General features: G+C 74.7%; 54 protein-coding genes and 1 pseudogene (2 of these 55 cut by a window edge). 18 read left to right on the forward strand and 37 right to left on the reverse strand.

The window, feature by feature from the left end; genetic code table 11:
* From ACI79W_RS11015 to mgrA, 7 genes are all read right to left on the reverse strand, one after another.
* Positions 1-31, reverse strand: the 5' portion of a protein-coding gene (locus tag ACI79W_RS11015; protein WP_456562186.1) for a DUF4177 domain-containing protein. 146 nt of this gene lie to the left of the window's left edge; 31 of the gene's 177 nt are visible here — the first part of the coding sequence; its start codon is at positions 29-31; the stop codon falls past the left edge of the window.
* A gap of 154 nt (positions 32-185) precedes the next feature.
* Positions 186-2261: a glycosyltransferase gene (locus ACI79W_RS11020; RefSeq protein ID WP_456562187.1), complete on the reverse strand. Its 2076-nt coding sequence runs from the start codon at positions 2259-2261 to the stop codon at positions 186-188.
* Positions 2262-2334: 73 nt separating this feature from the next.
* Positions 2335-2931 carry a hypothetical protein gene (locus tag ACI79W_RS11025; protein WP_456562124.1) on the reverse strand — a complete coding sequence of 199 codons (597 nt, stop codon included), beginning with the start codon at positions 2929-2931 and terminating at the stop codon, positions 2335-2337.
* A complete protein-coding gene (locus tag ACI79W_RS11030) occupies positions 2919-3518 on the reverse strand; it encodes a hypothetical protein (protein WP_456562125.1) in 600 nt (199 codons plus the stop codon). The genes ACI79W_RS11025 and ACI79W_RS11030 overlap by 13 nt, the downstream gene beginning before the upstream one ends.
* Positions 3515-4762, reverse strand: coding sequence for a hypothetical protein (locus tag ACI79W_RS11035; protein ID WP_456562126.1), 1248 nt, complete (start codon positions 4760-4762; stop codon positions 3515-3517). The genes ACI79W_RS11030 and ACI79W_RS11035 overlap by 4 nt, the downstream gene beginning before the upstream one ends.
* Positions 4759-5049, reverse strand: a complete 291-nt coding sequence (locus tag ACI79W_RS11040; protein ID WP_456562127.1) for a hypothetical protein — start codon at positions 5047-5049, stop codon at positions 4759-4761. Before ACI79W_RS11040 ends, ACI79W_RS11035 begins: the two co-directional genes overlap by 4 nt.
* A gap of 54 nt (positions 5050-5103) precedes the next feature.
* Complete coding sequence (mgrA, locus tag ACI79W_RS11045) at positions 5104-6135, reverse strand: L-glyceraldehyde 3-phosphate reductase (RefSeq protein ID WP_456562128.1); 1032 nt, start codon at positions 6133-6135, stop codon at positions 5104-5106.
* Positions 6136-6256: 121 nt separating this feature from the next.
* Between mgrA and ACI79W_RS11050 the strand changes: the two genes are divergently transcribed.
* On the forward strand, positions 6257-6415 hold the full coding sequence (locus ACI79W_RS11050; protein ID WP_456562129.1) for a hypothetical protein: 159 nt from the start codon (positions 6257-6259) through the stop codon (positions 6413-6415).
* Positions 6416-6439: 24 nt separating this feature from the next.
* On the opposite strand, the gene ACI79W_RS11055 is transcribed toward ACI79W_RS11050, so the two are convergent.
* Both ACI79W_RS11055 and nagB read right to left on the reverse strand, forming a co-directional pair.
* On the reverse strand, positions 6440-6610 hold the full coding sequence (locus ACI79W_RS11055; protein WP_456562130.1) for a hypothetical protein: 171 nt from the start codon (positions 6608-6610) through the stop codon (positions 6440-6442).
* Positions 6611-6714: 104 nt separating this feature from the next.
* Positions 6715-7491, reverse strand: coding sequence for a glucosamine-6-phosphate deaminase (gene nagB / locus ACI79W_RS11060; RefSeq protein WP_456562131.1), 777 nt, complete (start codon positions 7489-7491; stop codon positions 6715-6717).
* 109 nt (positions 7492-7600) lie between these two features.
* On the opposite strand from nagB, the gene ACI79W_RS11065 reads away from it, so the two are divergent.
* Positions 7601-8773: a glycoside hydrolase family 26 protein gene (locus tag ACI79W_RS11065; protein WP_456562132.1), complete on the forward strand. Its 1173-nt coding sequence runs from the start codon at positions 7601-7603 to the stop codon at positions 8771-8773.
* Positions 8774-8818: 45 nt separating this feature from the next.
* On the opposite strand, the pseudogene ACI79W_RS11070 reads toward ACI79W_RS11065, so the two are convergent.
* Positions 8819-9409, reverse strand: a pseudogene (locus ACI79W_RS11070) (SemiSWEET transporter); the annotation flags it as partial.
* A gap of 197 nt (positions 9410-9606) precedes the next feature.
* Between ACI79W_RS11070 and ACI79W_RS11075 the strand changes: the two are divergent.
* Positions 9607-11043, forward strand: a complete 1437-nt coding sequence (locus ACI79W_RS11075) for a serine hydrolase domain-containing protein (protein ID WP_456562133.1) — start codon at positions 9607-9609, stop codon at positions 11041-11043.
* Here the strand turns inward: ACI79W_RS11075 and ACI79W_RS11080 are convergent.
* On the reverse strand, positions 11040-11624 hold the full coding sequence (locus tag ACI79W_RS11080) for a hypothetical protein (RefSeq protein WP_456562134.1): 585 nt from the start codon (positions 11622-11624) through the stop codon (positions 11040-11042). The two genes, ACI79W_RS11075 and ACI79W_RS11080, sit on opposite strands and share 4 nt — an antisense overlap.
* 171 nt (positions 11625-11795) lie before the next feature.
* Between ACI79W_RS11080 and ACI79W_RS11085 the strand changes: the two genes are divergently transcribed.
* Positions 11796-13055 carry a HupE/UreJ family protein gene (locus ACI79W_RS11085; protein ID WP_456562135.1) on the forward strand — a complete coding sequence of 420 codons (1260 nt, stop codon included), beginning with the start codon at positions 11796-11798 and terminating at the stop codon, positions 13053-13055.
* 11 nt (positions 13056-13066) lie between these two features.
* On the opposite strand, the gene ACI79W_RS11090 is transcribed toward ACI79W_RS11085, so the two are convergent.
* The gene (locus ACI79W_RS11090) at positions 13067-13915 is read right to left on the reverse strand and encodes a DUF817 domain-containing protein (RefSeq protein WP_456562136.1); all 849 of its coding nucleotides are present in this window, start codon (positions 13913-13915) and stop codon (positions 13067-13069) included.
* 234 nt (positions 13916-14149) lie between these two features.
* On the opposite strand from ACI79W_RS11090, the gene ACI79W_RS11095 reads away from it, so the two are divergent.
* Together ACI79W_RS11095 and ACI79W_RS11100 are read left to right on the forward strand one after the other, a co-directional pair.
* On the forward strand, positions 14150-15283 hold the full coding sequence (locus ACI79W_RS11095) for a glycerate kinase (RefSeq protein WP_456562137.1): 1134 nt from the start codon (positions 14150-14152) through the stop codon (positions 15281-15283).
* Between the two features lie 421 nt (positions 15284-15704).
* Complete coding sequence (locus ACI79W_RS11100; RefSeq protein WP_456562138.1) at positions 15705-16175, forward strand: PH domain-containing protein; 471 nt, start codon at positions 15705-15707, stop codon at positions 16173-16175.
* 215 nt (positions 16176-16390) lie between these two features.
* On the opposite strand, the gene ACI79W_RS11105 is transcribed toward ACI79W_RS11100, so the two are convergent.
* The 3 genes from ACI79W_RS11105 to ACI79W_RS11115 all read right to left on the reverse strand — a co-directional run bounded on the left by ACI79W_RS11105 (position 16391) and on the right by ACI79W_RS11115 (position 21584).
* Positions 16391-19276: a vitamin B12-dependent ribonucleotide reductase gene (locus ACI79W_RS11105; protein ID WP_456562139.1), complete on the reverse strand. Its 2886-nt coding sequence runs from the start codon at positions 19274-19276 to the stop codon at positions 16391-16393.
* Positions 19277-19420: 144 nt separating this feature from the next.
* On the reverse strand, positions 19421-19942 hold the full coding sequence (nrdR, locus tag ACI79W_RS11110; protein ID WP_456562140.1) for a transcriptional regulator NrdR: 522 nt from the start codon (positions 19940-19942) through the stop codon (positions 19421-19423).
* A 1327-nt stretch (positions 19943-21269) separates the two neighbouring features.
* Complete coding sequence (locus ACI79W_RS11115) at positions 21270-21584, reverse strand: LysM peptidoglycan-binding domain-containing protein (protein ID WP_456562141.1); 315 nt, start codon at positions 21582-21584, stop codon at positions 21270-21272.
* Positions 21585-21970: 386 nt separating this feature from the next.
* Here ACI79W_RS11115 and lexA point away from each other — a divergent pair, with 386 nt between their 5' ends.
* Positions 21971-22735 (forward strand): transcriptional repressor LexA, encoded by a 765-nt coding sequence (gene lexA / locus ACI79W_RS11120; RefSeq protein ID WP_456562142.1) that lies wholly within the window; start codon positions 21971-21973, stop codon positions 22733-22735.
* Positions 22736-22798: 63 nt separating this feature from the next.
* Here lexA and ACI79W_RS11125 read toward each other — a convergent pair whose 3' ends face one another.
* The 5 genes from ACI79W_RS11125 to ACI79W_RS11145 all read right to left on the reverse strand — a co-directional run bounded on the left by ACI79W_RS11125 (position 22799) and on the right by ACI79W_RS11145 (position 29033).
* Complete coding sequence (locus ACI79W_RS11125; protein WP_456562143.1) at positions 22799-23587, reverse strand: enoyl-CoA hydratase/isomerase family protein; 789 nt, start codon at positions 23585-23587, stop codon at positions 22799-22801.
* The gene (locus ACI79W_RS11130; protein ID WP_456562144.1) at positions 23584-25413 is read right to left on the reverse strand and encodes an ABC transporter permease; all 1830 of its coding nucleotides are present in this window, start codon (positions 25411-25413) and stop codon (positions 23584-23586) included. The genes ACI79W_RS11125 and ACI79W_RS11130 overlap by 4 nt, the downstream gene beginning before the upstream one ends.
* Positions 25414-25456: 43 nt before the next feature.
* On the reverse strand, positions 25457-26548 hold the full coding sequence (locus tag ACI79W_RS11135; protein ID WP_456562145.1) for an extracellular solute-binding protein: 1092 nt from the start codon (positions 26546-26548) through the stop codon (positions 25457-25459).
* A 62-nt stretch (positions 26549-26610) separates the two neighbouring features.
* Positions 26611-27759: an ABC transporter ATP-binding protein gene (locus tag ACI79W_RS11140; RefSeq protein WP_456562146.1), complete on the reverse strand. Its 1149-nt coding sequence runs from the start codon at positions 27757-27759 to the stop codon at positions 26611-26613.
* Positions 27756-29033 (reverse strand): CaiB/BaiF CoA transferase family protein, encoded by a 1278-nt coding sequence (locus ACI79W_RS11145; RefSeq protein WP_456562147.1) that lies wholly within the window; start codon positions 29031-29033, stop codon positions 27756-27758. Before ACI79W_RS11145 ends, ACI79W_RS11140 begins: the two co-directional genes overlap by 4 nt.
* 110 nt (positions 29034-29143) lie before the next feature.
* Here ACI79W_RS11145 and ACI79W_RS11150 point away from each other — a divergent pair, with 110 nt between their 5' ends.
* Positions 29144-29899 carry an IclR family transcriptional regulator gene (locus tag ACI79W_RS11150; protein WP_456562148.1) on the forward strand — a complete coding sequence of 252 codons (756 nt, stop codon included), beginning with the start codon at positions 29144-29146 and terminating at the stop codon, positions 29897-29899.
* A 3-nt stretch (positions 29900-29902) separates the two neighbouring features.
* On the opposite strand, the gene ACI79W_RS11155 is transcribed toward ACI79W_RS11150, so the two are convergent.
* From ACI79W_RS11155 to ACI79W_RS11180, 6 genes are all read right to left on the reverse strand, one after another.
* Positions 29903-30958, reverse strand: a complete 1056-nt coding sequence (locus tag ACI79W_RS11155) for a hypothetical protein (RefSeq protein ID WP_456562149.1) — start codon at positions 30956-30958, stop codon at positions 29903-29905.
* Positions 30930-31652: a phosphatase PAP2 family protein gene (locus tag ACI79W_RS11160; protein ID WP_456562150.1), complete on the reverse strand. Its 723-nt coding sequence runs from the start codon at positions 31650-31652 to the stop codon at positions 30930-30932. The genes ACI79W_RS11155 and ACI79W_RS11160 overlap by 29 nt, the downstream gene beginning before the upstream one ends.
* Before the next feature lie 56 nt (positions 31653-31708).
* Entirely contained in the window at positions 31709-33172 is a 1464-nt protein-coding gene (gene hflX, locus ACI79W_RS11165; protein WP_456562151.1) for a GTPase HflX, read from the reverse strand.
* A 121-nt stretch (positions 33173-33293) separates the two neighbouring features.
* Positions 33294-34166, reverse strand: coding sequence for a diaminopimelate epimerase (gene dapF / locus ACI79W_RS11170; protein ID WP_456562152.1), 873 nt, complete (start codon positions 34164-34166; stop codon positions 33294-33296).
* Complete coding sequence (gene miaA, locus ACI79W_RS11175) at positions 34163-35083, reverse strand: tRNA (adenosine(37)-N6)-dimethylallyltransferase MiaA (protein WP_456562153.1); 921 nt, start codon at positions 35081-35083, stop codon at positions 34163-34165. Before miaA ends, dapF begins: the two co-directional genes overlap by 4 nt.
* Complete coding sequence (locus tag ACI79W_RS11180; RefSeq protein ID WP_456562154.1) at positions 35080-35805, reverse strand: hypothetical protein; 726 nt, start codon at positions 35803-35805, stop codon at positions 35080-35082. Before ACI79W_RS11180 ends, miaA begins: the two co-directional genes overlap by 4 nt.
* A gap of 40 nt (positions 35806-35845) precedes the next feature.
* Here ACI79W_RS11180 and ACI79W_RS11185 point away from each other — a divergent pair, with 40 nt between their 5' ends.
* Positions 35846-37312, forward strand: a complete 1467-nt coding sequence (locus tag ACI79W_RS11185; RefSeq protein WP_456562155.1) for a DUF349 domain-containing protein — start codon at positions 35846-35848, stop codon at positions 37310-37312.
* A 51-nt stretch (positions 37313-37363) separates the two neighbouring features.
* Here the strand turns inward: ACI79W_RS11185 and miaB are convergent, their stop codons facing one another.
* The gene (gene miaB / locus ACI79W_RS11190; protein WP_456562156.1) at positions 37364-38845 is read right to left on the reverse strand and encodes a tRNA (N6-isopentenyl adenosine(37)-C2)-methylthiotransferase MiaB; all 1482 of its coding nucleotides are present in this window, start codon (positions 38843-38845) and stop codon (positions 37364-37366) included.
* 144 nt (positions 38846-38989) lie between these two features.
* Between miaB and ACI79W_RS11195 the strand changes: the two genes are divergently transcribed.
* The 5 genes from ACI79W_RS11195 (at position 38990) to ACI79W_RS11215 (ending at position 42960) form a co-directional block, all read left to right on the forward strand.
* Positions 38990-39745 carry an amino acid ABC transporter ATP-binding protein gene (locus ACI79W_RS11195; protein ID WP_456562157.1) on the forward strand — a complete coding sequence of 252 codons (756 nt, stop codon included), beginning with the start codon at positions 38990-38992 and terminating at the stop codon, positions 39743-39745.
* Between the two features lie 23 nt (positions 39746-39768).
* The gene (locus ACI79W_RS11200; RefSeq protein ID WP_456562158.1) at positions 39769-40665 is read left to right on the forward strand and encodes a glutamate ABC transporter substrate-binding protein; all 897 of its coding nucleotides are present in this window, start codon (positions 39769-39771) and stop codon (positions 40663-40665) included.
* Between the two features lie 74 nt (positions 40666-40739).
* Positions 40740-41387, forward strand: a complete 648-nt coding sequence (locus tag ACI79W_RS11205) for an amino acid ABC transporter permease (RefSeq protein ID WP_456562159.1) — start codon at positions 40740-40742, stop codon at positions 41385-41387.
* Positions 41384-42274, forward strand: a complete 891-nt coding sequence (locus ACI79W_RS11210; protein WP_456562160.1) for an amino acid ABC transporter permease — start codon at positions 41384-41386, stop codon at positions 42272-42274. The genes ACI79W_RS11205 and ACI79W_RS11210 overlap by 4 nt, the downstream gene beginning before the upstream one ends.
* A gap of 161 nt (positions 42275-42435) precedes the next feature.
* On the forward strand, positions 42436-42960 hold the full coding sequence (locus ACI79W_RS11215; RefSeq protein WP_456562161.1) for a hypothetical protein: 525 nt from the start codon (positions 42436-42438) through the stop codon (positions 42958-42960).
* A gap of 82 nt (positions 42961-43042) precedes the next feature.
* Here ACI79W_RS11215 and ACI79W_RS11220 read toward each other — a convergent pair whose 3' ends face one another.
* The 4 genes from ACI79W_RS11220 to ACI79W_RS11235 all read right to left on the reverse strand — a co-directional run bounded on the left by ACI79W_RS11220 (position 43043) and on the right by ACI79W_RS11235 (position 46535).
* A complete protein-coding gene (locus ACI79W_RS11220) occupies positions 43043-43552 on the reverse strand; it encodes a regulatory protein RecX (protein WP_456562162.1) in 510 nt (169 codons plus the stop codon).
* A gap of 151 nt (positions 43553-43703) precedes the next feature.
* On the reverse strand, positions 43704-44741 hold the full coding sequence (gene recA, locus ACI79W_RS11225; RefSeq protein WP_236826175.1) for a recombinase RecA: 1038 nt from the start codon (positions 44739-44741) through the stop codon (positions 43704-43706).
* 176 nt (positions 44742-44917) lie between these two features.
* The gene (locus tag ACI79W_RS11230; protein ID WP_236826176.1) at positions 44918-45112 is read right to left on the reverse strand and encodes a DUF3046 domain-containing protein; all 195 of its coding nucleotides are present in this window, start codon (positions 45110-45112) and stop codon (positions 44918-44920) included.
* Between the two features lie 145 nt (positions 45113-45257).
* Positions 45258-46535, reverse strand: coding sequence for an MFS transporter (locus tag ACI79W_RS11235; protein WP_456562163.1), 1278 nt, complete (start codon positions 46533-46535; stop codon positions 45258-45260).
* A gap of 91 nt (positions 46536-46626) precedes the next feature.
* On the opposite strand from ACI79W_RS11235, the gene ACI79W_RS11240 reads away from it, so the two are divergent.
* Complete coding sequence (locus tag ACI79W_RS11240; RefSeq protein WP_456562164.1) at positions 46627-51228, forward strand: ATP-dependent helicase; 4602 nt, start codon at positions 46627-46629, stop codon at positions 51226-51228.
* Positions 51229-51238: 10 nt separating this feature from the next.
* Here the strand turns inward: ACI79W_RS11240 and ACI79W_RS11245 are convergent, their stop codons facing one another.
* On the reverse strand, positions 51239-51832 hold the full coding sequence (locus tag ACI79W_RS11245) for an antibiotic biosynthesis monooxygenase (protein ID WP_456562165.1): 594 nt from the start codon (positions 51830-51832) through the stop codon (positions 51239-51241).
* A gap of 97 nt (positions 51833-51929) precedes the next feature.
* Between ACI79W_RS11245 and ACI79W_RS11250 the strand changes: the two genes are divergently transcribed.
* Positions 51930-52787, forward strand: a complete 858-nt coding sequence (locus ACI79W_RS11250) for a DNA-formamidopyrimidine glycosylase family protein (protein WP_456562166.1) — start codon at positions 51930-51932, stop codon at positions 52785-52787.
* A gap of 54 nt (positions 52788-52841) precedes the next feature.
* Here the strand turns inward: ACI79W_RS11250 and ACI79W_RS11255 are convergent, their stop codons facing one another.
* Positions 52842-53735 (reverse strand): PspA/IM30 family protein, encoded by an 894-nt coding sequence (locus ACI79W_RS11255; RefSeq protein WP_456562167.1) that lies wholly within the window; start codon positions 53733-53735, stop codon positions 52842-52844.
* Positions 53736-53799: 64 nt separating this feature from the next.
* On the opposite strand from ACI79W_RS11255, the gene ACI79W_RS11260 reads away from it, so the two are divergent.
* On the forward strand, positions 53800-54807 hold the full coding sequence (locus ACI79W_RS11260; RefSeq protein WP_456562168.1) for a PfkB family carbohydrate kinase: 1008 nt from the start codon (positions 53800-53802) through the stop codon (positions 54805-54807).
* Entirely contained in the window at positions 54804-55340 is a 537-nt protein-coding gene (locus ACI79W_RS11265; RefSeq protein ID WP_456562169.1) for a GNAT family N-acetyltransferase, read from the forward strand. Before ACI79W_RS11260 ends, ACI79W_RS11265 begins: the two co-directional genes overlap by 4 nt.
* On the opposite strand, the gene ACI79W_RS11270 is transcribed toward ACI79W_RS11265, so the two are convergent.
* The 4 genes from ACI79W_RS11270 to pgsA form a co-directional block, all read right to left on the reverse strand.
* Entirely contained in the window at positions 55298-55789 is a 492-nt protein-coding gene (locus ACI79W_RS11270; protein ID WP_456562170.1) for a TetR/AcrR family transcriptional regulator, read from the reverse strand. The genes ACI79W_RS11265 and ACI79W_RS11270 overlap by 43 nt on opposite strands.
* A 12-nt stretch (positions 55790-55801) precedes the next feature.
* On the reverse strand, positions 55802-56206 hold the full coding sequence (locus ACI79W_RS11275) for a helix-turn-helix domain-containing protein (RefSeq protein WP_456562171.1): 405 nt from the start codon (positions 56204-56206) through the stop codon (positions 55802-55804).
* A gap of 106 nt (positions 56207-56312) precedes the next feature.
* Entirely contained in the window at positions 56313-56840 is a 528-nt protein-coding gene (locus ACI79W_RS11280; RefSeq protein ID WP_456562172.1) for a CinA family protein, read from the reverse strand.
* On the reverse strand, positions 56840-56904 hold the end of the coding sequence (pgsA, locus tag ACI79W_RS11285) for a CDP-diacylglycerol--glycerol-3-phosphate 3-phosphatidyltransferase (protein ID WP_456562173.1). Its footprint extends 601 nt past the window's final position; the window shows 65 of its 666 coding nt (coding positions 602-666); the start codon falls outside the window, past its right edge; it ends in the stop codon at positions 56840-56842. The genes ACI79W_RS11280 and pgsA overlap by 1 nt, the downstream gene beginning before the upstream one ends.

Consider the following 56904-nt stretch of genomic DNA (forward strand, 5'->3'; position numbering starts at 1 on the left):
ACATCTTGCCGCCGATGAGGCCCTCCCGGATCTCCTCGACCTTCTACTCGTAGCGCGCGGCTGCCATGGGGCCCCGTCCTCTCGGCTCGCTCCGGTCGTCGCCCACCAGCCTGCCGCGCCCCGCCACGGGCGTCGAGACGGAGCACTCCCCCCGCCGCGCTGCGCCGGCCCAAGGCCGCCGCAGCTCACCGGCCGGCGCCACCGCCGCCGCCGGCGGCCAGCGCGCGCTCCAGCTCCGGGGTCAGCCGCGGGATGGGCCGGGTGTCGTCGTCCACCGGCCGCCGGGCGGCCGGGGTGACGAAGGGGCTGCGCACCGCGGCGGCCACCGCGTCCGGGTTGACCGAGGCGGCCGGCACGCGCCGACCGGCGACTGCGGGCGTCCCGACGTCGACGGGCGTGGTCCCGGTGGCGGCCCAGCGGGCCGCGCCGGCACCGAACGCGGTCGCGGACAGCGCGGCCAGCTCGCACCACTGCCGGCCGACGAACTGCAGGCGGTGGACGTCGTCGGCACGGGACCGGACCACCGCGCGGAAGACGACGTGCGCGGCGCGGTCGGGCACGCGGATGGCGAGCTCCACCTCCGCCCCGACGGCGGCGCCGACCCCGCGGACGCGCACCTGCGCACCACCGAGCGAGACGTCGACGAGCCGGGCCGGGGCGCCCTCGACGACGGCGGGCAGCGCGGCCGCGAAGCGGTGCCCGTCGCGCCGCTCGGCGGAGAAGCGCGGGTCGCGGATGCGGCGGATGCCGGCGACGACGAAGCCGAGGGTGCTCGCCACCCAGAAGACCGGGACCAGCGTGGTGCCGCCGAAGCCGTGCTCGACCGGCGTCCAGCCGACCACGCTCGCGACCGTGAAGAGCAGGCTGCCGGCGAGCACGGCGGCGAGCACGAGCAGCATCGCCGGCACCCGGGCACGGGTCCGCTCCTCCCCCGTGCGGCCCTTCGCCGTCACCGCGAACCGGCCGGTGCCGCGCAGCACCAGCGACAGCGTGGCGGCGAGGTTGGAGGGCAGCCGGACCGCCTCGAACAGCAGCGAGAACCGCGCCGGGGCGAACCCGCGCGACAGGAGGCCCAGCGCGACCTGCTGCAGGAGGAACGGGATGCCGGCCATCACCGCGAACAGTGCGGGCGGCGCGTCCACCGGGAAGACGCCGGTGACCAGCACGGCCACCGGGACGAGCGCCAGGCCCAGCGTCCGCCACGAGTCGAACCACGCCGACAGCGAGTAGAGGTATCCCAGCCGCTGGCGGAGCGTGAGCCCCGGGGCGGTGAGCGGGTTGTCGTGCCGGAGCACCTGCATCGCGCCCCGACCCCACCGCCGGCGCTGGGCGTAGAAGGCGTCGGGGCTGCCCGCCGCCAGGCCCCGGGCGAGCACCTCGTTGTGGTACGCGCTCCGCCAGCCGGCGCGGTGCAGCTTCATGGTCGTGTGGAAGTCCTCGGTGAGCGACTCGGTGGCCACTCCCCCGACAGCGCGCAGCGCCTCGGCGCGCAGAACGGCGTTCGTCCCGCACCAGAAGGCCGCACCCGCATGGTGCTTGCCGGCCTGGATCACCCGGTAGAACAGCGACTCCTCGTGCAGGTCGACGCCCGGGCACAGGTGCTCGAAGGAGCTCGTGTTGTAGAAGTGCTGCGGCGTCTGCACCAGCGCCAGCCGGTCGTCGGCGAAGTAGGGCAGCGTCCGGGTGAGGAAGTCCGGGTCGGGCACGTGGTCGGCGTCGAACACCGCGACGAGGTCGGTGCGCACCTGGGCCAGCGCGTGGTTGAGGTTGCCCGCCTTGGCGTGGTCGTGCTCGGCCCGGCTCACGTAGCGGGCGCCCAGCGCGGTCACCATCTCCTCGACCTCGAGCCGGTCGCCGTCGTCGAGCACCCAGGTCTCGTGCTCCCCCTCCATGGCCAGGCAGGCGGCGACGGTGGGAAGCAGCACGTCGAGGTGCTCGTCGTAGGTGGCGATGAGCACGGTGACCGACGGCGGCGGCCCGGGGCGCGGCGCCGGCACGGTCGCCGGCGAGACGTCCCAGGTGGTCATCACGAAGAGCACGAGGGCAAGCCCACCGTAGAGCTCCAGCGCGAGGAACGGCACGCCCAGCCAGAGGGCCGGGCCCTCGGGCAGGGTCGCCAGCAGCCGCCACGTCAGGTAACCGGAGGTGGCCAGGACGGCGGCCACGGCCACCGCGCGCACCACGAGCAGCCGCGGAGCGCCCTCCGGCACCGGGACGGCGTCCCGGGTCCCGCTGGGGCGGCCCAACGCCGCCCGCTCCATGCTCACGCAGGAGGCATCGACACCCGGGCCGGTCGTGCACATCCCCCCGAGTGGTGAGGCCGAGGGGTTGCGCTCAGCCGGCGGTGACGCGGAACCGCTCGGCCGCCCGGTCGGCCATGTCCGCGAACTCCTCTCCCTCGTGCAGCAGCGTCCAGGCCATGACCAGCTCCACGCCCGTCGGCACCCCGTCGGCGTCGACCGCGCCCGGCGGCGCGACGAGGTGGCCGACGCTCTCCACGAGGAGCCCCTCGCCCGGGCCGGCGGCCTGCCGCCCCACCCGCCGGACGCGCAACGCCGGGCCGGCCGGCAGCGCGACCAGGTCGACCCCCGGCGGGGCCAGACCACGCCCGGCGGTGGCGCGCTCCTGCGCGGCGAGCTCCGGCAGCCCGGTGGTCAGCCGGTACCGGTCCGCCCGGAGGGTCGCGAGGACGCCGTGGGCCGGCTCCGGCACCCAGAGCGCGGCGAGGTCGGGCGCGCCCTCCCGGAGCGCAACGCCGAGTGACCGCAGCTGCGCGCCCAGCCGCCCGCCTCCGGGCCCGCGGACGCCGAGGACGTCGCACACCTCCCGCGCCCACCCGGCGACGGCACCGGACCGGGGCAGCCACACCCAGCCCTCGTCGCACGGCTCGACGCGGTATCCCCACTGCGCCGCCTGCGTCACGGAAGCCATCGGAAAGAGCCCGCGACCGCGTCGAAGAGCGCGCTGAGCGGTTCGAGCAGCTCGAGCAGCGGCGTCGAGAAGCTCAGCAGCACGAAGCCGCCCCCGGGCAGCGGGTGCCGGTACTGCACGACCGCGGTCTCGACCCGGCGGCCGTCCGGAGCGGGCACGAGCACCCGGCGCCGCAGGCGGGCCACCGGCCCGCAGACCAGCTCGACCACCTCGCCCGACGTTCCCGGACCCACCGCCGCGAGGAACGCGGCCTCTTCCGCACCGGGCGGCTCGCCGTCCCGCGGGGGCACCACGCCCACGGCCAGGGCGCAGGCGACCGGCGGGGCGCCCTCCTGGAACACCGGCAGGTGCACCTCGACGGTACGGCTGTCGCTGCGCGCGGCCACCGCATCGTGCAGCAGGCGGGCCACCTGCGGCATCAGCCGGTCGCGGTCGGGCCGTCCCCGGGTGACCGCCCGGGCGATCCGCCGGACGTCCGCCTCCCGCTGCACCCCGTCCAGGACCCGGATCCGCACCCAGTCACCCGGCACCGCGAAGGTGAAGTCACGGGGTGGCGCCCCGACGGTCCCCGGCGCCACGGCGGTCACCGGTCCCCCCGGACCAGGGCGGGGCCGCCGTTACCGGCGAACGCGTTGGCCGCGGGGGCCGTCCCGGCGGCGTTCGCGAGCAGGGACGCGCCGTCAGCCCGCGCGGCGCGGGACAGGCCGGTCCGCACCTGCGGGGCCGCCGTCGCCTGCGGGTGGACGAAGGGGCGCGGGCCGGCGACCGGGCCGCGCAGCAGGCCCGACGGGCGGTAGGCCTCGGCCCACTCCCCGCGGGTGGGCAGCCAGCCGCGCGGGTCGCGGGCCCGGGACGCGAGCGCCGAGGCCGCCGCTCCGGGGGACGCGACGACGGCCGAGGCCGCCTCCGCCTCCCGGCGGGTCATCCCCGAGCCCCGCAGGTGCTGCACCAGCGAGGGGCGGGCCAGCCCGCGGGTCCCCGTGGCCACCGCGCGGCCGGCCACCGCGAAGGCACGACCGGCCCCGAAGGTCAGCACGCCCACCGCGTCCCAGAGCACGGCGTCGAGCCCCGCCCGGCCGCTCCTCAGCAGCACCGTGTTGCCCACCAGCGAGACGGCACCGGCGACGAGGGCCAGCCCGGCGAGCGCCGCGGCGAAGGGCTGCAGACCCGGGATCGTGCCGAGGGAGAACGCCACCAGGCCGAGGACCGCCGACAGGACCCCGGCCCAGCCGGTGACGACGGCGACGACGTCGAGGACGTCGTCCCAGGAACCGTCCGCGAGGTCGTCCGCACCCACGACGTCGTCGATGGCATCGGCGGCGGCGTTCCCCGCCGCCCGCCACTCGGCCTCCAAGATGGCCAGTTCCTCGTCGGCCGCCTGGATGCCCCCGGTGGCCGCCGCGGCGTCCTCGTACGCCCGGCGCTCGGCGACCGGGTCGGACTCCGGCTGCGCGGCGGCGCGCTCGCGGGCCCGCCAGGCGGCGTCCCGGTCCTCCTCGGCCCGCTTGGCGCGGGCCAGGACGACGTCGGCGCGGGCCTGGACGTCCTGGAGCGTGCGCGCGTAGCCGGCGAGCGCCGCCGCCGTCCCCTGGTACCGGGCGAGCGCCTGCTCGATGGTGCCGGCCACCTCGGCGGTGCGCTGCCGGAACGCCCGGCCCGCTCCGGAGTCCCAGGCCGTCGCGCTGCCGTGGATCTCGCGGAGCGCCGTCGCCGCCGTGGTGATGGCCGCAGCGGTGCCGGCGTAGCGCCGTGCGAGCCGGGCGATGGCCTGGGCGTCCCCGCCGACCGGGTCCGACGAGCGCAGGGGCGACCAGTCCCGCGGGCGGCTCACCGCTCACCGGCCAGGGCGGCGACCAGCTCGGTCTCGATCCGCTCGTAGACGTCCGCGGCGTCCTGCGCGGCCCGGCCGAGCCCCGCGATGAGCCCGGCCATCTCGGTCCGCCGGCGATCCCAGCCGCTGCCGAACTGCCGCAGCCGCTCCCGCAGCCGGTCGTGCGCGATGACGCCGCCGTCGACATCGGCGGTGTCCCGCGCGCCGTCGAGCTCACCGTGCACGACCAGCAGCGCCCGCCCCGCGTCGCGCAGTACCGCCGTCTCCACCTCGAGGCCGTCGCTCACACCGCGGACCCTAGGCAGGAACGGCCCTGCCCCGGACCCGTCGTCCACAGGCGCTCAGGCGGTGCGGGGCCCCTCCCACAGGTCGATGCCGCCCTCGACGGCGTGCTGGTCGATCGCCGCGAGCTCGTCGTCGGTGAACGCGAGGTTGTCCAGCGCCCCGACGTTCTGCTCCAGCTGGGCCACGCTGCTGGCCCCGATCAGCACGGTGGTCATCCGCGGGTCGCGCAGGGCCCAGGCCAGCGCCATCTGGGCCAGCGACTGCCCGCGCTCCCGGGCCAGGCCGTCGAGCGCGCGGACATGGGTGAGGGTCTGCTCGGTGAGCAGGTCCGGTGAGAGCGACTTGCCCTGGCTCGCCCGCGACCCCTCCGGCACCCCGCCGAGGTACTTGTCGGTGAGCATGCCCTGGGCCAGCGGGGAGAAGGCGATGCAGCCGGCCCCCACGTCGGCGAGGGCGTCCAGCAGGTCCTCCCGCTCGATCCAGCGGTTGAGCATCGAGTAGGACGGCTGGTGGATCAGCAGGGGCGTCCCGAGGTCGGCGAGGATCGCGGCGGCGCGCCGGGTCTGCTCGGGCGAGTACGACGAGATGCCGGCGTAGAGGGCCTTCCCGGAGCGGACGGCGGTGTCCAACGCCCCCATCGTCTCCTCGAGCGGCGTCGTCGGGTCGGGCCGGTGGCTGTAGAAGATGTCGACGTACTCGAGACCCATCCGCCGCAGCGACTGGTCCAGGCTGCTGAGCAGGTACTTCCGCGAGCCCCCGCCCTGCCCGTACGGCCCGGGCCACATGTCGTAGCCGGCCTTGGTGGAGATGACCAGCTCGTCGCGGTACGGCCGGAAGTCGTCGGCCAGGTGTCGCCCGAAGTTGGTCTCCGCGCTGCCGTAGGGCGGGCCGTAGTTGTTCGCGAGGTCGAAGTGCGTGATGCCCAGGTCGAAGGCCCGCCGCAGGATGTCGCGCTGGCGGTCGAAGGGCATGTCGTCGCCGAAGTTGTGCCACAGGCCCAGGCTGAGCACGGGCAGGTCCAGGCCGCTCCGACCGGTGCGGCGGTAGGTCATGGACTCGTAGCGGTCGTCGGCTGCGGGGTAGGCCATGCACCGATCCTGCGTCACCGGCGGCCGGCCCGCCGCACCCACCCCGGATCGCCGGCGCCCGTGGGAGGGTCCCCGCCCCCTAGGGTGGACGGTGCCCGCCCCGCCTTCCCCTGGAGCTCCCGTGCTGCTGCGTCTGGTCGGTCTCCTGCTCGTCGTATGGCTGGTGCTCTCGATCATCGGCGCGCTGGTGGAGGGGCTCTTCTGGCTGCTGCTCGTCGGCGTGCTCCTCTTCGTGGCCACCGCCGCCTACGGCTGGCTGAAGCGCGACGACCGGGTCTGACCCCGGCGGCCGCCCGCCCGGGGATCAGTCGCCGTCGGCGTCGCCGGCCGCCCCGCCGGCGTAGGGGTGCGGGTCGCCCACCTGGCCGGTGGGCGGCGGGCCGGACGCGGGCTGCTCGGGGACCTGGTCCGCGGGCGCGACGCGGACCGTGGCCTCGAGTGCGTCCAGGCCGATGGCGAAGCGGTTCTCGGTCACGGGCTCACCATCCACCCGCGGGGGCCGGTCGTCCAGACCGGCGTTCCGGCGGAGGCCGGTCGGACCGCCAGCGGTCGCCGTCGGCGTCGCCGGGTGCGCGGAGGTCAGGCTCCGCCCGGGCGGTGGGCGTAGGTGTGGCGGTAGTAGTCGGCCAGGCGCAGCCGCGAGGCGGCCGCCTCGTCGAGGTAGACCCCTGCCCGTCGGTGCAGCTGCAGCACCGAGGCGGGGCACATGCTGCCCAGCGGACCCTCCACCGCCGCCGCGACGGCCTCGGCCTTGGCCTCGCCCTGCGCGACCAGGACCAGCTCCCGCGCCTCCAGGATGGTGCCGAGCCCCTGGGTCAGGCAGTGCACCGGCACCTCCTCCGGCGAGGCGAAGAACCGGGCGTTGTCCGCGCGGGTCCGGGGCGCGAGCGCCTTCACCCGGGTGCGCGACGTCAGGGACGACGTCGGCTCGTTGAAGCCGATGTGCCCGTTGGCGCCGATCCCGAGGAGTTGCACGTCGATGCCACCGGCCGCGCGGATCTCCTGCTCGTAGCCGGCCGCCGCGGCGTCCAGGTCCACCGCGCAGCCGTCGGGCACGCGCACCCGCGCCGGATCGAGCCCGAGCGGTTCGACGACAGTGCGCCGGATGACGGACGCGTAGCTCTGGGGGTGCGCCGGCGGGAGGCCGACGTACTCGTCCAGCGCGAAGCCGCGGACGCCGGAGACGTCGAGCTCACCGGCGGCCACCTGCCGGGCGAGCTCGGCGTAGGTGCCCAGCGGCGAGGAGCCGGTCGCCAGCCCGACGACGGCGTCCCTGCGCCGGCGGACCGCCTCGGCGACCCGCCGCGCGGCGACCCGGGCCACCTCGTCGGGCCCGGGGAGGATGACCACCTCCACCGGCCCAGGATCCCACCGGCCGGGCCCCGGGTGGCGCCTGCTCCTGACACCTGCGGGTGGTCGCCGGCCGACCGCTACAGCCGCGGCCCCGGACGTCCGATGGGAACCGGTGCGACGACTGCCGGCGCTGGCCCTCTCCGCCCTGACCACGACCGCGCTCCTCTCCGGGTGCGCGACCCCGGACGACGGCACCGCCGGAGCGACCGGGCCGGCGTGCCCGGCGGCGGAGCTGGCGCGGCCCGGCGCGGGCGACGGGATCTACCTGGGGGTGAACCTCGACTGGGGCGACCGCACCCTGGCCGAGCACGCAGCCGCGCTCGGCTCGCACCCCGCCGTCGCCGTCTCCTTCACCGGCTTCCCCTTCTCCCCCGCCGACGCGGGCAACCTCGACGCCGCCGTCGAGCAGGTGCGCGGCGAGGGCGGCCTGCTGCTGGTCACCCTCGAGCCGCACGAGGGGCTGGCCGCCGTCACCGAGGAGGTCTCGGCCGACCTGGCCGAGCGGCTGGCCGGCTACAACGAGCGCGGCGTCCCCGTCGTCGTCCGGTTCGCCCACGAGATGAACGGCTCCTGGTACCCGTGGGGGCAGCAGCCGAGCGCCTACGTCGAGGCGTTCCGGCGGGTGGCCGACGCCGTGCACGTGGGCGCGCCGGGCTCGGCGGTGATGTGGGCGCCCAACTACGGCGGCGGCTACCCGTTCACCGGCGGTGCCCACGCGGCGACCGACCTCGGCGACGTCACCGCGCTGGACACCGACGGCGACGGCGCGGTCTCGGCGGCCGACGACCCCTACGCCCCGTACTGGCCGGGCGAGGACGCCGTGGACTGGGTCGGCATGTCGCTGTACCACTGGGGCGACGCGCACCCCTGGGGCGAGAACGAGGTCCCCGAGGTCGGCAAGCTCCTCGCCCAGCTGACCGGCACCTACGCCGGGCGAGGCGGTGACGAGCGCGGGCTACCGGACTTCCACGCCGAGTACGGCGAGCGGTACGGCAAGCCGGTCGCCGTCCCGGAGACCGCGGCGTTCTTCGCCCCGGGCGGGGGTGGCGCCGACGAGCTGGCCGTCAAGCAGGCCTGGTGGCAGCAGCTGTTCGACCCGGGGCTGACCGAGCGGCTGCCCCACCTGGCGATGGTGAACTGGTTCGAGTGGGCCAAGGAGGAGCCGGAGGTCGGTGGTCGGGTGGACTGGCGCGCGACCGGGTCCGCGCCGGTGCGCGACGCCTTCCGCGCCGACCTGCCGGAGTGGGCCCTCGACGCCGGCGACGTCCCCCGCTGCGGCGGCTGACCCGGCCGTCGACAGCACCGCCCGCCGGGCGCGCAGCATCCCGCAGACGACGAGCGAGCAGCACAGCCCGACGCCGGCCGACAGCCACACCGCGGCCTGGTCGAGGCACCAGCCGTAGCCGGTCCACGCGGCGCAGGAGCCCGAGCCGAGCCACCACCGCGCCGGCGAGAGCCCGGAGATGTCCTGGCTGCGGTCGCGCAGCAGGCTGACCGGCTGCGGCAGCGCGGCCGCCGCCCCGACAACAGAGGCGACCCCGCCCAGCAGCGTCGCGGCCGCCACCGGGTCGGCACCCAGCAGCCCTGCCCCGGCGAGCGCCCCGGTGGCGAGCACGGCGAGGCCGGCGGCGCCGGACGCGGTCCGCAGGAGCACCCGCGGGGAGCGCAGCCGCGACTGGGTGAGCAGCAGCGCCCCGAGGACGGCGGCGTTGCCGGTGCCGACGACGGCGTTGGTGAGGATCTGCACCGGATCGCCGGAGAGCAGGCCGAAGGCGAGCCAGCAGAGGTTGAGCGCGACGGCGAGCCAGGCGCTGGTGGGCGAGAGGCCGAGCGTGCGGCGGTGCCGGCAGGAGAGCCAGACCTGGGGCCAGACGACGGCGATGCTGAGGGTGGCCGCGAGCGTGCCGACAGCGGCGGACATGGTGGAGCCGGATCCGTTCGGAGTCGGTGCGGGAGGAGCGGCCACCGGGAACGGGGTTCGGGGGGCTCGGCGGCGAGCGGCGCCGGTGGCGGCCGGGCGGTGACCGGGGACGTCATCGCGCCGTGGGGCCGTGACCGGGACGTGATCCTCCGATTCCGGAGTGTGACCTCCGCCGCACACTCCTAGGCTGGGCGGCCGTGACCACCCGGACCGAGACCATCCGCGCCGCCGCGGGCTACCTGCGGTCGTGGCTGGACGCCCAAGTGCGGCACCGCCGCGTACCGGGCGCGCAGGTGGCGGTCCGCCACGGCGGCGAGCTGGTGCTCTCGGCCGCGTCCGGTGTCGCCGACGTCTCGACCGGTGCGCCGCTGACCCCCGGGCACCTGTTCCGCGTCGCCTCGCACTCCAAGACGTTCACCGCGACCCTCGTGCTCCAGCTCGTCGAGGCGGGGCGGATGCGGCTGGACGACCCGATCGGCGCCCATGTGCCGGAGCTGGAGACGGGTGGCTCGCCGGTGGCCCGGGTGACCGTCCGGGAGCTGCTCGGGCACCAGGCCGGTGTCACCCGGGACGGCGCCGACGCCGACTTCTGGCAGCTGGAGCAGCCCTTCCCCGACCGGGCGGGGGTCATCGCGGCGGCGCTGCGGGCGGGCCCGGTGCTCCGCCGCAACGAGCACTTCAAGTACTCCAACATCGGCTACGCGCTGGTCGGGCTCGCGATCGAGGCCGTCACCGGCATGCCCTACGCCGAGGCGGTCCGCGCCGGGATCCTCGAGCCGCTCGGCCTCACCCGCACCGGAGCTGACCACGACCCCGCGCGGGCCGGCGAGCACGTCAGCGGGCACACCGGGCTGCTGCTGGGCGAGGACACCCGCGAGCCCCTCGGCTCCGTGGGCACCGGCGCCCTCGCCGCGGCGACCGGCTTCTTCTCCACCGCCGAGGAGCTCGCCCTCTACGGCTCGGCCCACGTGCTCGGGGACGACCGGCTGCTCGGCGACGACGCGAAGCGGCTCATGCAGCGCGTGGAGTCGGTGGTGACCGCCTACGGCACGGAGGTCGGCCGCTACGGCCTGGGGTTGGCACTGACGACCGTGGGCGAGCGGCAGCTGGTCGGGCACAGCGGGGGGTGGCCGGGGCAGATCACCGTCACCTTCGTGGACCCGGCCGACGGGCTGGTCGTCAGCGTGCTCACCAACGCGATCGACGGCCCGGCCGAGGAGCTGGCGTCCGGGCTGGTGAAGCTGGTCGACGTCGCGCTGCACCCGCGCACCGCGGTGCCCGCCGCGCCTCCCGGCAGCCCGCCGCCGTCGTCCTTCACCGGCCGGTTCGCCGGCCTCTGGGGCGTGGTGGACGTCGCCGACCTCGCCGGGCGGCTGGTGCTCGTGCGGCCGACCTGGCCCGATCCCCTGCCCGGGGTCGAGGAGCTGCAGGTGGTCGACCCGGGCACGTTGCGGGTCGCCCCGCAGCCGGGGTTCGGGCCGGCCGGCGAGCTGGTGCCGGTGGAGCGGGACGCCGGTGGCCGGGTCGTGTCGCTGCGGCTGGGCGGCGTGACCTACCGGCCGGTCGAGGAGTTCCGCCGCCGGCGCCCCTCGGTGACCGGGCGGCGGACCCCGTCGCCGGGGCTCTGGGACTAGGCCGCCAGCCCGGAGAACGTCGGCATGGACTCCTCACCGTCCCAGGTCACGCGGAAGGCGAAGGCCTCCTCGAGCGCCGCCCGGTACCCCTCGGCCTCCGCCTCGGTGATCTCACCGGCGGCCACGACGGCGTCGATGGCCGGGCTCCACGCCTCGACCAACGCGTCGACCAGCGTCTGCGGGTCCACCCCGATGTCCGTGGCGACGGCGGCCAGGTTCTGCTCCTGCTCCTCCATCCGGACGTGGAGCTCGTCGTGGCTGATCGCGAGCACCTCATCGAGCACGTCCTGGACCGGCTGGTGGCCGCGGTGCAGGTCGAGGCTCCCGTCGCCGTAGGCCTCCTGGACCAGCGCGACCAGCTCGGCCTCCGTCGTCACGGAGCCGACGTCGACGGCCCCCGGGCCACCACCGCCGCCCGGACCGCCCTGGGCGAAGCCCCGGCCGTCGGTGGTCGTCCCGCTCGTCGCCGTGGTGCTGCTCGTGCCGGCGGCCGCTGCGTCGTCCGTGGTCGCGCCGCAGGCAGCGGCGACGGGCAGGACCGCGGTGAGCAGCAGGGCGGCGATCGTCTTCCGGACCTTCATGGTTGGTTCTCCCGTGATCGGTGGTTCGTCGGTCCCCACCGTCGCCGGGTGGCCTCCCTCGACCCTGGACGGCGGCTGCGAACACGCTGTGAAGCTGAATCCTGACTCACAGCGATGATTCACAGCCGGCTTTCGGGGAGCTCCCAGCTCCGGCCGCCACCGTCTGCAGCCATGTCGTCCCTCCCCCGCCGCCGCGCCCTCGCCGCGGCCGCCGCGCTCGCCGCGGCCCCGGTGGTCCTGCTCCCCTCGGTCGCGAGCGCGCACAGCTTGGAGAGCAGCACGCTCTCCGTGCACGTCGGCGAGGAGACGGTCGACGCGACGGTGAGCATCGCGCTCGAGACGCTGGACGCGGCGCTGGGCACCGACCACGCCGGCTCCGGTGGCCTCGCCTCCGCCGGCGAGGTGATCGCGTACCTCGACGAGCACCTGACCGTGACCGGCGCCGACGGCACGGCGTGGGCGGAGACGTGGTCGGGGGCCGTGCGCGAGTCGGTCGAGGGCATCGAGTCCTTCAGCGTCGACGTCGCCCTCGACCCCGCCGGCGCCGATCCGTCGTCCTTCACCATCGACTACGACGCGATCATCGAGGGGGACAGCACGCACGAGGCCGTCGTCGTCCTCACCGACGCCGCCGGCGACGTCACGACGGCGGGCGTCCTCGACGCATCGGAGGGCAGCCTGCGGATCGGGGGCGCGGTCGGCACCGGGATCGCCGACATGCTCGGGTACGGGTTCTCCCACGTGCTGGAGGGCGCCGACCACCTGCTCTTCCTGCTCACCCTCCTGCTGGTCGCCCCGCTGGTCGCGGTCGCGGGCCGGTGGCAGCGGGCCGACGGCGCCGTCCGCACCGGGCGCCGGGTGGTCGGCGTCGTCACGGCGTTCACCGCCGGGCACTCGCTGACGCTCGTCGCCTCGGCGCTGGGCTGGGTGTCGCTGCCGAGCGCACCGGTGGAGGTCGTGATCGCGGTGTCGGTCGGGGTGGCCGCGGTCCACGCGATCCGCCCGCTGGCCCGGCGCGGGGAACTGCTCATCGCGGCCGGCTTCGGCCTCGTGCACGGCCTCGCGTTCGCCGGCATCCTCACCGGCCTCGGGCTGGACGGCTCCGCGTCGCTGCCGGCGCTGCTGGCCTTCAACGTGGGCGTCGAGCTGGCCCAGCTGGTCACCGTCGCCCTCGTCCTCCCCTCGCTCCACCTGCTCTCACGGACCCGCGCCTACCCCGCCGTGCGGTCGACCGGCGCGGGGATCGCCCTGGCCGCGGCCACCGGCTGGGCGCTCGACCGCCTCGGTGTGCTGGCGAACCCGCTGGCAGGGCTCGAGGACGCCGCGATCGGCCACCCGTGGGTCGTCGTCGCCGGCCTGGCTGCGGTGGCGGTGTGCGCCCGGCTGCTCGACCCGCGTCCCGCACGTCCCGCTCCGCCCGCGGCGGGGTGACGCGTCGGCCGTCAGCGACCGGCGGTGGGCACCCGGTCGGCGAGCGGTGCCGTCAGCGGGGGGACCTCGGGCGCCTCGTAGGCCCGGAAGACCGTCCGGTCACCGGGCCGGCCGTACAGCTGCCCCTCCCGGGCCTTCACCGCCGCGACCAGGACGATGCTGACCACCACCAGCAGCGACCACGACCCCAGCTTGGCGGCGTGGACCAGCGTCCACACCGACTCCTGGGACGGGTACTGCCAGGCGCGCAGCAGGGTCGCGGCGTTCTCGGCGATCCAGAGGAAGAAGCCGATGAGGACGAAGGACAGCGCGAGCGGCATCACGTAGCGCCGCCGGCCGACAGTGAAGTGCACCCCGGTCCGCCAGGTGACGGCCAGCAGGGCCAGGGCCAGCGGCAGCCGCACGTCCCACGTGACGTGGTGGGTGAAGAAGTTGAGGTAGATGAGCGCGGCGACGACCGCGGTGCTGCGCGCGCGGTAGGTGGTGATCCGCAGGTCGAACCGGCGCCAGGCCTGGCAGACGTAGCTACCGACAGCGGCGTACATGAACCCGCTGTACAGCGGCACCCCGCCGACCGTGGCCAGCCCGGTGTCCGGGTAGGACCAAGAGCCCTGGGCGACCTTGAACAGCTCGAGCGCCAGGCCGACCAGGTGGAAGCCGAGGATGACCGCGACCTCCCGGCCGGTCTCCCAGCGGACCAGCCACAGCACCAGCGTCACGCCGAGGGACCACAGCAGCAGCGCGTCGGCGGCGTTGACCGGCAGCGGGACGACGCGGACCGCGGCGAGGCCGAGGAAGAACAGCACCGCGAACAGGCAGCACTGGGCCTCGATCCAGGTGAACCGCAGCAGCTGCCTCACCGGGGAGAGGCTAGGTCGTGGCGGCGGCCGGTGGCGTCTCCGCCACCCGAGCGCGTCCCGGGCTGGTGGTGAGCGGACCGTCGCGGGGCCCCCGACCGCGCGGTCAGCCACCGGGGACGCGATAGCCGGCGCGATGTCGCGCCCGGGCGCTGCCGGGGAGACGCGGCCGCCGGACGGCGGGCGACGTGGACCTCGTGGTGGTGCGCCGGGTCGCCGCGGGCCGATACTCGGCCCGTGACGGCCGGACCATCGAGCGCGCCGACCGCGGGGTCGCTCCGGGTGCTGGTGGCGCCGGACTCGTTCAAGGGGTCGGCCTCCGCGCACGACGTCGCGGTGGCCGTCCGCGACGGGTGGCTCGCCGCGCGGCCGGCCGACGCGGTCGTGCTCGCCCCCATGGCCGACGGCGGCGAGGGCACGGTCGACGCCTTCGCCGCGGCCGTCCCGGGCTCGCGCCGGATGCCGGTGGAGGTGGAGGGCCCCGACGGCCGCCGGGTCCGCTGCGACTGGCTCCTCCAGCCCGACGGCACCGGCGTCGTGGAGCTGGCGGCGGCCAGCGGCCTCCCGCTGATGCGCCGCCCCGACCCCTTCTCGGCGCACACCCTCGGCTTCGGCCAGGTCGTCGCGGCCGCCCTGGACCACGGGGTAGGGCGACTCCTGCTGGGCATCGGTGGGAGCGCGAGCAGCGACGGCGGCGCCGGCCTGCTCACCGCCCTCGGCGCCCGGTTCCTCGACGCCACCGGCCGGCCGGTCCGGCCGGGCAACGCCGGCCTGGCCGACCTCCACCGGGTGGACCTGGACGGGTTGCGCCCGCTCCCCCCGGACGGTGCCGTGGTGCTCGGCGACGTCGATGCCCCGCTCCTCGGGGTGCACGGCGCCGCCGCCGTCTTCGGACCGCAGAAGGGCGCCGACCCGGCGGACGTCCCGCTGCTGGAGTCCCGGCTGCGCCGGCTGGCCGAGCTGACCGGTGGCGACCCGGCGGAGCCCGGAACCGGCGCGGCCGGCGGTACCGGGTTCGGCCTGCGCCTGTGGGGAGCCTCCCTGAGCGCCGGCGCTGCGGCGATCGGGGAGGCGCTCGGATTGCCACGGCTGCTGGCGACGGCCGACGTGGTGGTGACCGGCGAGGGGCGGTACGACGAGCAGAGCGCCGGCGGCAAGGTCGTCTCGCACGTGCTGTCGCTGGCCCGGGCGGCCGGCACCCCGGTGCTCCTGCTCGCCGGCAGCGCGACGACCTCGACCGGGGCCTTCGCCGACGCCGTCTCGCTGGTCGACGTCGCGGGTGGGCCGGCGGAGGCACTGGGCGATCCGGGAAGGTGGCTCCGGGAGGCCGCGGCCGGGCTGGCCCACCGCTGCCCGGTGCACGGCCCGTGACCCTGGCGCGGCTGCGGAGGTCCTCCCCCGCGCGGGGGGAGCGATCGGTCAGGCGGTGGTGGCCGCGGTGCCGCTGGGGCTGATCACCCTCGCGAACCAGACCGCCAGCTACGTCCGGGCCGACCCGGCCCACACCGGGGGCTCCGCGGGGCTGCTGCGGACGCTTCTGCTACCTCGGCCGATCCTTGCCGGCGCCGTCATCGGCATGGCGTACCCGGACCGTGCCGACACGGCGGGACCGGACGACCTGGCGTTCCTCATGCTGCTTCTCGCTGCGGGCCTGCTCGCCCTGACCGCGGTCGACCGATCGCCGGGCGGGAGCCGTCGACAGGAGGCTGAGCAACCCGGCCCGTCCGGCGGATGCGGTCGACCGGAGGATGCGCGGAGACCTCCGGAGAGCGGCCGTGGCGGGGGACGCTGCATGATCGCGACCGTGACCCCGTCGGACGCCGTCCTCGAGTTGCGCCCACCGCGCTTCTCCACCGCCCTCTACGGCGCCTCCGTGGTGGTCGCCGTGGTGCTGGTCGTGTTCGTCCTGGCCACCGGTGGTCCGCCGCTGTTCCGGGCCGTCTTCGCGGCCTTCGCGGTGGGCATCACCGGCTACAACACGGCGACGGTGCTCAGCCGTGTCCGCGCGCATGCCGATGGCGGCCTGGAGGTCCGGAACCGGCTGCAGACCCGCCGCCTCGAGCGCGCGGAGATCGACCGGGTGGCGGTGGGCCGCCAGGGTGGTTTCGGGTCCGCGCGGGGCGTGGAGCTGGTCCTCACGAACGGGACCACCCTGCCGCTCGTGGCGACGGAGACGCTGCCGTTCCCCGGCCAGGGGCAGCTGGAGGAGCAGGCCGCAGAGCTCCGGCGGTGGCTCGCAGGGGCTCCCCCGGCGTCGCGCTGACGCCCCATCGGCCGCGTAGCGCTAGCCCCTGCCGCGCAGTGAGCCAGCGGCTGCGGCACCGGGCACCCACCGACCGGACGTCCCCCGAGAGGGCCTGTCCCCCCGGAGCGGTGCGCTCCGGGGGGACAGGTCGATCGGTCGGTCGTGCATGACCGGTCGGCGGTCGACGTCCTGACCTCAGCCCCCGCTGCGGGGCGCGGTCAGGACGGTCGCCATCAGCTGCAGCCGCTGGTGGAGCCGCAACCCTCGCAGACGTAGCAGCTACCGGCCGGCCGCATCTTCGTGCCGCAGGTCATGCACAGCGGCGCGTCGGTGGCGGTGCCGGTGACCAGCTCGAGCAGCTCGGCCGAGGAGTGCGCCTCCTTGACCGACTTCGGGCCCTCCGGCGTGACCTTCTCCTGGGTCGGGACGGTCTCGATCGGCGCGGAGCCGCGCAGCTGCTCCAGGTCGACCTCCTCCTCCTCGACCACCGTGGCGGTCGACGCGGAGGTGCCGTAGCCGGCGACCTGCGCCGCCCGCTCCTCGGCGCTGAAGATGCCGAGGCCGGCCCGCTTCTCCACGGGCAGGTGGTCCAGCGCCAGGCGGCGGAAGATGTAGTCCATCACCGACTGTGCGATCCGGATGTCCGGGTCGTCGGTCATGCCGGCCGGCTCGAACCGCATGTTGGTGAACTTCTGGATGTAGGTCTCCAGCGGCACACCGTGCTGCAGCGCGATCGACAGCGAGATGGAGAAGGCGTCCATCACACCGGCCAGGGTCGAGCCCTGCTTGCCGAGCTTCAGGAAGACCTCGCCGAGGCTGCCGTCCTCGTACATGCCGGCCGTCATGTAGCCCTCGGCACCGGCGACGCTGAACGAGGTGGTGACGCTCGTGCGCTTCTTCGGCAGCCGCTTGCGGACCGGGTGCGAGACCGGGCTCGAGGCGACCTCGGCCTCGGCCTCGGCCTCGGCGACCTTTTCCGCCTTCTTGGCCTTGGCGTCGGACAGCGGCTGACCGACCTTGCAGTTGTCGCGGTAGATGGCCAGCGCCTTGAGACCCATCTTCCAGCCCTGGAAGTAGATGTTCTCGACCTCCTCGACGGTCGCCGTCTCCGGCATGTTGACCGTCTTGGAGATGGCGCCCGAGATGAACGGCTGCACCGCGGCCATCATCCGGACGTGGCCCATCGGGGAGATGGCCCGCTCCCCCATGGCGCAGTCGAAGACCTCGTAGTGCTCGGGGCGCAGGCTCGGCGCGTCGACGACGTGGCCGTGCTCGGCGATGTACTCGACGATCGCCTCGATCTGCTCCTCCTGGTAGCCCAGGCTGCGCAGGGCCCGCGGCACCGTCTGGTTGACGATCTGCATGGAGCCGCCGCCGACCAGCTTCTTGAACTTGACCAGCGAGAAGTCCGGCTCGATGCCGGTCGTGTCGCAGTCCATCATGAAGCCGATGGTGCCGGTGGGGGCCAGCACCGAGGCCTGGGCGTTGCGCCAGCCGTTGTCGGCGCCGATCTCCAGGCACTCCTGCCACTGCTGCGTGGCGACCTTCAGCACGTCCGCGTCGTCGGCACCGACGGGACGGATCGCGTCGTTGGCGGCGGCGTGCTTGCGCATGACGCGGGCATGCGCGTCGGCATTGCGGGCGAAGCCCTCGTAGGGGCCGACGATGCCGGCGAGCTCGGCCGAGCGGCGGTAGGCCGTGCCGGTCATCAGCGAGGTGATGGCCGCGGCCAGCGTCTGGCCACCGCGCGAGTCGTAGGCGTGACCGGTCGCCATCAGCAGGGCGCCCAGGTTGGCGTAGCCGATGCCCAGCTGGCGGTAGGCGCGGGTGGTCTCACCGATCGGCTCGGTCGGGAAGTCGGCGAAGCAGATCGAGATGTCCATCGCGGTGATGACCAGCTCGACGGCCTTCACGAAGTTCTTGGCGTCGAACGTGCCGTCGTCCTTGAGGAACTTCATGAGGTTCAGCGACGCCAGGTTGCACGAGCTGTTGTCCAGGCTCATGTACTCCGAGCACGGGTTGGACGCGTTGATGCGACCGGTCTCGGGGTTGGTGTGCCAGTCGTTGATCGTGTCGTCGTACTGGATGCCGGGGTCGGCGCACTCCCACGCGGCCTGGGTGACCTTGCGGAACAGCGACTTGGCGTCGACGGTCTCGATGACCGAACCGTCGAGGCGGGCCCGGAGGCCGAACTCGTCGCCCTCCTCGACCGCGCGCATGAACTCGTCGGAGACGCGCACGGAGTTGTTGGCGTTCTGGTACTGGACGCTGGTGATGTCCTTGCCGCCGAGGTCCATGTCGTACCCGGCGTCGCGCAGCGCGCGGATCTTGTCCTCCTCGCGCGCCTTGGTCTCGATGAACTCCTCGATGTCGGGGTGGTCGATGTCGAGGACGACCATCTTGGCCGCGCGGCGGGTGGCGCCCCCCGACTTGATGGTGCCCGCGGAGGCGTCGGCCCCGCGCATGAAGGAGACCGGGCCGGAGGCGGTGCCACCGGAGGAGAGCAGCTCCTTGGAGGAGCGGATGCGGGAGAGGTTCAGGCCGGCACCGGAGCCGCCCTTGAAGATCAGGCCCTCCTCGCGGTACCAGTTGAGGATCGAGTCCATCTCGTCGTCGACGGCGAGGATGAAGCAGGCGCTGACCTGCTGCGGCGCGCTGGTGCCGACGTTGAACCAGACGGGCGAGTTGAAGCTGAAGTACTGGTGCAGCAGCATCCAGGTCAGCTCGTGCTCGAAGATCTCGGCGTCGCCCTCGGTGGCGAAGTAGCCGTGCTCGCGGCCGGCCTCGGTGTAGGTGAGCACCACGCGGTCGATGAGCTGCCGCAGGCTGGTCTCGCGCTGCGGGGTGCCGACCGCACCGCGGAAGTACTTCGTGGTGACGATGTTGGTGGCGTTGATGCTCCACTCGGCCGGGAACTCGACACCGCGCTGCTCGAAGTTGATCGAGCCGTCCCGCCAGTTGGTCATGACGACGTCGCGACGCTCCCAGGTCACCTCGTCGTACGGGTGCACACCAGCGGTGGTGAAGACGCGCTTGATCTTGAGGCCCTTGGCGCGGCTGGGCGTCTTGGCGCTGCGGCGGGTGCGGGCGCCGGCCACGCGGTCGTCGGTCTCGGTCATGGTGTGGAGCTCTCCCTGGTCGTGTGTCGCGTGGTGCTTCGCGGGGCTGCGCGGTGGTGCTGCGCGGTGGCGGATCGGGGGCTGGGGAAGAGCCGCGATCGGTAACTGCTCGAACTGCTGTCTATCGGGTGGCACCGACAGTTCTCAGGTGCCGGCGGAGGTGCCGGACGGGACCGGCTGCCGGGGCGCGGGCGGGCCCGCCTCCCCCGGCGGCGCGCTGGACTGCCGCGCCTTGAGCTCGGCGATCTCCCGCTCGAAGTCGGCCACCGAGGTGAAGGAGCGGTAGACGCTGGCGAACCGCAGGTAGGCGACCTCGTCGAGCTCGCGCAGCGGGCCGAGGATCGCCAGGCCGACCTCGTGGCTCGGCACCTCCGCGGCGCCGCTGGCGCGGATGGCGTCCTCCACCTGCTGGGCGAGGAGCTTGAGCTGGTCCTCGTCGACCGGCCGGCCCTGGCAGGCCCGCCGCACGCCGGCGACCACCTTGCTGCGGTTGAACGGCTCGCTGACGCCGTTGCGCTTGACGACGGCGAGCACCGCCTCCTCGACGGTGGTGAACCGGCGACCGCACGCCGGGCACGAGCGGCGACGACGCGTCGTGGCCCCCTCGTCGGCCTCCCGCGAGTCGATGACCCGGCTGTCGGCGTTGTGGCAGAACGGGCAGCGCACGGTGGTTCACCTCCTCCGCCGGTGGGCCCGCGACCGGCCTGCCTGTGGAGCTCCCTGGGGACATCCGGTGGACGCCGCGGGGAGAACCTGAGGACGGGGCTGTGGACGGGCTTACAGCTGTGTAACTACTAGATGTGGGGGAACCCTAGGACGGCTCCCACAAGATGTGCAAGTGATCGTCTGCTCGGCGTGTTCCCCTCCGGCACTGCCGTGCGCAGGCGGATCAGCGGCCCCCAGCCGTCACAGCGGCACCGCACCGACACGCCGGGGACCCACCCACCCGAGGACCCCCGCGGCGCGGCGACCGGCCGGGTACCGGCGACGCCCCGGCACCCCCTGCCGCGCCGGGCGCGGCGCCCGTGCGGACGCCGGACGCCGCCCCGAGGCGACGACCGGCACGTGCACAGGGCGCCGTCGGGCGCGGGTGCGGCGGGCGCTGAGCCGTCAGGCACGGACGGCCCCGTCCACCCATGGACGCCGGGATTGCGGGACCTGGTCGCCCAGGCGCATCGGCCGGGTGAGCAGGTCGCGCTCGAGGTCTGCGGGCGGGGTCCAGCCGTACCCGGCCGGACGCCTCTCGACCGGGTGCGGGGAGCGCGCGGCGGGCACCGCGCAGGCGCCCGACCGGCTACCCCGGCCCGCCGCCGGCCCACCTGCCCCGACGGGAGGGAGGTGGCGGGTGTCGGCGGCACTGTCCCGACCACCCGCCGGCGCCGCGACCGGGGCACGGTGACGACCGGCCGGGGCCGGAGGCACGGACGTCGCCGACCCGGAGGGCGCCGGGACGGATGGCGCCGGCACGGCGGGGACCTCGTCGATCTCGGGCGCCCGTCGCCGACCACCGGACCGGGCAGTGGCCGGACGTCCAGCGCGGGCATCGCGCACCAACGGCAGGCTGGCCGTCGAGTCGCGGGTCGCAGGCCCGTCGGCCCCCGGGGCGGTTGCCCCCTGCGCAGGCATCGCCTGCGTCACCGGGACCGCGTCGGTGCGCGCCGGCTCGGGCAGCCGCACCGCTGCGAGCCCCGTCCACACCGTCTGCTCGACACCGCCGGCGACGACCCGGACCCACATCTCGCAGGCGCCGGCGTCATCGTGCCGCCACCCCAGCAGCTGCCCTGCCCGCCAGGCCCCCGCGTGGTGGACCTCGACGACCTGGGGCTGACTGGTGAACACCGCGGCGCGGCTCTCCATAGCGCTGGACACCCACTGACCGCAAGCGGCTGACGAGCACGGTCCGTAAACGTCCGCATACAAACGGTTGTCGAAGTCCACGACCGACCTTGTAGATCTCTCGCCATGCCGACCTCGGGCACCCGGAGTCTCCCGGTCAGGGCAGCACGAGGACCTGACCCGGCGTGATCGCCGCGCTCTCGAGCCCGTTCATCTGACGGATGTCGACGACGACGTCGCGCACGTCGCGCTCCCCTGCCACCGCACCCGCGATGGACCACAGCGTGTCCCCTGGCTCGACGATGACCTTCGCCGTCCCCATCAGCTCCAGCCCGTCGCGGGCCTCGCCGAGGACGGCGCCACCCAGGGCGACCACACCCAGCGCGAGGAGCAGGACGACCACCGCGACCACGCGGCGCCCGCGCGCCGTGAGGCGCAGCGGCGGGAGTGGCGCCGGCGCGCCGCTGCCCACGGCGGCCGACCGGACTGCGCCCGGCCGCCCCCCGGGGCGGACAGGGAGCCCGACTGGCTCCACGTACGCGCGGGGCGGCGGGAGCACCCGGAGGTGCCGCGCCGGCATCTCCGCAGCACCTCGCGGCGCGACGTCACCCGCCCCCTCCGGACGGACCCGCAGCGCGGTACCGCTGTTCATGTCTCCCACCCTCCCGACCGGTACCCCACCGGCCCGAACACCTGTTCGATTGGAACGCCGGTCCGATGTCTACCGGACGCCGCCGACAGAAGCGATGCGACACGGCTGATTTTCGAACGTGTGTTTGAACTGGACGGGGATCGGCGCTACGGTTCAGCGGACGGACGACGGGCGAGCGCTGCACGGGCAGCCGGCGAGGAGGAGACGTGGCGGACTCGAGCGGGACCTCCGGTAGCGGGCGCGGCACCCGTGGGGCGACCCCGGAGGCGGGCGGCACCGGGTCGGTGCGCGCCTTCCCCGACCGGACGGCCGACGGTGACGGGCTGACCCAGCGGCAGCGGCGGGTGCTCGAGGTGATCCGCGACTCGATCGACCGCCGGGGCTACCCGCCCTCGGTCCGGGAGATCGGCGAGGCCGTGGGGCTCTCGTCGGCCTCCTCGGTCGCCCACCAGCTCTCGGTCCTGCAGAAGAAGGGGTGGCTGCGACGCGACCCCAACCGCCCGCGCGCGCTCGACGTCCGGCTGCCCGGGGATGCCTCCCGCGGCACGGCCACCCTCGCCGAGCCGCCCGTCCTGGGCGAGGGCGAGCAGGCCTCCGCCCCCGCCTACGTCCCGCTCGTCGGGCGGATCGCCGCCGGCGGCCCGGTGCTGGCCGAGCAGGCGGTGGAGGACGTCTTCCCGCTCCCCCGCGAGCTCGTCGGCGAGGGGACGGTCTTCATGCTCAAGGTGGCCGGCGACTCGATGGTCGAGGCCGCGATCTGCGACGGCGACTGGGTCGTCGTCCGGCAGCAGCCGACCGCGGAGAACGGCGAGATCGTCGCCGCGATGATCGACGGCGAGGCGACGGTCAAGACCTACAAGCGCCGGGACGGCCACGTCTGGCTGCTGCCCCACAACCCGGCGTACCAGCCGATCCCGGGTGACGAGGCGACGATCCTCGGCCGGGTGGTCTCGGTCCTCCGCCGGGTCTGAACCACGACATCGGTGGTCGGCCGGACATCGTCCCGGCCGACCACCGACTCCGCCGCGCGGCGATCAGCGCCGCTGGTAGTCGCCGTCCCGCTTCTCGAAGAAGGCCCTCAGCGCCTCCTGGTGGTCCTCGGTGCGGAACATCTCGAGGAAGCGCTTGGTCTGCAGCGCCTGGCCCTGCGCGAAGTCCATCTCGAAGGCTCCCGTGACGGCCTCCTTCGTCGCCTCCACCGACAGCGGTGCGCGGGTGGCGATCCGCTGCGCCTTGGCGAGCGCGGCAGGCATCAGGTCCGCCGGCTCGTGCACCTCTGTGACCAGACCCCAGTTGAGCGCCTGCTGCGCGGTGTACCGGGCCCCGGTCAGCAGGATCTCCTTGGCCGGCCCCAGGCCGACGACGCGTGGCAGACGCCAGAAGCTCACGATGAGCCCGACGTTGACCCCGGCCGCCACGAAGAACGCCTCGGTGGAGGCGATGCGGATGTCGCAGCAGAGGGAGAACTCCAGGCCGCCGCCGATGGTCGCCCCGTTGATCGCGGCGATCACCGGGGCCCGGAAGTTCTGCACCCCGTTCAGCACCCGGCCGAACTCGGCCAGGTAGTCCTCGAGCTGCTCATCGCTCATGGACTGGTCCTCGCCGAGGTGGGCACCCGCGGTGAACGCCCGCCCCTCCCCCGTGATGACCAGGCAGCGCACCTGCTCGTCGGCATCCAGGATGTCCAGCGCCTTCATGAAGGAACGCCGGCTCTCCCAGCTGAAGGTGTTCGACGGCGGGCTGTCCAGGGTGAGGACGGCGATGTGCGGGGTCTCGTAGCGCAGGTGGACCCCGGGGCCGACGTCGGTCGTGGTCACGGTCATGCGGCTTCCTCCGAGGATGCGTGGGGGGCTGGGCGTGAGGTGGTCCGACGACGTCTGGATTCGCCGGGCCGGTGGTCGAGCAGTCGCATGGCGATGACCGCCACGACGATGTTGATCAGCAGGATGACCACCGAGAGGGCACCCACCCGCTGGTACAGCGACTCGTTCGAGAGGTTGTAGAGGACGGTGGCGATGGTCGGGTTCGCGCCGGTGTAGAGGAACACCGACATCTCCAGCTCCCGGAAGAGCAGGACGAAGTTGAGCAGGCCGGCCGCCAGGAGGGACGGGCGGAGCAACGGCACGGTGATGCGCCGCCAGGTGCGGGCCCACGAGGCGCCCAGGCTCCGCGACGCCTCCTCGACCTCGGCGCCGATCTGCCCCATGCCCGCGTGCACGTAGGCGAAGGTGAGCGGTAGCGCGCTGCCCACGTAGGCGATGAGGAGGATGGTGAGCGACCCGCCCAGACCGAACGGCGGCGCGGCGTAGGCGATGATCAGCCCGATGCCGAGGACGGCGCCCGGGAAGGCCAGCGGCGCCGCCATCGCCGGGGCGATCACCGCGTTGCTGCGCGCCCTGGTCCGGTGCACCAGCCACGAGGCGAGCAGCGCCAGCGCGAGCGCGAGCACCGTCGCCGCCACGGCGAGGAAGAAGCTGTTGCCCATGGCCGCCGTGATCAGCGGCTGGCTGAACACCTGCTCGTAGTTGCCGGTCAGCGTGAAGTTGTCCGCCCCGAACGGCCGGCCCAGGGCCTCGCGGAACGAGGTCGCCAGCAGGATGCCGAACGGCAGCACGATGCTGAGGACGACGACGAGCGTGCAGAAGGCCAGCCCCGCGACCCGGCCGGCAGGACCCAGTCGGGTCAGCTCCTGCCGTCCCGGCTTCCCCCCGATGACGGTGAACTTCTTGCCGCCGACCAGGCGCCGCTGGACGAGCAGCAGGCCCGCGATGATCACCAGGATCGGCACGGAGATGACTGCTGCCGCCTCGATCCGGGGAGGGAACTGCATGAGGCTCAGCAGGACGGTCGGGATCGTCTGGAAGCCGGTGGGCGCACCCAGGATGGCCACCGGTCCGAAGATCACCGCAGCGCTGACGAAGACGAGGATCGACCCGGCGATCAACGCCGGCGCGATGACCGGGAACGTCACCGTCCGCAGCACCCGCGCCCGGGAGGCACCCAGGCTCGCCGCCGCGTGCTCCAGCGCCGGGTCGATCCCCTCCAGGGCAGCCGACACCGGCAGGAAGACGAGGGGGTAGAGGAAGAGGGAGAGGACGAAGATGATCCCCCACGGGCTGAAGATGTCGAAAGGCGCGGTCTCCAGCCCGAACAGTGACATCAGGGTCGTGTTCAGCAGCCCGTTGCGCGGCCCGAGCAGCAGGATCCACCCCAGCGCCGCGATGAAGCTCGGCGCCGCGAAGGTGAGCACCGCCGTGCCGCGGAAGAAGCGCCGGAACGGCAGGTCCGTCCGCACGGCGAACCAGGCGACCGGGAGCCCGAGCAGCAGGCTGCCCACGACGGTGCCGGCGGCGATCCACAGCGAGTTGAGGATCGCCTGGACCAGGCGGGGTTCGCTGGCGAGCAGGCCGTAGTTCACGAGCGTGAACCCGCCGTCGTCGGCGACGAAGCTCTGGCCGAAGACCTGCGCCACGGGGTAGCCGATGAGCGCGACGATCGCGACCACCCACACCCAGCGCATGGAGCGCTCGAAGCCGGTGCCACGCCGCTGCGCCTGCCGCTGCCGGCGGGGCGCGACCCCGGTCTCCCGCGGGGCCCCCGCCGCGTCGGTGCCCGACGCGGCAGGGGCGGCGGAGCTGGTCAGCGCCATGACCGGCATCCCGGGGGCGCGGCGGAAGCGCTCGGTCGCCGGCTCATCGGTTGAACAGCTCGGCGAACCGCGCCACGACGTCCTCGCCGCGCTCCTCGATCTCCGACAGGTCCGCGGTCAGCAGCGTGGCGTCGGAGAGGTCGGCGCCGGACGGCGGCTGGGGACCGCCCTGGAGCACGCTGCGCCCGCCCTGGTCGGCGAGGGCCTGCTGGAAGTCCTCGCTCAGGTGGTACTGGACGAGCAGCTTCGCGGCGTTCGGGTGCGGCGCGTCGGCGAGCATCGCGAGCTCGGAGGCGAACGACGGCACGCCGTCCTCCATGAAGGCGATCTCGAGGGGCTCGCCCTCCTCCGCGGCGCTGATCACCGCCGACTCGATGGCCGGGATGCCGATGTCGGCCTCGCCCGTGAGCACCAGCTGGGCGAGGGCCAGGCTGCTGTCGGTGACGGCGACCTGCCGTTCGGCCAGCTGCCCCAGCCACTCCTCGCCGTAGAGACCCGTCAGCATCGTGTAGTAGGCCAGCGCCGTGCCCGACGCACCGGGGTCGGCGCTGATGATGGCGCCGTGGTCCTCGCTCGCCAGCTCCTCCCAGGTGGTGGGGAGGTCCGCCGGGTCGGTGTTGGCGGAGTTGTACATGATCCCCAGCGGGACGAGGCTGTAGGGCACCTGCGGGTTGTCCGGGTTGTCCAGGCCCTCGCTGATGTCACCGAGGTTGGGCACGTCGGCGTCGGTGATGACGCCTTCCTCCGCCCAGTCCTGCATCGTGCCGGGGTCGGTGAGGCTGACGACGTCGGCGTTGACCGAGCCGCTGGCCAGCTCCGCGGAGATGGAGTTGGCGATCGCCCCCGAGTCCTCCCGGGTGAAGGTGACCTGGATGCCGAACAGCTCCTGCATCCGCTGCTGGAGCAGCTCCAGCCCCGGACGGGTGTGCCCCCCGGCGTAGAGGACGACGCCGCCTTCCTCCTGCGCGGCCTCGACGAGCTCCTGGTCGATCCCCTCCACCGCGGCCGGCTCGCCGCCGGATCCGGCGTCCGACGCCGGAGTGGTCGAGCCGTTGCCGCAGGCGGCGACGAGCAGGACGGCCACGGGGACGGTCAGGCTGGTGAACAGGCGGCGCGCGGAGCAGTGGTTGAACACAGGGCCTCTTCTCGGGTGGGTGACGCTGTTCGGACGGGTTGGGTGCGAGGTCGCGGCGGCGCTCATGCCGCGGACCGGCCGGGGACGGGTGCCGGGACGGCGGGGACATGGCCGGTGGCGGTCGTCCCGGGGCGGTCGCCGAGCACTGCGGCGGCCCCGCGGTCGACGCCCAGCGACACGGGCTGGCCGGGCTGGAGCCGTCCGACGCTCGGACCGGTGGCCTTGATCGGCTCGCCGAGCCCGGGGAGTTCCACGGCGTACTGCACGTGATCGCCGAAGAACAGCGCCTCGCGGACCACGGCACCGGAGCCGTGGCCGGGGTCGGCCGGGGTGAGCCGCACGTCCCCCGGGCGCACGGAGACCATGACCGCCTGACCCTCTCCCAGCGGGCCGTCCGCCGGCTCCTCCGCCTCGACGGCGACGCCACCGGGGAGTTCGAGGGCGACCGATCCGCCGCCGGTCCCGCGGACGGTGGCCGGCAGCACGTTGGTCGCCCCCAGGGCGCGGGCGACGAACCCGGTGCGCGGCCGCCGGTAGACGTCCTCGGGGCTGCCGACCTGGACGATGCGGCCGTCGTGCATCACCACCAGCCGGTCGGCCAGCGACAGGGCCTCCGCCTGGTCGTGGGTGACGTAGACCATGGTCACGCCCAGCGACCGCTGGATCCGCTTCACCTCCGACCGCATCTCCTCCCGCAGCCGGGTGTCGAGGTTGGAGAGCGGCTCGTCGAGCAGGAGCAGCGCGGGGTCGTTGACCAGGGCCCGCGCCAGCGCGACGCGCTGCTGCTGACCGCCGGACAGCTGGTGGGCGTAGCGGTCGGCCAGACCGTCCAACTGGACCATCGCCAGCGCCTCGTCGGTCCGCCGCCGCACCTCCGCGCGGCCCACCTTCGCCGTCGTCGGCCCGTAGCCGACGTTCTCGCGCACGCTCAGGTGGGGCCACAGCGCGTAGCTCTGGAAGACGACCGACATCCGCCGGCGCTCCGGCGGCACGAAGGTGCGCCCACCGACCAGGACCTCGTCGCGGAGCCGGATCTCCCCGGCGTCCGGGCGCTCGAATCCGGCGATCATCCGCAGGCACGTGGTCTTGCCGCAGCCGCTGGGCCCCAGCAGCACGACGGCCTCGCCCTCCTCGATGGAGAGGTCGACCCCGTCGACGACACGGGCGGCGCCGAAGCTCTTGGTCAATCCGGACATCACGAGGTGGGTCACGCGGGTACCTCCGTCGGCTCGGGAGAGGGGGCCTCCGACGCGGTACCGGGGTGATCCCCCGCGGAGGTGGTCAGCAGCACGCCGTCGGCGAGCAGCTCGTCGATGTCGGAGGCGGACATGCCGGCCTCGACCAGGACCTCACGGCTGTGCTGACCGAGCAGCGGCGCCGGCCGGCGGATGGCGGCCGGGGTGCCGGACAGCTTCACCGGGGCTCCGATGTGGCGCACCGTGCCCATCCGGGGGTGCTCCGTCTCGACGACCATGTCGCGGGCCCGCACGTGGGGATCGGCGTAGACCTGCTCGATGTCGTAGAGCGGACCGCTGGGCACACCCGCGGTCTCCAGCAGCTCGAGCCACGCGGCGGTGGTGCGGGTGCGGAGCCTCGTCGCCAGTTCGCCCGCCAGTTCGATCCGGTGCGTCATGCGCCCCGGGTTGTCGGCGAAGCGGGGGTCCAGGGCCAGGGCCCGGCAGTCCAGCGCCTCGCACAACCGTTCCCAGTTGCGCTGGTTGGCCGCTCCGATGGCGATCCAGCCGTCGGCGGTCGGCAGCGCCTCGTAGGGCGCCGACAGGCGGTGCGCCGAGCCCATCGGACGGGCCACGTCGCCGAGACCGAAGAACATCGCCGTCTCCCAGACGGTGTAGGCGATCCCTGCTTCCAGCAGCGAGGTGTCGACGAACTGGCCCTCGCCCGTCCGCAGCCGGTGGATGTAGGCCGACAGCACCCCGTAGGCCGCGAAGACGCCCGCGTTGAGGTCGCAGATGGGCACCCCGACCTTGACCGGCGGGCGCCCGGGCTCACCCGTCATGCTCATCAGCCCGCTCATCGCCTGCGCCACCAGGTCGTAGCCGCCACGCCCGGCGTAGGGGCCGGTGGCGCCGAAACCCGAGATGGAGCAGTAGACGAGCCCTGGGTTCTCCGCCCGCAGCGCCGCCTGCCCCAGCCCGAGTCGGTCGAGGAGCCCGGGCCGGAAGTTCTCCACCAGCACGTCGGCGTCCCGTGCCAGCCGGCGGACGACCTCGGCCCCCCGCGGGTCCTTCAGGTCGACGGCCAGGCCCCGCTTGTTCCGGTTCATGGCGTTGAACGCCGGCGACGTCTCCACGTCGGGACCGCGCGACATGCGCCGCGTGTCGTCCCCGCCCTCGGGCCTCTCGATCTTGATCACATCGGCGCCCATGTCGGCCAGCAGCATCGAGCAGTACGCCCCCGCCATGACCTGGGTGAGGTCGAGGACCCGGACCCCTGCGAGGGCGCCCGGCTGGACGGGTTCGGACACGTGGTGCTCCCTGCTGTTGACGGTTGTGCCACTACGTGGCACGGTGAACCGCGTAGTGGCACGGTATGACGCGGGCCACAGTAGGGAGCAGGGGAGGTGACGTCAACCACATGAGATCGGTGTCCGTGGCGCTGGCCGTGCTCGAGGCCGTGTCGGAGCGCCAGCCCGTCGGGGTCAGCGAGCTCTCCCGGGCCATGAACCTGCCGAAGTCCACGACCCAGCGGATGCTGCTGACACTCGGGGAGCTGGGGTGGATCCGGGCAGGCGGGGAGGAGCCGACGCGCTGGTCGCTCACCGCGAAGGCGATGGCGATCGGCTCGCGCCACCGGGGGGACGAGGAGATCCGGCGCGTCGCGCTGCCGGCCATGCACCGGCTCTCCGCGGCGACCGGTGAGACGGTGCACCTGTCGGTCCCCGACGAACGGCGGATCGTCCTGCTGGAGAAGATCGAGGGCGTCCACCCTGTGCGGACCAACGCCGTCGTCGGGCACGGCGCGCCCATGCACACCACGGCGTCGGGCAAGGCGCTGCTCGCGGCCATGCCGGAGGCCCAGGCGGCGGCCCTGCTCCGGGCGGCGCCGCTGGAGGCCCTGACCTCGCACACGGACACCGACGCCGACGCGCTGCTGCGCGAGCTGGAGCAGGTGCGTCGGCAGGGTTACGCGGTCACCGTCGGCACGCGGCACCCGGACATCGCGGCCGTGGGTGCCGCGGTCCTCGGTGGGGCGGGGCGGCCGGTGGCGACCCTGAGCCTCTCGCTGCCGGCGCAACGGCTCCCCCGCCGCCTCTGGCCGGTCTACGGCGACCAGGTCGCCCGGGCCGCCGAGGAGTGCAGCCGGGAACTCGGCGGCGGACGCCCTGTCTGACGGTCAGGGCCGGCGGCGCAGCCGACCAGTCAGCCAGACGACGAGGGTGGCGACGGAGGCCGCGATCAGCGCCGCGGCGATCGGCGAGCGGTCCGAGCCGGTGGTCAGCTCGGCGAGGGAGGGCGGCGGCGCCCCGCCGGGCGCCGGGCTCGTGGCGGCGGCCGCGGCCGGCAGGGCCACCACGGTGACGGCGCTGGGCAGGCCCTCGCTGGCGACGACCAGCGCCTGGCTGTCGGCGGTGAAGCTGATGGCCTCGCCCTGCGGCGATTCCGGCAGCGCCACCCGGAGCGGCTCCCCGCTCAGGGCGCCGACCACGTCGGATCCCGTCAAGGGCCACACGTAGGCGTCGGTGTAGGTGCGCAGCGCCAGCGCGCTGCCGTCCGCCGCGACCGCGCCGCCGGTGACCAGGAGCTGCCCGGCCCGGCCCACGGGCCCGCCGGGTGTCCCGGTCAACGTGAGGTTCACCGAGGCCACCCGCTCCATCGGCACCGTGCCGCCGTCCACCAGTGGTACGGCGGGGCGGTAGACGCCGCTGGCCCCGAGGACCTCCTTGGTGACCAGGTAGGGCGTCCCGTCCGGCGCCAGCAGCAGCGCCTCGGCGTCGTGCGCCCCGTCGGGGTAGGTCAGCCGGTGCAGCGCGACCGTCCCGTCGGGCCGCAGGACGTGCAAGGCGACGGTCGGCCGGACGGAGCCGTTGTCGCCGATGTCGGCCACCCAGACGCTCCCGTCGGACGCCACGCCGAGGTCCTCGGGGTCGAAGGGGTCGGCCGCCGCGGTCTGGACGTCGACGACCGCGCACGAGGCGTCCAGCCCGTGCACGGCAACCTGCTCGCCGCCGTCGTTGAGCGCGAGCACCTGCTCCCCCACGACCACCAGCCCGGAGAGCTCCGCGAGCCGTGGATCGGTGATCGAGCACCGGATCTCCGGCGCGGGTGCCGGGGCCGCCTCGGCGAGCGCCGGGGCGGGAGCGAGCACGACCACGCCCCCCACCAGGGCGGTCGCGGCGACGGCCCGGCACGTCCGGGCGCGCTCAGGGACCGGGACGGCCTGCTCGGGCACGTACCCAGCGTGACAGAACCATCTCGTCCAGTGCATGAACCACGCCCAACAGGACGATCCCCACGGCGGCCCCGACCACCGCGTCGGTGACCCAGTGGAAGTCCAGCGACACCATGGCCACCCCGGTGGCGACCGGCCCGACGACGCTCAGCCACCAGAAGGTCCGCTGCACCGCGGGCGGCAGCCCGTACTCGACCGCCTGCCAGCGGGCCACGCCCCACATGAGCACCGCGTTGGCGACGTGACCCGAGGGGAACGAGACCCCGTCGGAGTGGAAGAAGTAGGAGCCGGGGAACGCCGGGGCCGTGCGCCCGAGCCCGTGCTTGAGGGCGTACACCCCCGCGGTCAGCACGCCCAGGGCCAGCAGCACCCGGACCGCGGGCAGCCAGGCCCCCCGTCGCCAGAAGAGGTAGCCGATCAGCCCGGCGAGCACGACGAGGATCGTCACGCGCCCGCCGAGCTGGGTCACCACCCACACCGCCGGGTACCCGGGCGTGTCCCGCAGCCCCCAGTCGCTGACGATCTCGGAGACCCGCAGGTCCAGCCTCTCGGACGGGCCGTGGGTCAGCAGGTCGGCCGAGACCAGAACCCCGACGAGCAGGGCCGCGGCGACCAGCCACCACGGCGGCCGGCCGACCCGGACGACCGGAACCGGGCGCGGTGGATCGGTCTCCCGCACCGCACCCCTGGTCACCCCGTCACGGTACCGGTCCGTGACCGGATCGTGATCTGTGACGGTCGGTGCCCCGCTCAGCCGACCGGGACGGCGAACTTCTCGAGCACCGCGGCCAGGGAGCCGTCGACCCGGGCGGTGAGACGGGTCCCACCGGCCTCGTGCAGCTCGCCGAGCACCTCGCCGTCGCGGTGCACCCGGGCCACCAGGTCGCCGCGCTCGTAGGGGACCAGCACGTCGACGTCGACGTCCGGGTGCGGCAGCCGCTCGGCCACCAGCCGGCGCAGGGTGTCGATCCCCAGCCCCGTGCGCGCGGACACCCAGACGGCACCCGGCAGGGCCTGCCGGAGCGTGAGGACGTCCTCCTCGCTCATCGCGTCGACCTTGTTGACGACGATCAGCTCCGGCACCGAGGCCGCGTCGATCTCGCCGAGCACGACCCGCACCGCGTCGATCTGCCCCAGCGGGTCCGGGTCGGAGCCGTCGACGACGTGGAGCAGCAGGTCGGCCGCGGCCACCTCCTCCAGCGTCGAGCGGAAGGCGTCGACGAGCTGGTGCGGCAGGTGGCGCACGAAGCCCACCGTGTCGGTCAGCGTGTACTCCCGGCCGTCGGGCGACTGGGCGCGGCGGACCGTCGGGTCGAGGGTGGCGAACAGCGCGTTCTCCACCAGCACCCCTGCGCCGGTCAGCTGGTTGAGCAGGCTGGACTTGCCGGCGTTGGTGTACCCCGCGATCGCCACGCTCGGGACGGCGTTGCGGCCGCGGCTGGCCCGCTGGGTCGCCCGCGCGGTCGCCATGCCGGCGATCTCCCGCCGCAGCTTGCTCACCCGGGCACGGATGCGCCGGCGGTCGGTCTCGATCTTCGTCTCACCCGGCCCGCGGGTACCGATGCCGCCACCGCCGGCGACCCGGCCACCGGCCTGGCGGGACATCGACTCACCCCAGCCGCGCAGCCGCGGCAGCATGTACTGCATCTGGGCGAGCTCGACCTGCGCCTTGCCCTCCCGGCTCGTCGCGTGCTGGGCGAAGATGTCGAGGATCAGCGCGGTCCGGTCGACCACCTTCACCTTCAGCACCTTCTCCAGCTGGTTCAGCTGGCCCGGGGTGAGCTCACCGTCGCAGATCACGGTGTCGGCGCCGGTCGCGGCCACGATGTCGCGGATCTCGGCGGCCTTGCCCGAGCCGACGTAGGTGGCGGCGTCGGGCTTGTCGCGGCGCTGGCTCACGGCCTCGAGCACCTGGGAGCCGGCCGTCTCGGCGAGGGCGGCGAGCTCGGCCAGCGAACGGTCGGCGTCGGCCTGGGTGCCCTCGGTCCACACCCCGACGAGCACGACGCGCTCGAGCCGCAGTTGCCGGTACTCGACCTCGGTGACGTCGGCGAGCTCGGTGGAGAGGCCGGCCACCCGGCGCAGGGCACCGCGCGCCTCGAGCGCGTAGGAGCCGGTGGTGTCGTCGGCCTCGTCCCACCGTCCGGCAGGGGCGGGGCGGGTCTCGAGGTCGGCCTGCTCGTCGACGGGCAGGGCATCGGGGGCGGTCGTCATCGTCTCCAGCGTGGCACGGTCCTTCGGCGAAAGCACCTGAGTTGTCATCGCCCGGTGCAACGCAGGGGAGGCCGGAAAGCATCCCCCCGCGCGGCTGCGCGGCCGGTGGCCTCCCCCGGTGTCAAAGCTGGAGCCACTCCGGGCAGAGCGCCCCGCCCGCGACCAGGACGGCCGGGCCGCTGAGCACCGTCGTCGCCCGGGTCACCCGCACCGACAGGCGGCCCCCGGGGACGTCGACGACGACCGTGCCCTCGCTCGCGCCCTCCGCCCGCAGCGCCGCGTAGGCCGCGGCGCACGCGCCGGTGCCGCACGAGCGCGTCTCCCCCACCCCGCGCTCGGAGACCCGCAACCGCACGTGGGCGCCCGGCTCGAGGACGTTGACCAGCTCGACGTTGACCCCCTCGGGGAACAGCGCCGGGTCGAACGCGGGCGCGCTGGTCAGGTCGAGCTGCTCGACGGGCACGTCGGTGAGGCAGGCCAGGTGGGGGTTGCCCATGCTGACCGCGACGCCGTCGAAGCTCCGGCCGCCGAGCTCCGCCCGACCCTCGCCGAAGGGGCGGGCCGGGCCCATGTCCACCCAGTAGCCGCCGTCGGCCCCGGCCCCGACCCGCCGGGCACCGCCGCGGGTACCCACCAGGATGCCGTCGGTACAGGCCCCCCGGTGGACCAGCCCCTCGGCGACCAGCGCATGCAGGAAGAGCCGGATGCCGTTCCCGCACATCTCGGCGTAGGAGCCGTCGGCGTTGCGGTGGTCCATGAACCACTCGCACCGGTCGAGGTCCTCGCCCAGCACGGCGGGCGCGTCGGGCACGTGCACGCTGCGGACCAGCCGCAGCACGCCGTCGCCACCCAGGCCGGCGCGGCGCTCGCACAGCCGCCGGACCGTCGCGACGTCCAGGCGGTCGCCCGCCCACACCTCGCCGTCGGGGTCGGGCAGCACGACGAAGTCGTTCTCGGTGCCGTGGCCGATCAGCACGCGGGGGGAGGAGCTCACCGGTCGATCGTATGCGCGGTGATCACCGCGGCCGCGGCGTCGGCCAGATCGGCCCGCCCGGCGTCGAGCCATGTCGTGCCGGCGTCCCGGCGGAACCAGGAGCGTTGCCGGCGGACGAACCGGCGGGTCGTGGTGACGGTGCGCTCGCGCGCCTCCTCGGCGGAGAGGACGCCGTCGAACTGCGCCAGCACCTGCGCGTAGCCGAGCGCGCGGGAGGCCGTGGGCCCCTCGCGGAGCCCGTCGGCGGCCAGCGCCGCCACCTCGTCGACGAAGCCCGCGGCCCACATGCGGTCGACCCGTGCGGCGACCCGGTCGTCGAGCTCGGCGGGCTCGCGGTCCAGCCCGAGCACCACCGCGGGGTAGTGCGGGCGCGGCTCGGGGAGCTGCGCGCGGAACGGTCCACCGGTCAGCTCGATCACCTCCAGCGCGCGCACGATCCGCCGGCCGTTGCTCGGCAGGACGGCGGCGGCGGCCGCGTGGTCGAGGGCAGCGAGCCGTGCGTGCAGGGCGCCCGGGCCGGCGGCGGCGAGCTCGGCCTCCAGCCGGGCGCGCACCGCCGGGTCGGTCCCCGGGAAGTCCAGCTCGTCGAGGACGGCGCGCACGTACAGCCCCGAACCGCCGACGAGCAGCGGCACCCTGCCGGCGGCCCGCAGACGGTCGATCTCGGCCCGCGCGCGGCGTCGGTACCCGGCCACCGACGCCGGTTCGCGCACGTGCCAGAGGTCGAGCAGGTGGTGCGGCACCCCGCCGCGCTCGGCGAGGTCGGGCTTGGCGGTGCCGATGTCCATGCCGCGGTAGAGCTGCATCGAGTCGGCGTTGACCACCTCACCGCCCAGCCGCCGGGCCAGCTCGACGGCGAGCGCGGTCTTGCCGGTGGCCGTCGGCCCGACGACCGCGACGACCGGCGGCGGCCTCACGCCACCACCCAGTCGGCCACCGGGTAGCCGACCCCGAACGGCGCGGCGTCGTGGCGCAGCCGGGCGGTGACCTGCCGGCCGGCGAACGCAGCTCCCACCGCGCGCCAGACCGGTACACCCGCGGCGAGCAGCCGCTCCCCGTCCGCCGGGTCCAGCGCCGCCAGCGCGGCGGCGTCCCCGGTGGCGAGGGCCGTGGCGACGGCGGCGTCGAACGGCTCGGCCGCCGGGTCCAGGTAGCCCGGGGCCTTGACGGTGCGCCGCGCCGAGCCGTCGCCCATCGCCAGGACACCGACGGGCGGCGGCAGGTCGCGGAGGAGCTGCCCCAGATCGGCCGGGCCGACGCCGACGCGGGTGCCCGCGAACGCCACCTGGTCGAGCAGCCAGCTACCCACCGCGTGCGCCGTCGGTAGCTGGTGCCCGCCCGGCCGCAGCCGGCCGTCGAACGGCAGCGCGAGGTCGACGCCGAAGCCGTGCAGGTCCCCGCCGTCCCCGGCACCGAACCGCTCCCCCGGCGCCGCGCCCGGGCCGACGACCACGACCACCTCGGGCCGGGCGCCGAGCAGCGCGGTGGCCGCCTCCACGCAGGCGGCCCGCAACGACGCTGTCTCCGGCGCGGGCCGCCCCTCCACCGCCGGGACCAGCAGGGGCGGGCACGGGCAGAACGCGACGGCGGCCGACGGACGGGGTGCCCGGGCCGGGACGCCACCGGGGAAGGAGGTCACGGCAGCAGTGTCGCCGATGCGACGTGGGACACTGCCCGACGTGTCGAGCACGGACGACCCCGGCAACGGGGTGCAGCAGGCCGCTCCGCCGATTGCGGAGACCCCCGAGACCCCCGCTCCCGAGGTGGCGACGCCGCCCGGCGGTTCGGACGCGGTGACCCCCGCGGCCGGTACGCCGGAGGCGCCGGCGCCCGCGGACGCGGCGCTCCCCGACCCCGCCGGGGAACCGGAACCGGCGGCGGTCCCGTCGCCGGCGCCCGCTCCCGCGCCGCCCGCCGCCCCGGTGGAGACCGTGGTCAGCGACCCGGCGCAGTGGGGCCGGGTCGACGAGGAGGGCACCGTCTTCGTGCGCACCGCCGACGGGGAGCGCGAGGTCGGGTCCTGGCAGGCCGGGGACGCCGAGGCGGGGCTGGCCCACTACGGCCGCCGCTACGACGACCTCGCCACCGAGGTGGCGCTGCTCGAGGCGCGGCTGAAGGCGCACACCGGCAACCCGGGCGAGATCAAGGCCAAGGCCGAGGCGCTGGCGGCGTCGATCCCGACCGCCGCCGCGGTCGGCGACCTGGAGGGGCTCGCCGCCCGGGCGCGCGCCATGGTGGCGACCGCCGAGACCGCCGCTGCGGAGTACCGCGCCGAGAAGGCCGCCGCCCGCGCGGCGCAGGTGGCGCGCAAGGAGGCGCTCGCGGCCGAGGCCGAGCAGATCGCCGCCGAGTCGACGTCCTGGAAGGCCGCCGGCGACCGCCTCAAGGCGATCGTCGAGGAGTGGAAGACCATCCGCGGCATCGACCGGAAGACCGATGACGCCCTGTGGCAGCGCTTCGCCGCCGCCCGCGACGCCTTCGGCCGCCGCCGCGGCGCCCACTTCGCGCAGCTCGACGCCCAGCGCGGCGAGGCCCGCGCGGCCAAGCAGGAGCTGATCAAGGAGGCGCAGCGGCTGTCGACGTCGACCGACTGGGGCGCCACCAGCGCCGCCATGCGCTCGCTGATGGACCGCTGGAAGGCGGTGCCGCGCACCGGGCGGGACGGCGACGACGACCTGTGGAAGCAGTTCCGCGCGGCCCAGGACGTCTTCTTCAGCGCCCGTGCCGAGCAGGACAAGGCGCGCGACGCCGAGCAGGTCGCCAACCAGCAGGCCAAGGAGGAGCTGCTGGCCGAGGCCGAGCAGCTCGACCCGGGCAAGGACCTGAGGGGCGCGCAGCACGCGCTGCGGAAGATCCAGGAGCGCTACGACGCGATCGGGCACGTGCCGCGCGCGGTCATGCGCCAGCTCGAGGACCGCATGATGGCCGTCGAGCAGAAGATCCGAGGCGCCGCCGACGCCGGCCGGGTGCGCACCGCCCCGGAGAACCCGATGGTCGCCTCCATGCGGGCCGCCGTCGCCAAGGCCGAGGAGCAGCTGGCCAAGGCCGAGGCCGCCGGTGACCGGCGCCGGATCGACGAGGCGCAGGCCAACCTGGCGACCCGCCGGGAGTGGCTCGCCGAGGCGGAGAAGTCCGCCCGCAGGTAGCGGCACGACGCAGCGAGGGCCCCCGTCCGGTGGACGGGGGCCCTCGGTGCGTCACGAGCAGCCGGCGCTGAGGGCCGGCAGCGGGGCGGGCACGCCGATCTGCGGCATGCCGAGCGAGACTCCCGGCGTCGCCGGCTTCCGCCCCGCCTCCGATGCGTCCCCGGCCTGCGTGCGCCGGTGGGACAGCAGCGGGCCGTCGGCGACCAGGTGGTGCGGCGCGGCCTGGGTGACGACGGTCTCCACGACGTCGCCGGGCCGCACCCCCTCGGCCGCCGTGAAGTGCACGAGGCGACCGTCGCGGGCCCGGCCGGAGAGCCGGCCGCGCGCGGCGTCCTTGCTGCCCTCGCCCGCGGCGACGAGCAGCTCCACCTGCCGGCCGACCAGCTCCCGGTTCTCGTCCCAGCTGATCTCGTCCTGCAGCGCGGTCAGCCGGAGGTAGCGCTCCTGCACGACCTCCTTGGGCAGCTGCCCGTCCATCTCGGCGGCCGGCGTCCCGGGGCGCTTGGAGTACTGGAAGGTGAAGGCGCTGGCGAAGCGGGCGCGCCGGACCACCTCCAGCGTCTGCTGGAAGTCCTCCTCGGTCTCCCCCGGGAACCCGACGATGATGTCCGTGGTGATCGCGGCGTCGGGCATAGCGGCGCGGACCCGGTCGATGATCCCCAGGTAGCGCTCCTGCCGGTAGGCGCGGCGCATCCGCTTGAGCACGTCGTCCGACCCCGACTGCAGCGGCATGTGCAGCTGGTGGCAGACCGCCGGCGTCTCGGCCATGGCGGCGATGACGTCGTCGGTGAACATCGCCGGGTGCGGGCTGGTGAAGCGGACCCGCTCCAGCCCCTGGATGCGGCCGGTGGCCCGCAGGAGGTCGGCGAACGCCCCGCGGTCGCCGAAGTCGCTGCCGTAGCTGTTCACGTTCTGGCCGAGCAGGGTCACCTCGAGCACGCCCTGGTCGACCAGCGCCTGCACCTCGGCCAGGATCTCGCCGGGGCGGCGGTCCTTCTCCTTGCCGCGCAGCGCCGGGACGATGCAGAACGTGCAGGTGTTGTTGCAGCCGACGCTGATCGACACCCAGCCCGAGTAGGCGGAGTCGCGCTTGGCCGGCAGCGTGGACGGGAAGACCTCGAGCGCCTCGACGATCTCCACCTGCGCCTCGGCGTTGTGCCGGGCCCGGTCGAGCAGGGCGGGCAGCGAGCCGACGTTGTGAGTCCCGAAGACGACGTCGACCCAGGGCGCGCGGCGCACGATCTCGCCGCGGTCCTTCTGCGCCAGGCAGCCGCCGACGGCGATCTGCATGCCGGGGCGGCCGTCCTTGACCGGGCGCAGGTGCCCGAGGTTGCCGTAGAGGCGGTTGTCGGCGTTCTCGCGCACCGCGCAGGTGTTGAGGACGACGACGTCGGCGTCGTCCCCCTCCGCGGCGGCGGTGTAGCCGGCTGCCTCGAGCAGCCCGGACAGCCGCTCGGAGTCGTGCACGTTCATCTGGCACCCGTACGTGCGCACCCGGTAGGTGCGGGCGGGGCTCTCGACAGGGCTCTCCATGACAGGAGCGAGGGTACGGCGCGGCGGCGACGCGCCCGCCGCAGCGAGCCGTGGTGCCCCGCACGGGGGAACGGGCGGCGTTCGTTACGCCTTCGTGATCCCACGGTGCGGGAACCGCGACCTCCCGCCCTTAGGGTCCCCAGGGTGACCAGCCGTCCCAACGGAGAGCCTCTCGTCCGCCTGTCCGGCGTCAACAAGTGGTTCGGCGACCTGCACGTCCTGCAGGACATCGACCTCGAGATCGCCCGCGGCGAGGTGGTCGTCGTCATCGGCCCGTCGGGGTCGGGGAAGTCGACCCTGTGCCGCGCGATCAACCGCCTCGAGTCGATCGAGAAGGGCGAGATCGTCATCGACGGCGAGCGGCTGCCCGAGGAGGGCAAGGAGCTCGCCCGCCTGCGCGCCGACGTCGGCATGGTGTTCCAGAGCTTCAACCTCTTCGCGCACAAGACGATCCTCGAGAACGTCACCCTCGGTCCGATCAAGGTGCGCAAGCGCCCCAAGGCCGACGCCGAGAAGCGGGCCCGCGAACTGCTCGACCGGGTGGGCGTCGGCGCGCAGGCCGACAAGTACCCGGCTCAGCTCTCCGGCGGCCAGCAGCAGCGGGTGGCGATCGCCCGGGCGCTGGCGATGGACCCCAAGGTCATGCTCTTCGACGAGCCGACGTCGGCGCTCGACCCCGAGATGATCAGCGAGGTCCTCGACGTCATGGTCGGGCTCGCGGCCGAGGGGATGACGATGATCGTCGTCACCCACGAGATGGGGTTCGCGCGGAAGGCGGCCAACCGCGTCGTCTTCATGGACGGGGGCCGCGTCGTGGAGTCCTCGGACCCCGAGACCTTCTTCCTCACCCCGAGCTCCGACCGGGCCAAGGACTTCCTGTCCAAGATCCTGAACCACTGACCGTTCCTACGGAAGGACAGCTCATGCGCACCACCCGCTACGCCGCCTCGCTCGCGGCCCTCGGCCTCATGCTCGCCGCCTGCGGCGGCAGCGAGGCCGGGGACCAGGCAGAGGGCGCCGCCGACTCGACCGTCGAGGTCCAGGAGGAGGTCGACTTCGAGGCGGGTACCACGATGGCCGAGCTCGCCGAGGCCGGTTCCATGACCGTCGGCACGAAGTTCGACCAGCCCGGCTTCGGGCTCCTCAACCCGAACACCGAGACCCCGGAGGGTTTCGACGTCGAGATCGCGAAGCTGATCGCCGCCGAGCTCGGCATCGCCCCCGAGGACATCGAGTGGACCGAGACCGTCTCGGCCAACCGCGAGCCGTTCCTGCAGAACGGCCAGGTCGACATGGTGGTGGCCACGTACACCATCAACGACGCCCGCAAGGAGCTGATCGACTTCGCGGGGCCGTACTACGAGGCCGGTCAGGACATCATGGTCGCCGCCGGCAACCCGGAGGGCATCGAAGGCCCCGAGGACCTGGCCGGCAAGAACGTCTGCTCGGTCGAGGGCTCCACGCCGGCGCAGAACATCCGGGACAACTACCCGGAGGCGACCCTGACGCTGTTCGACGTCTACTCCAAGTGCGCCGACGCCCTGGCCAACGGCCAGGTCGACGCGGTGACGACGGACAACGTCATCCTCACCGGCCTGGTCGCCGGCAGCGACGGCGCCTTCGAGCTGGTGGGCAACCCCTTCACCGAGGAGCCGTACGGCATCGGCGTGCCCAAGGGTGACGACGAGTTCCGCGCGTTCATCAACGACACGCTGGAGGAGGCGTACGAGAGCGGTGCCTGGGCCGACGCCTGGGACCGCACCGCCGGCGCCATCAGCGGCCAGGAGGCCCCCGAGCCGCCGGCCGTCGACCGCTACTGAGAACCTCCGGCGCTGCGGGGCGGGAGTTCCCGCCCCGCAGCGCCGCTCCATGACCAGCCCCGAGAGGAGGCGGCGTGCAGTTCCTCGCTGACAACTTCGACCTGCTGTGGGACGCGTTCCTGACGACGCTGAGCCTGTCGCTGCTCGCCGGTCTGCTCGCGCTGGTGCTGGGCACGCTCCTGGCAGCCGCGCGGGTCAGCCCGATCCCGCCGCTGCGCGGGCTGGCGACCTTCTACGTCGAGACCTTCCGCAACACGCCGCTGACGGTGGTCTTCTTCTTCCTGATCTTCGGCCTCCCGCAGATCGACTTCATCCTCGGCTTCTACACCGGGGCCGTCCTGTCCCTCGGGCTCTACACCGCGGCGTTCGTCTGCGAGGCGGTGCGCTCGGGCATCAACTCGGTCTCGACCGGCCAGGCCGAGGCGTCCCGCGCCATCGGCCTCACGTTCGGGCAGTCGCTGCGCGAGGTGGTCCTCCCGCAGGCGTTCCGCACCGTCGTCCCGCCGCTGGGCAACGTCTTCATCGCGATGGTGAAGAACAGCTCCATCGCCGCGGGCTTCGCCACCAGCGAGCTCAGCTCCCTGCTCCCCCGCCTGGTCAACGCCGACGCCGGGCAGCTCACCGCCGTCCTGCTGGGGGTCGTGATCGCCTACATGATCATCACGTTGCCGCTCGCCTTCGGCGTGCACCGCCTGGAGCGGCGGGTGGCGATCCTGCGATGACCGCCCCCGTGCTCTTCGACATCCCCGGACCCAAGGCACGCGCCCGCATCCGCATCGGTACCGGGATCGGGATCCTGCTGATCGTCGGGATCCTCGCCGTCGTCCTCATCCGGCTGGCCGGCAACGGCCAGCTGGAGAGCCAGCGCTGGGCCGTGCTCTTCGACGCGCGCACCGGCGTTCCGCAGACCCTCGGCCGCGCGCTGGTCAACACGCTGCAGGTCGCGGCCGTGGGCATGGTCGTCGCGACGGTCCTCGGCCTGCTGCTGGCCGTCGGCCGGTTGTCCGACCACCGGGTGGTGCGCTGGCTGGTCGGCACCTACATCGAGTTCTTCCGGGCCATCCCGCTGCTGGTGGTCATCTTCGCGCTGTACTTCGTGCTGCCGAAGTACGACATCGAGCTCTCGGCCTTCCAGGCGCTCGCCGGCGGGCTGATCCTCTACAACTCGGCGGTGCTCGCCGAGATCTTCCGGGCCGGCATCCTGTCGATCGACAAGGGGCAGCGCGAGGCCGCCTTCGGGATCGGCATGCGCAAGTACCAGGTGATGACGCTGGTGCTGCTCCCGCAGGCGACGCGGCGCATGCTCCCGGTCCTCATCGCCCAGCTGGTGGTACTCCTGAAGGACAGCTCCCTGGGCTTCATCATCGGCTACTTCGAGCTGCTGCGAGGGGCCCGCAGCCTCGTGGAGTTCTTCTCCCTGAGTTTCGGCAACCAGTACACCTTCCAGCTCTACGTCGCCGCCGGCCTGATCTACATCATCATCAACGTGCTGCTGTCCCAGGTGGCGAACCTCGTCGAGCGCCGGACCCGCCGGACCGCGAAGTCGGGCGGCGGCAACCCCCAGCTCCCGGCAGACGTCCAGATGGGCGGCGGCGGAGGCGCCGCCTGAGTCGTTGCCGCCGGCTTCCGGAGGTGGTCCGCGGTCGGCCGGGCAGTGCCCGCCGGAGGCCGATCCCTCCGCTGACCTGCCCTTTCACGTCCGACTCACTCGTCCCAGGTGGGCGCGCCCGGCCACGACGTCGCGGAACGGTCGCGAGACTGTTCCTCACGATGGAGACGATGCACGCGGCCGGGCGCCGCAACCTGCCCCCGGTCCCCCGGACCTCTGCTGGGACGATCCCGCCCGGGACGCCCCAGCCCGCGACCACCCAGCCCGCGACGCCCCAGCCCGCGGCGCCCCAGCCCGACGAGCAGGCCGCCACCCCGACGGTCGTGGACGTGACCACGCGGCTCGACGCCGGCCAGGAGTTCGTGGCTCGGCTCCGCGCGGCGGCTCCGGTGTTCGCCGACGCGGCCGGCGCCGAGAGCGCCGTCGTCCGGGAGGTCGTGCCGCCGGCCCGGCACCGGCGCTCGCGCTGCCGGGTGGTGTTCCGCTACCCGGACGGCGCGGAGTCCGATCTGACCTTCGTCGGCGAACGCCGACGGCCGGGCGCTCCCGCGGTCGACGAGCTGGACGCGGAGATCATCCGGTGGCTCGCCGACGGCCAGCGCCGGGACCCCGCCTGGCTGGTGGACGACGAGGAGGCCCCCGACGGGCTGGCCGTCGACGTGGCCGCCTGGCTCGCCACCGGCTGAGCCGGCACGGATCTGGAGAGCCGACGAGGCGGCCCGGAGGATCCGGGCCGCCTCGTGGCACGTCCGGGCGAGGTGCGGTCGCTCAGGGCAGCACGCCCTCCTCGTCGAACTCGATGATCGGATCGTCGGCGCTGTCCGCAGCGCCGAGCTCGTCGAGGACCTCGCGGACCACGGCCGCCGCCAGGCCACCGTTGTAGCCCTTGCGGGCGAGCATGCCCATCAACCGCCGGGTGGCGGTCTGGCGGTCGAGCCGGCGCATCCCCGGCGCCCGGCGCTGCACCAGTCGCCGGGCCGCCTCCCGCTCGTCGTCGTCGTCGACGAGTTGCACGGCCTCCGCGGCGGTCTCCGCATCGACGCCCTTGGCGCGGAGCTCCGCGGAGAGCGCCCGCCGGGCGAGCCCGCGGCCGGCCTGACGGCTGCTGACCCATGCGCGGGCGAAGGACGCGTCGTCGATGAGACCGACCTCGGTGAAGCGGTCGAGCACGGCCTCGGCGGCTTCGTCCGGGATGCCACGCTTCGCGAGGAGGTCGGCCAGCTGCTGCCGGGTCTTCGGCGCTCCGGTCAGCGCGCGGAGGCAGATGCTGCGCGCCACCTGCTCGGGATCACCCGGCTCGTCCTCCGGGGATCCAGGGGCGACGTCCGGGGTCAGGGGATCATCGCCGCCCGGCGTCTGCGGGCGCCGGCCGGCCCGGGTCACCCCGGGGCCGCGCCGGCGGTTCGGTGGCCGCTCCTCCACCGGCAGGTCAGAAGTCGGGGGCGTCGACCGGCGCCGGGGCGTCGAGCTTCGGGCCGATGCCGAGCTTTTCCTTGACCTTCTTCTCGATCTCGTCGGCCAGGTCGGGGTTGTCCCGCAGGAAGTTGCGGACGTTCTCCTTGCCCTGGCCCAGCTGGTCGCCCTCGTAGGTGTACCAAGCGCCGGACTTCTTCACGATGCCCTGCTCGACACCGGCGTCGACGATGCCGCCCTCCCGGCTGAAGCCCTGACCCCAGAGGATGTCGAGCTCGGCCTGCTTGAAGGGTGCGGCCACCTTGTTCTTGACGACCTTGATCCGCGTGCGGCTGCCGATCGCGTCGGTGCCCTGCTTGAGGGTCTCGATGCGGCGGACGTCGAGCCGGACGGACGAGTAGAACTTCAGCGCGCGACCACCGGTGGTGACCTCGGGCGACCCGTAGACCACACCGACCTTCTCGCGCAGCTGGTTGATGAAGATCGCCGTCGTGCCGGAGTTGCTCAGCGCTCCGGTGATCTTGCGCAGCGCCTGGCTCATCAGCCGGGCTTGCAGACCCACGTGGCTGTCACCCATCTCACCCTCGATCTCGGCGCGGGGCACCAGGGCCGCCACGGAGTCGATGACGATGATGTCGAGCGCGCCGGAGCGGATCAGCATGTCGGCGATCTCGAGGGCCTGCTCACCGGTGTCGGGCTGGCTGACCAGGAGGGCGTCGGTGTCCACGCCGATGGCGCGGGCGTACTCCGGGTCGAGCGCGTGCTCGGCGTCGATGAAGGCGGCGATGCCGCCGTTGGCCTGCGCGTTGGCCACCGCGTGCAGGGCGACCGTGGTCTTACCGGAGGACTCCGGCCCGTAGACCTCGATGACCCGGCCGCGCGGCAGGCCGCCGATGCCCAGGGCGATGTCGAGGGCGATCGACCCGGTCGGGATGACCTTGATCGCCTGGGCGGTCTCGTCGCCCAGCCGCATGACCGAGCCCTTGCCGAACTGCTTGTCGATCTGGGCGAGGGCCATGTCGAGGGCCTTGTCGCGGTCGAGCGTTGCTGCCATGGTGCGTCACCTTCGGTTCGCGAGAAGCGGGTCGGGACCGACGCTAGGGCGAGGCACCGACAGTTTTCGGATCGTGGGGCGGGCTGGGGAGGACCGGCCGGCCTGTGGACGCCACAGTAGGCCGAACAGGTGTTCGACCGCCAGGCCGACACGCCGGACCCGGCACCCGTCGCCCCCTAGCGCTCCTTGACCGGCACGTCGAAGGCCTCGCAGACGGCCAGCCACACCTTGCGCACCGGCAAGCCGGCCTCGATGGCGTCCACCGCCGTGCGCCCGCCCAGCTCCGAGAACACGTGGTCGCGCGCCACGCTCTGGGCGCGCATCGCCCCGAACTGTCCGTCCAGACGGGACCAGAACTCCTGCAGCCGCACAGCACGACGCTAACTCGTCGGCCCCCGGCCGCGCCGCTGTCGCCCTACGCTGCGCGCATGATCCCGGGCACCGGCTCCGCGACGCTCGACACCGTCCTCGAGATCGGCATCGTGATCGCGCTCGTCGCGCTCATCGTGCTGCTGATCAGGAACTACCGCGGGCGCTGACCCGCGCCCCCAGCCACACCACGACCAATGGCACCACCAGCGCCGCGGAGACGCCGGACACCAGGCCGAACCCGCCCCAGGACAGGAGCGGGCCACCGACCACGCCGGCCAGCGCCGCGCCGAGGCCCATCAGCATGTCGGTGCCGCCCTGCGCCGTCGGCCGCAGCTCGGGCCCCACCGAGGCCGTGACGAGCGCTGAGCCCGCGATCAGCCCGCACGACCAGCCCAGCCCGAGCAGCAGCAACCCGGCCCCCAGCTGCACCGCGTCCGTGGGCGCCGCCGTCCCCGACACCGCCGCCGCGGCCAGCAGCAGCCCGGCGGCCAGGGCCACGACCGAGGGCGCCCCGACGCGGTCGGCGAGCATCCCCACGAGCGGGGAGAACAGGTACATCCCGGCCACGTGCACGCTGATGACCAGACCGACCAGGCGCAGCACCGCACCCTCCGGCCCGCCGGCGTGCCCCATGTGCACCGGTGTCATCACCATGACCCCGACCATGACCGAGTGGGCCACCACGACCGAGGTGATCCCCAGCCGTCCGGCCGGCGTCGCCCACACCGCGCGCAGGGCCGTGCCGGTGGCCTGCCGCGGCCGGGGCCCGTCCGCACCGCCGCCGAGCGACCGGGCCAGGAGCAACGGGTCGGGCCGCAGCAGTACGAGGAAGCCCGCCGCCACCACGGCGAAGACGATCGCCGACACCACGAAGACGCCACCGAGGGCCGGCAGCCCCAGCGCCTCCCCGAGCCCGGCACCGGGTGCGGCCAGGTTCGGGCCGACCACGGACCCGACCGTGGTCGCCCACACGACCAGGGAGAGCGACCGGCCGCGGTGCTCGGGCTCGGCGAGGTCGGCCGCGGCGTACCGGGACTGCAGCCCGCAGGCGGTCGCGGCACCGAACAGGAACAGCCCGCAGAGCAGCAGGAGCAGGGACGACGCCGCCGCGGCGACGACGGTCAGCACCGCCCCGACCACGCTCAGGCCGTAGCCCACGGCCAGCCCCGCCCGCCGGCCGGCGCCGTCGCTCATCCGGGCCAGCGGCACCGCCAGGACGGCCGCGCCCAGCACACCGGCGGTCTGCCCGAGCCCGGCCGCGGAGTCGGTGCCGGCGACGTCACGGGCCAGCAGCCCGCCGGCGGTGATGCCGACGGTGACACCGAGCCCCGCCAGCGCCACGCCGCCGCTGAGCACGCCCAGCGTGCGGCGCTGCACGCGGGCGACGTCGATCGTGACCTCGGGCTGCTGCAGCGGTCCCACGAGCGCTCCCGTCTCCCCGGGCGGGTGGTTCCCGCCCGCCGGCGTCCCCGCCGACCAGCGAAGTGTCGTACACCCCGGGGACACTGAGCGCGTGCCTGCCCGTCCGACCTCCGGCCCCTCCGACGGTCCCGGCGCCCTGGCCCGCTTCTCCGAGCCGACGCGCGCCTGGTTCACCGGTGCCTTCGAGCGGCCGACCGAGGCGCAGGAGGGCGCCTGGCAGGCGATCAGCAGCGGCGAGCACGCCCTCGTCGTGGCGCCGACCGGCTCGGGGAAGACGCTCGCGGCGTTCCTGTGGTCGCTCGACCGGCTCGCCGCCACGCCGCCGGCCGACGAGCGGACGCGGTGCCGGGTGCTCTACGTCTCGCCGCTGAAGGCGCTGGCCGTCGACGTCGAGCGCAACCTGCGCGCGCCGCTGGCCGGCATCGGCCAGGCCGCCGCGCGGCTGGGGCTGCCCCGCCCGGAGATCAAGGTCGGGATCCGCTCGGGCGACACCCCGGCCGACGAGCGGCGCACCTTCGCCCGCCGGCCGCCCGACATCCTCATCACCACGCCGGAGTCGCTGTTCCTCCTGCTCACCAGCCAGGCCCGGGAGGCGCTGCGGGGCGTCGAGACGGTCATCGTCGACGAGGTGCACGCCGTCACCGACTCCAAGCGCGGCGCGCACCTGGCCGTCTCCCTGGACCGGCTGGACGAACTGCTGGAGCGGCCGGCGCAGCGGATCGGGTTGTCGGCCACCGTGCGGCCGATCGAGGAGGTCGCCACCTTCCTCGCCGGCGGGCGCCCGGTGCAGGTCGTCTCCCCGGGCTCGACCAAGCGGTGGGACCTCTCGGTCGTCGTCCCCGTGGAGGACATGAGCGAGCTCGGCCAGCCGACGGGCGAGCTGGAGGGGTCGGCGGCCGGGCACCAGCCGAGGAACTCCATCTGGCCGGCGGTCGAGGAGCGGGTGCTGGACCTGGTGCAGGCGCACCGCAGCACGATCGTCTTCGCCAACTCGCGCCGGCTCGCCGAGCGGCTGACCAGCCGGCTCAACGAGCTGGCCTACGAGCGGCAGACCGGCGAGCCCGTGCCGCCGGGCACCAACGCCGCGGCGCTCATGGCGCAGGCCGGCTCCGGCGGCGGCCTGCCGGAGGCCTTCCAGCCGGTCGCGGCCGCCCACCACGGATCGGTCTCCCGCGAGCAGCGGTCGATCGTCGAGGAGGCGCTGAAGTCCGGCCGGCTGCCTGCCGTCGTCGCGACCTCCAGCCTGGAGCTCGGCATCGACATGGGCGCGGTCGACCTCGTCGTGCAGGTGGAGGCGCCACCCACGGTCGCCAGCGGCCTGCAGCGGGTCGGCCGCGCCGGCCACCAGGTCGGTGCGGTCAGCCGCGGGGTGCTGTTCCCCAAGTACCGCGGCGACCTGGTGCAGTGCGCGCTGGTCGCCGAGCGGATGCAGGCCGGCGCGATCGAGTGCATCCGCTACCTGCGCAACCCGCTCGACGTGCTCGCCCAGCAGATCGTCGCGATCGTGTCCGAGCGACCGCGCACCGTCGACGAGGTCGGGGCACTGGTGCGCCGGTCGGCGGCGTTCTCCTCGCTGCCCGAGTCCGCGCTGCACGCCGTCCTGGACATGCTGGCCGGGCGCTACCCCTCAGACGCCTTCGCCGAGCTGCGCCCGCGGCTCACCTGGGACCGCGTCACCGACACCCTCACCGCCCGCGCCGGCGCCCAGCGGCTGGCCGTCACCAGCGGCGGCACCATCCCCGACCGCGGACTGTTCGGCGTCTTCCTCGTCGGCGGTGAGGGCACCGGTGGCCGCCGGGTCGGCGAGCTGGACGAGGAGATGGTCTACGAGTCGCGGACCGGCGACGTGTTCCTCCTGGGTTCCTCGTCCTGGCGGATCGAGGAGATCACCCATGACCGCGTGCTGGTCACCCCGGCGCCCGGCCAGCCCGGCAAGATGCCGTTCTGGCACGGCGACGCCCCCGGGCGGCCGCTGGAGCTCGGCCGGGCGCTCGGCGCCTTCCTGCGCGAGGTCGGGTCGGCGACGCCGGAGGCAGGCCTGGAGCGGGCCCGGGCGGCCGGCCTCGACGAGTGGGGTGCGGCGAACCTGGCCGCCTACCTCGCCGAGCAGAAGGCGGCGACCGGCCACCTGCCCGACGACCGGACGCTGCTGGTCGAGCGTTTCCGCGACGAGCTGGGCGACTGGCGGTTGGTCGTGCACTCGCCCTTCGGCGCCCAGGTCAACGCCCCGTGGGCGCTGGTGCTCGCCGCCCGGCTGCGGGAACGGTACGGCGTCGACGTCTCCTCCATGCACTCCGACGACGGGATCGTGCTGCGGCTGCCCGACACGACCGGCGAGCCGCCGGAGGGCGACCTCGCGGTCCTCGACCCCGACGACGTCGAACGAGAGGTCACCGCCGAGGTCGGCAGCTCGGCGCTGTTCGCCAGCCGGTTCCGGGAGTGCGCCGCCCGTGCGCTGCTCCTCCCCCGGCGCGACCCGAGGCGGCGCACCCCGCTGTGGCAGCAGCGCCAGCGCGCGGCCCAGCTGCTCTCGGTCGCCAGCGAGTTCTCCTCCTTCCCCATCACCCTCGAGGCGGCCCGCGAGGTGCTGCAGGACGTCTACGACGTGCCCGGGCTGATCGAGCTGATGGCGGACGTCCGCGCCCGGCGGGTCCGGGTGGTCGACGTGCAGACCGAGACCGCCTCACCCTTCGCCCAGTCGCTGCTGTTCGGCTACGTCGGCCAGTTCCTCTACGAGGGTGACGCCCCGCTGGCCGAGCGCCGCGCCCAGGCGCTCGCGCTCGACACCGGCCTCCTCGCCGAGCTGCTCGGCCGCTCCGAGCTGCGCGAGCTGCTCGACGCCGAGGCGATCACCGAGATCGCGGCCGAGCTGCAGCGGCTTCCCCAGCAGCGGCACCCGCGCGACGTCGACGGGGCCGCCGACCTGCTCCGGGTGGTCGGCGACCTCACCACGGCCGAGGCCGCGCGCCGCGGTGTGCCGCAGAAGTGGCTCGACGAGCTGGTCGCCGCCCGGCGCGCGCTGCTGGTCCGCATCGCCGGCGAGGAGCGCTTCGTCGCCATCGAGGACGCCGGCCGGCTCCGCGACGCCCTGGGCACGGCGCTGCCCGTGGGCGTGCCGGAGGTCTTCACCGAGCCGGTCGCCGACCCGCTGGGCGACCTCGTCGGCCGCTACGCGCGCACGCACGGCCCCTTCCAGCCGGCCGAGGCAGCCACCCGGCTCGGGCTGGGCGTCGCCGTGGTCACCGCGACCGTCCAGCGGCTCACCGGCACCGGCCGGCTGGTCTCCGGCGAGTTCCGCCCCGGCGGCACCGGCCAGGAGTGGTGCGACGCCGAGGTGCTGCGGTCCATCCGCCGGCGCAGCTTGACCAAGCTGCGCCAGGAGGTCGAGCCGGTGCCCACCGGGACGCTCGCCCGCTTCACGCCGTCGTGGCAGTCGGTCGGCAGCCGGCTGCGCGGGGCCGACGGCGTGCTGGCGGTCGTCGAGCAGCTCGCCGGGGCGCTCGTACCCGCCAGCGCCCTGGAGTCGCTGGTGCTGCCGGCCCGGGTCCGCGACTACTCCCCCGCCATGCTGGACGAGCTGACCAGCGCCGGCGAGGTGCTGTGGGCCGGCGCCGGTGGCCTGCCCGGTGGCGACGGCTGGATCAGCCTGGTGCCGGCCGACCTCGCACCGCTGCTGCTGCCCGAGCAGCTGGAGGTGGCCGGGGAGGGTCAGCGGCTGCTCGACCTGCTCGCCGGCGGCCAGGCGTTGTTCTTCCGGGGCCTCTCCGACGCCGTGGGCGCCACCGACGACACCGCCCTGGCCGACCTGCTCTGGGACCTGGTGTGGGCGGGGGCGCTCACCAACGACACCCTGGCCCCGCTGCGCACCCGCCTGGGTGGCGGCGGCACCCACAAGCGGGCCGCCGCCGCACCGCGGGTCACCCGCAGCCGGTACGGGCGGCCGCGCCTGACCCGCGCCGCGATGCCCACGCGCAGCGGCCCGCCAACGGTGGCCGGGCGCTGGTCGCGGCTGCCCGACCGGGAGGCCAACGCGACCCGGCGCACCACCGCGCGCGCCGAGGCGCTGCTGGAGCGGCACGGTGTCCTCACCCGTGGCGCCGTCATGGCCGAGCAGGTGGCCGGTGGCTTCTCCGCCGTCTACCCGGTGCTGCGCGCGTTCGAGGAGAACGGCCGGGCCCGCCGCGGCTACTTCGTCGAGACCCTCGGCGCGGCCCAGTTCGGCACCCCCGGCTCGGTCGACCGGCTGCGCAGCTTCGCCTCGCCCGACCGGGTGCCGACCGGCGCGATCGTGCTCGCCGCGACCGACCCGGCCAACGTCTACGGGGCGGCGCTGCCGTGGCCGGAGCGACCCGGGAGCGAGGACGCCGCCGTCGACATCGGCGAGGGCACCGGCGGCCGGAGGTCGGGGCACCGGGCAGGACGCAAGGCGGGCGCGCTGGTCGTCCTGGTCGACGGCGACCTGGTGCTGTACGTCGAGCGCGGCGGCAAGACCCTGCTGTCGTGGACCGAGGACGAGCAGACCTTGAAGGAGGCCGCGACGGCGCTGTCCGGGGCGGTGTCGGCCGGCGCACTCGGGCGCATGGTGGTGCAGAAGGCCGACGGCGCCTCGGTGCACGAGTCGACGCCGCTGAGCAACGCGCTGCAGGCGGCCGGCTTCGCCGCGACCCCTCGGGGCCTGCGCCTGCGCGGCTGATCAGCAACGGTCAGCGGCGCCGCGAGCCCTGCAGCCAGGGGGCGCACCAGCGGCTCAGCCGGGGCATGAGAAGGCGCAGCGCGGTGACGACGTAGACGGCCGACAGCAGCAACCGCAGCGGCCAGGGCCAGCCCTCGACGAGGGGTAGTGCGAGCACCTGGAAGCTCGAGGTGAACGCCAGGACGACGGCGACGGTGAGCAGCCAGCTCCGCCAGGCCGGCCCCGGCCGCGGCGGGACGGCGAAGAAGCTCTCCAGACCCACCGCCCGGGCGACCCGTTCGTCCTCGACCATCCCCGGAAGCCGCGCGAGGAACGCCTGCCGCTCCGGCGAGCGCTCCCACGCGGCCAACGAGTCGGCGTCGGCGAAGCGGTAGACCAGGTGGTACTCCGAGCTGCCCTCGCCCGGGTGGAGCAGCGACGCGCCCAGGTTGCCGGGGTAGTTCGCGGCCTCGGCCAGCACCGCACCGGCCGCACGCTCGAACGCCGCCCGCCGGTCGGGCCGCACGACGCGGGCGACGGTGACGGTGACCGGCTCGTGGTCGGGGGCGGTGAGGACGGTGGGGGCGCTCCCGAGCCGGGCGCGCAGTCGCAGGGGCACGCTCACGCACGGGGCAGCGCACCGGAGCACCGCCGGCTTCCCGGTTGTCGCGACTCTCACACCGGAGGGGCAGGCCGGTGCACCGCCGGGGATCATGGTCGGCGTGCCCGAGGGAGACACCGTCTGGCTGGCGGCGAAGCGGATGAACACCGCACTCGCCGGCGGCACGCTGCGCCGCGGCGAGTTCCGGCTCCCCCAGCTGGCCGCCCTGGACCTGACGGGCGCGGCCGTCACCGAGGTCGTCCCCCGTGGCAAGCACCTGCTCATCCGGCTCGCCGACGGGCGGACGCTGCGGACCCACTTCCGGATGGACGGCAGCTGGCACATCTACCGGCCCGGCGCCCGCTGGCGGGGCGGCCCCGGCTACGACGTCCGGGTCGTCCTGGCCACCGACGAGTGGGAGTGCGTCGGCTACCGGCTGCACGACGTGGACATCGTGCCGACGGCCGAGGAGGACCGGCTCGTCGGGCACCTCGGCCCCGACATCCTCGGCCCCGACTGGGACCTCGACGAGGCGCTGCGGCGGATCCGCGCCCTCCCCGACGAGCAGGTGGGCGTCGCGATCCTCGACCAGCGCAACGTTGCCGGGATCGGCAACCTGTACAAGGTGGAGTCGCTCTTCCTGCTCGGCCTGCACCCGTGGGCCCGGGTGGCCGACGTCGACGCCCGGCTGGCACCGCTGCTGGAGCGGGCGCAGCGGCTCATGCGCGCGAACCTCGAGCACCCGGAGCAGAGCACCACCGGCGACCTGCGCCGCGGCCAGGACCACTGGGTCTACGGGCGGAAGGGCAAGCCGTGCCGGCGCTGCCGGACCCCCATCCTCATGGGCGACCAGGGGCCCCACCTGCAGGAGCGGGTCACCTACTGGTGCCCGCGCTGCCAGGCGGCGGACTCCCCGATCGCCCCGACGGCGCGAACCGGCGAACCGGGCCGGCCACGCCCCCTCGCCACCCCCGGCTGAACGCCGTCCGCCCCGCCGCCCGCACGGGGCAGCGGGGCGGAGGAGGCCGCCGCGTCAGGCCGGGTCGGGCCGCTCCGCGGGCTGGGCCTGGGGCTGGGTGGCCTGCTCCGACGCCGGCGTCCCCTGCTCGATCGCGCCCGCGGCGTTGCTGCCCTCGACGGCCGGCGTGCCGGCGCCACCCATCGACGCGCGGATCTGGTCCAGCCGCGAGGCCCCGGCCACGTCGAGGGTGGCCTTCTGGACCTCGAGCATGCGCCCCTCGACCGACGACTGCGCCAGCTCGGCCTGACCGAGGGCGTTGGCGTACCGGGCCTCGATCTTGTCCCGCACCTCCGCCAGCGAGGGCGTGTTGCCCGGTGCCGACAGCTCGTTGACCTGCTTCATGGAGGCGGCGACGTGCTCCTGCATCTTCGCCTGCTCCAGCTGGCTCATCAGCTTGGTTCGCTCGGCCAGCGTGGTCTGCAGCCGCATCCGCGACTGCTCCACCGCCCCGCGCGCCTGCTCGGCGGCCTGCAGCGCCTCGTCGTGGCTTCGCTTGAGGTCCTCCATCGACTGCTCGGCGGCGACCAGTTGCGTGGCGAACGCCTGCGCGGCCTGCTCGTACTCGGCGGCCTTGGCCGCATCCCCCTTGGCCCGCGTCTGGTCGGCCAGCACCAGCGCCTGGCGCGCGGAGGCCTGGAGCTTCTCGACCTCGCCCAGCTGCCGGTTCAGCCGCATCTCCAGCTGCCGCTGGTTGCCCAGCACGGCGGCGGCCTGGTTGGCCAGCGACTGGTGCCGCTGCTGCTCGGCCTCGATCGCCTGCGCGATCTGGATCTTCGGGTCGGCCCGCTGGTCGATCTGCGCGTTGGCCGAAGCCGTGAGGTACTTCCACAGCTTCACGAACGGGTTGGGCATGAGGTCCTCCTGCTCCGGCGCGGTCACCGGCCCGGCGATGCTCGTCCTCAGCATCGTCCCAGGTGATCACCGTCGGCAACCGACGCGGGCCGTCCGCGCCACGGCTAGTGTGCCCAGCGTGCCGCCTCCCACCCCTGTCCTCTGCGTCCTCGGGGAGCTCGTCGTCGACCTGCTGCCCGTCCCCGGTGCGGCGGAGGGCAGCACGGCACCCCACTACGTCGCCCGCCCGGGCGGCAACGCGCTCAACGTCGCCGTCGCCGCCGCCCGCCTCGAGGCCCCGGTACGGCTGCTGGCCCGGCTGGGCACCGGCCCGCTCGCCACCAACCTCCGGCGGCACGCCGAGCAAGCCGGCGTCGACACGGCCGGTTTCGTCGCCGCCGCCGAACCCGTCAGCCTCGCCGTGGTGGGCGTCGGCGCCGACGGCTCTCCCGACTACGGCTTCCACGTGCTCGGCGCCGCCGACTGGCAGTGGACCGACGAGGAGCTCGACGGTGCGCTCCCCGAGGCCGTCGGCGCGCTGCACGTCGGCTCCATCTCCAGCTGGACCGAGCCGGGCAGCGGCGCGATCGCGCGGCTGGTCCGCCGGCTGGCGGGCCGGGCGCTGATCAGCGTGGACCCGAACATCCGCCCCATGCTGGCCGAGGGCCCCGTCGGCGCCTCGCTGGGCAACGACCGGGCCGCCGTGACCGACCGCCTCGAGGAGCTCGTCCGCCGGGCCGACGTCGTGAAGGTCAGCGCCGAGGACCTCGCCTGGCTGGAACCGGGCGCCACCGACCTGGACGACGCGGCCCGCCGCTGGGCCGAGCGCGGGCCGGCGCTGGTGGTGCTCACCGACGGGGGCGCACCGCTACGGATCGCCCGGCCCGGCCGGCCGGTCCTGCGCCGGGAGATCCCACGGGTACCGGTGGTCGACACCGTCGGTGCCGGCGACTCCCTGGCCGCCGGGCTGCTCAGCGGCCTGCTGGCCGCCGGCCTCGCCACGCGGGCCGACCTGGACGCCGTCGCGGACGACCGGTTGCTCGCGCTGGTGGACGACGCCGCGCTGGTCGCCGCGGTCAACTGCACGCGGGTGGGCGCCGATCCCCCCACGCGCGCCGAGCTGGCGGCGGCGCGGGGAGACGGGTGACCGCCGGCGACCTCCGGCTGGTGGGCTTCGAGGAGCTCTCCGCCGGTGCCCTGCGCGGCCGGCTGCTCGCCCGTCGCGCCGAGTTCTGGGCCGGCTCCCCGCTCGACGACGACTCGGTCGCGGCGCTGCACGACCCGGTGTTCTTCCACCAGCTCGGCGGTTTCGGCGCGGTCGCCCTCACCCCGGACGGCGGGGACGCCGGCTACCTGCTGGGCGTCGTGAGCGCCGACCGCCTCGCCGTCGTCCAGGCCGTCGCCGTCCACCCGGCCTGGCGCGGGCGGGGGGTCGCCACCCGGCTGCTGGAACGCTTCGCCGGTCTGGCGGCCGCCGTGGGTGCGCGCGTCGCGCAGGCAGTCGCGCTGCCCGGCGATGCCGGCGCCGCCGCGCTGGCCGCCCGGCTCGAGGCCCCTGCGGCCCCTTCTCCCGGGCACGCCGGTCCCGGCGCCGACCGGGTGGTGTTCACCCGCCGGCTCCCCCTGGCACCTCCGGCTCAGCCCGCCGACCGCAGCAGCTCACCGAGCAGCGCCGCCTGACGGCGCCGCTGTGTGGTGAGCCCCGGCTGCAGGACCACGCCCAGGAGCCACCGCCCGGCCAGCTGCGCCCCGTCGTCGTCGGTGCCGAGCGCCGCGGCCAGCCGCCCGGTGAGCTCCGCCCACGCCCGGTCGCCCGGCGCCAGCAGCCCGACCAGCCGGTCCGGTTCGGCGTCCGCGAGCCGGCGCAGCACGGGGTGCGTGGCGAGCTCGTCGCCGAGCACGGCGAGCCCGTCGGCCGGGGAGAGACCGGCGGCGAGGTCGGCGAGCCGCTGCAGCTCCGCAGCCAGCAGCGCCCGCGCGACCTCGTCCTTGGTGCGGAAGTAGTTGTAGAGCGTCGCCTTGGCGACCCCGGTCGCGACCGCGACCGACTGCATCGTCGTCCGCCGCAGCCCCTGGGCGGCGAAGGCCTGGGCGGCGCCGGCGAGCAGCTCCGACCGGGTGCGGTTCACGCCACCCGGGGGTCAGGCGGCGAGCGACACCGCGTCGCGCCGCCGGGTGGGACGCCCCTGCCCGGCACCGACGAGCGCGAGGGCCGGCTCGGCCGCCGCGTCGGCAGGCTGCGGCGCCGCCGCGGTCTCGGCGGTGGGCGCGGCCTCGCCGGAGCTCGCCAGGGGGCGGACGTCCGCGCCGGCTGCGGCACCGCGCAACTCGAGGCTCACCTCGGCGAGCAGGTCGGCCAGCTCGACCTCGAGGGCGTCGCAGATGGAGGCGAGCAGCTCGGAGGAGGCCTCCTTCTGTCCCCGCTCCACCTCGGAGAGGTAACCGAGGCTGACCCGCGCGGCACCGGAGACGTCGCGCAACGTGCGGTGCTGACGCAGCCGGTGGCCGCGCAGCGTGTTCCCGAGCTGGGTGCGCAGCAGCGTCATGGCCGTCTCCTGTCCTGCGAGCGGGGAAGCGGCGGTGCCGTCGGGCACCGTGCGCTCACGGTACGCGGCGCGCGCGCCGCCGGCCCACCGGCGGGGCCGAGTCCGCTCATGGCGTAACGCCCTCCGCCGGGCCGGCGTTCCCGCTCAGGCGGTCACGGAGGGCGGCGAAGGCGCTGGCCACGGCGCCGGAGCGCACCGCCGCCCGGTCACCGGGCAGGTCCAGCCGGACGACGTCGGTGCGTTGCCCGTCGCTCAGGCCGAGGTAGATGGTGCCGGGACCGTGCCCGTCGACGGGATCGGGGCCGGCGACGCCGGTGAGTCCCACGCCGAAGGAGGCCGAGCAGCGGGTGCGGATCCCCTCGGCCAGCGCCGCCGCCGTCTGCGGGCTCACCGGGCCGTGGGCGGCCAGCAGGTCGGCGGGCACCCCGCTGAGCGTGGTCTTCAGGTCGGTGGCGTAGACGACGGCGCCCCCGCGCAGGGTCGCGCTGGCGCCGGGCACCGCGGCGAGGGTGGCGCAGAGCAGCCCCGCGGTGAGCGACTCGGCGGCCGCCACGGTCGCGCCGCGGGCGGCCAGCGCCCGGTGCACCTCGCCGGCGAGCGCCTCGAGCGCCGCCCCGGGTACCGGTTCCGCCATCAGGCCGCGGTGTCGCTGCGGGTGCCGGTCCCAGGGCCGGCGGCCCGGCGTGCTGCGGCAGCGC

It is taken from the genome of Blastococcus sp. SYSU DS0533 (assembly GCF_054050775.1).

Coding starts and splice junctions, on each gene's coding strand:
- ACI79W_RS11020 (WP_456562187.1), bottom strand. CDS start 2,261: ATGGAGCGGGCGGCGTTGGGCCGCCCCAGCGGGACCCGGGACGCCGTC.
- ACI79W_RS11025 (WP_456562124.1), bottom strand. CDS start 2,931: ATGGCTTCCGTGACGCAGGCGGCGCAGTGGGGATACCGCGTCGAGCCG.
- mgrA (WP_456562128.1), bottom strand. CDS start 6,135: ATGGCCTACCCCGCAGCCGACGACCGCTACGAGTCCATGACCTACCGC.
- ACI79W_RS11080 (WP_456562134.1), bottom strand. CDS start 11,624: ATGAAGGTCCGGAAGACGATCGCCGCCCTGCTGCTCACCGCGGTCCTG.
- ACI79W_RS11085 (WP_456562135.1), top strand. CDS start 11,796: ATGTCGTCCCTCCCCCGCCGCCGCGCCCTCGCCGCGGCCGCCGCGCTC.
- ACI79W_RS11100 (WP_456562138.1), top strand. CDS start 15,705: ATGATCGCGACCGTGACCCCGTCGGACGCCGTCCTCGAGTTGCGCCCA.
- ACI79W_RS11105 (WP_456562139.1), bottom strand. CDS start 19,276: ATGACCGAGACCGACGACCGCGTGGCCGGCGCCCGCACCCGCCGCAGC.
- ACI79W_RS11125 (WP_456562143.1), bottom strand. CDS start 23,587: ATGACCGTGACCACGACCGACGTCGGCCCCGGGGTCCACCTGCGCTAC.
- ACI79W_RS11130 (WP_456562144.1), bottom strand. CDS start 25,413: ATGGCGCTGACCAGCTCCGCCGCCCCTGCCGCGTCGGGCACCGACGCG.
- ACI79W_RS11150 (WP_456562148.1), top strand. CDS start 29,144: ATGAGATCGGTGTCCGTGGCGCTGGCCGTGCTCGAGGCCGTGTCGGAG.
- hflX (WP_456562151.1), bottom strand. CDS start 33,172: ATGACGACCGCCCCCGATGCCCTGCCCGTCGACGAGCAGGCCGACCTC.
- miaB (WP_456562156.1), bottom strand. CDS start 38,845: ATGGAGAGCCCTGTCGAGAGCCCCGCCCGCACCTACCGGGTGCGCACG.
- ACI79W_RS11200 (WP_456562158.1), top strand. CDS start 39,769: ATGCGCACCACCCGCTACGCCGCCTCGCTCGCGGCCCTCGGCCTCATG.
- ACI79W_RS11210 (WP_456562160.1), top strand. CDS start 41,384: ATGACCGCCCCCGTGCTCTTCGACATCCCCGGACCCAAGGCACGCGCC.
- ACI79W_RS11215 (WP_456562161.1), top strand. CDS start 42,436: ATGGAGACGATGCACGCGGCCGGGCGCCGCAACCTGCCCCCGGTCCCC.
- recA (WP_236826175.1), bottom strand. CDS start 44,741: ATGGCAGCAACGCTCGACCGCGACAAGGCCCTCGACATGGCCCTCGCC.
- ACI79W_RS11255 (WP_456562167.1), bottom strand. CDS start 53,735: ATGCTGAGGACGAGCATCGCCGGGCCGGTGACCGCGCCGGAGCAGGAG.
- ACI79W_RS11275 (WP_456562171.1), bottom strand. CDS start 56,206: ATGACGCTGCTGCGCACCCAGCTCGGGAACACGCTGCGCGGCCACCGG.
- ACI79W_RS11280 (WP_456562172.1), bottom strand. CDS start 56,840: ATGGCGGAACCGGTACCCGGGGCGGCGCTCGAGGCGCTCGCCGGCGAG.